Origin of the sequence: Streptomyces sp. cg36 (genome assembly GCF_041080675.1) — a bacterium.
Taxonomy (GTDB): Bacteria; Actinomycetota; Actinomycetes; order Streptomycetales; family Streptomycetaceae; genus Streptomyces.
This window is the reverse complement of sequence record NZ_CP163520.1, coordinates 3,468,659-3,525,422: the sequence shown is the minus strand read 5'-3', so window position 1 is coordinate 3,525,422 and position 56,764 is coordinate 3,468,659. Positions and strand designations below refer to the sequence as shown.

The 56,764-nt window shown below is 71.3% G+C and carries 49 protein-coding genes and 3 rRNA genes (2 of these 52 cut by a window edge); 33 read left to right on the top strand and 19 right to left on the bottom strand.

The window, feature by feature from the left end; translation table 11 throughout:
- Both AB5J87_RS15645 and proC read left to right on the top strand, forming a co-directional pair.
- Window positions 1-644 carry the 3' portion of an ABC transporter permease gene (locus tag AB5J87_RS15645; protein ID WP_369377270.1) on the top strand. 94 nt of this gene lie to the left of the window's left edge, so the window shows 644 of its 738 coding nt (coding positions 95-738); its start codon lies off the left edge, out of view; the stop codon is at window positions 642-644.
- 110 nt (window positions 645-754) lie between these two features.
- Complete coding sequence (gene proC / locus AB5J87_RS15640) at window positions 755-1,564, top strand: pyrroline-5-carboxylate reductase (RefSeq protein WP_369377269.1); 810 nt, start codon at window positions 755-757, stop codon at window positions 1,562-1,564.
- Between the two features lie 64 nt (window positions 1,565-1,628).
- Here proC and AB5J87_RS15635 read toward each other — a convergent pair whose 3' ends face one another.
- Window positions 1,629-2,117: a hypothetical protein gene (locus tag AB5J87_RS15635; protein ID WP_369377268.1), complete on the bottom strand. Its 489-nt coding sequence runs from the start codon at window positions 2,115-2,117 to the stop codon at window positions 1,629-1,631.
- Window positions 2,118-2,866: 749 nt separating this feature from the next.
- Between AB5J87_RS15635 and AB5J87_RS15630 the strand changes: the two genes are divergently transcribed.
- The 11 genes from AB5J87_RS15630 (at window position 2,867) to AB5J87_RS15580 (ending at window position 15,265) form a co-directional block, all read left to right on the top strand.
- Window positions 2,867-4,392, top strand: a 16S ribosomal RNA gene (locus AB5J87_RS15630).
- 279 nt (window positions 4,393-4,671) lie between these two features.
- Window positions 4,672-7,795, top strand: a 23S ribosomal RNA gene (locus tag AB5J87_RS15625).
- Between the two features lie 78 nt (window positions 7,796-7,873).
- Window positions 7,874-7,990 (top strand): 5S ribosomal RNA (rrf, locus tag AB5J87_RS15620).
- Together the 16S, 23S and 5S rRNA genes form the textbook arrangement of a ribosomal RNA operon.
- Before the next feature lie 74 nt (window positions 7,991-8,064).
- Window positions 8,065-8,709, top strand: a complete 645-nt coding sequence (locus tag AB5J87_RS15615) for an HAD family hydrolase (protein ID WP_369377267.1) — start codon at window positions 8,065-8,067, stop codon at window positions 8,707-8,709.
- Window positions 8,710-8,752: 43 nt separating this feature from the next.
- Window positions 8,753-9,985 carry an MFS transporter gene (locus tag AB5J87_RS15610; RefSeq protein WP_369377266.1) on the top strand — a complete coding sequence of 411 codons (1,233 nt, stop codon included), beginning with the start codon at window positions 8,753-8,755 and terminating at the stop codon, window positions 9,983-9,985.
- Window positions 9,954-11,117: an acetoin utilization protein AcuC gene (locus AB5J87_RS15605; protein ID WP_369377265.1), complete on the top strand. Its 1,164-nt coding sequence runs from the start codon at window positions 9,954-9,956 to the stop codon at window positions 11,115-11,117. Before AB5J87_RS15610 ends, AB5J87_RS15605 begins: the two co-directional genes overlap by 32 nt.
- Window positions 11,118-11,406: 289 nt before the next feature.
- Window positions 11,407-12,222: a phosphatase gene (locus AB5J87_RS15600; protein ID WP_369377264.1), complete on the top strand. Its 816-nt coding sequence runs from the start codon at window positions 11,407-11,409 to the stop codon at window positions 12,220-12,222.
- A 128-nt stretch (window positions 12,223-12,350) separates the two neighbouring features.
- Complete coding sequence (locus tag AB5J87_RS15595; protein ID WP_158673778.1) at window positions 12,351-12,560, top strand: helix-turn-helix domain-containing protein; 210 nt, start codon at window positions 12,351-12,353, stop codon at window positions 12,558-12,560.
- Between the two features lie 129 nt (window positions 12,561-12,689).
- The gene (locus AB5J87_RS15590) at window positions 12,690-12,788 is read left to right on the top strand and encodes an AURKAIP1/COX24 domain-containing protein (RefSeq protein WP_003948845.1); all 99 of its coding nucleotides are present in this window, start codon (window positions 12,690-12,692) and stop codon (window positions 12,786-12,788) included.
- Window positions 12,789-13,022: 234 nt separating this feature from the next.
- Window positions 13,023-14,156, top strand: coding sequence for an NAD-dependent epimerase/dehydratase family protein (locus tag AB5J87_RS15585; protein WP_369377263.1), 1,134 nt, complete (start codon window positions 13,023-13,025; stop codon window positions 14,154-14,156).
- Between the two features lie 14 nt (window positions 14,157-14,170).
- Complete coding sequence (locus AB5J87_RS15580) at window positions 14,171-15,265, top strand: lysophospholipid acyltransferase family protein (RefSeq protein WP_369377262.1); 1,095 nt, start codon at window positions 14,171-14,173, stop codon at window positions 15,263-15,265.
- A 125-nt stretch (window positions 15,266-15,390) separates the two neighbouring features.
- Here AB5J87_RS15580 and AB5J87_RS15575 read toward each other — a convergent pair whose 3' ends face one another.
- The 3 genes from AB5J87_RS15575 to AB5J87_RS15565 all read right to left on the bottom strand — a co-directional run bounded on the left by AB5J87_RS15575 (window position 15,391) and on the right by AB5J87_RS15565 (window position 19,036).
- Window positions 15,391-16,578, bottom strand: a complete 1,188-nt coding sequence (locus AB5J87_RS15575) for a DUF5667 domain-containing protein (protein ID WP_369377261.1) — start codon at window positions 16,576-16,578, stop codon at window positions 15,391-15,393.
- A 289-nt stretch (window positions 16,579-16,867) separates the two neighbouring features.
- On the bottom strand, window positions 16,868-17,653 hold the full coding sequence (locus tag AB5J87_RS15570) for an ECF subfamily RNA polymerase sigma factor, BldN family (RefSeq protein WP_369377260.1): 786 nt from the start codon (window positions 17,651-17,653) through the stop codon (window positions 16,868-16,870).
- Between the two features lie 426 nt (window positions 17,654-18,079).
- A complete protein-coding gene (locus AB5J87_RS15565) occupies window positions 18,080-19,036 on the bottom strand; it encodes an HAD family hydrolase (RefSeq protein ID WP_369377258.1) in 957 nt (318 codons plus the stop codon).
- Between the two features lie 138 nt (window positions 19,037-19,174).
- Between AB5J87_RS15565 and AB5J87_RS15560 the strand changes: the two genes are divergently transcribed.
- The 7 genes from AB5J87_RS15560 (at window position 19,175) to AB5J87_RS15530 (ending at window position 27,339) form a co-directional block, all read left to right on the top strand.
- A complete protein-coding gene (locus tag AB5J87_RS15560) occupies window positions 19,175-19,468 on the top strand; it encodes a glutaredoxin family protein (protein ID WP_369377257.1) in 294 nt (97 codons plus the stop codon).
- A gap of 321 nt (window positions 19,469-19,789) precedes the next feature.
- Window positions 19,790-20,581 carry a redox-sensing transcriptional repressor Rex gene (locus AB5J87_RS15555; RefSeq protein WP_369377255.1) on the top strand — a complete coding sequence of 264 codons (792 nt, stop codon included), beginning with the start codon at window positions 19,790-19,792 and terminating at the stop codon, window positions 20,579-20,581.
- Window positions 20,578-22,179, top strand: a complete 1,602-nt coding sequence (locus tag AB5J87_RS15550; protein ID WP_369377254.1) for a glutamyl-tRNA reductase — start codon at window positions 20,578-20,580, stop codon at window positions 22,177-22,179. Before AB5J87_RS15555 ends, AB5J87_RS15550 begins: the two co-directional genes overlap by 4 nt.
- The gene (hemC, locus tag AB5J87_RS15545; protein ID WP_369377253.1) at window positions 22,176-23,150 is read left to right on the top strand and encodes a hydroxymethylbilane synthase; all 975 of its coding nucleotides are present in this window, start codon (window positions 22,176-22,178) and stop codon (window positions 23,148-23,150) included. Before AB5J87_RS15550 ends, hemC begins: the two co-directional genes overlap by 4 nt.
- The gene (locus AB5J87_RS15540; RefSeq protein ID WP_369377252.1) at window positions 23,147-24,811 is read left to right on the top strand and encodes a uroporphyrinogen-III synthase; all 1,665 of its coding nucleotides are present in this window, start codon (window positions 23,147-23,149) and stop codon (window positions 24,809-24,811) included. Before hemC ends, AB5J87_RS15540 begins: the two co-directional genes overlap by 4 nt.
- 543 nt (window positions 24,812-25,354) lie before the next feature.
- A complete protein-coding gene (gene hemB, locus AB5J87_RS15535; protein WP_369377251.1) occupies window positions 25,355-26,341 on the top strand; it encodes a porphobilinogen synthase in 987 nt (328 codons plus the stop codon).
- Between the two features lie 17 nt (window positions 26,342-26,358).
- Window positions 26,359-27,339, top strand: coding sequence for a molybdopterin-dependent oxidoreductase (locus AB5J87_RS15530; protein WP_369377250.1), 981 nt, complete (start codon window positions 26,359-26,361; stop codon window positions 27,337-27,339).
- A 21-nt stretch (window positions 27,340-27,360) separates the two neighbouring features.
- Here the strand turns inward: AB5J87_RS15530 and AB5J87_RS15525 are convergent, their stop codons facing one another.
- The 3 genes from AB5J87_RS15525 to AB5J87_RS15515 form a co-directional block, all read right to left on the bottom strand.
- Window positions 27,361-28,278, bottom strand: a complete 918-nt coding sequence (locus AB5J87_RS15525) for a hypothetical protein (RefSeq protein WP_369377249.1) — start codon at window positions 28,276-28,278, stop codon at window positions 27,361-27,363.
- A 138-nt stretch (window positions 28,279-28,416) separates the two neighbouring features.
- Window positions 28,417-29,157 (bottom strand): DUF4253 domain-containing protein, encoded by a 741-nt coding sequence (locus AB5J87_RS15520; RefSeq protein ID WP_369377247.1) that lies wholly within the window; start codon window positions 29,155-29,157, stop codon window positions 28,417-28,419.
- Between the two features lie 91 nt (window positions 29,158-29,248).
- On the bottom strand, window positions 29,249-30,028 hold the full coding sequence (locus AB5J87_RS15515; RefSeq protein ID WP_369377246.1) for a DUF4232 domain-containing protein: 780 nt from the start codon (window positions 30,026-30,028) through the stop codon (window positions 29,249-29,251).
- Window positions 30,029-30,376: 348 nt separating this feature from the next.
- Between AB5J87_RS15515 and AB5J87_RS15510 the strand changes: the two genes are divergently transcribed.
- Window positions 30,377-31,873 carry a helix-turn-helix domain-containing protein gene (locus AB5J87_RS15510; protein WP_369377245.1) on the top strand — a complete coding sequence of 499 codons (1,497 nt, stop codon included), beginning with the start codon at window positions 30,377-30,379 and terminating at the stop codon, window positions 31,871-31,873.
- A gap of 22 nt (window positions 31,874-31,895) precedes the next feature.
- Here AB5J87_RS15510 and argS read toward each other — a convergent pair whose 3' ends face one another.
- Window positions 31,896-33,656: an arginine--tRNA ligase gene (gene argS / locus AB5J87_RS15505; RefSeq protein WP_369377244.1), complete on the bottom strand. Its 1,761-nt coding sequence runs from the start codon at window positions 33,654-33,656 to the stop codon at window positions 31,896-31,898.
- Between the two features lie 181 nt (window positions 33,657-33,837).
- On the opposite strand from argS, the gene lysS reads away from it, so the two are divergent.
- The gene (gene lysS / locus AB5J87_RS15500) at window positions 33,838-35,574 is read left to right on the top strand and encodes a lysine--tRNA ligase (RefSeq protein ID WP_369377242.1); all 1,737 of its coding nucleotides are present in this window, start codon (window positions 33,838-33,840) and stop codon (window positions 35,572-35,574) included.
- A gap of 122 nt (window positions 35,575-35,696) precedes the next feature.
- Here the strand turns inward: lysS and AB5J87_RS15495 are convergent, their stop codons facing one another.
- The 3 genes from AB5J87_RS15495 to AB5J87_RS15485 form a co-directional block, all read right to left on the bottom strand.
- Window positions 35,697-37,007 (bottom strand): DUF2637 domain-containing protein, encoded by a 1,311-nt coding sequence (locus tag AB5J87_RS15495; RefSeq protein ID WP_369377241.1) that lies wholly within the window; start codon window positions 37,005-37,007, stop codon window positions 35,697-35,699.
- A 156-nt stretch (window positions 37,008-37,163) separates the two neighbouring features.
- Window positions 37,164-37,925, bottom strand: a complete 762-nt coding sequence (locus AB5J87_RS15490) for a DUF3558 family protein (protein ID WP_369377240.1) — start codon at window positions 37,923-37,925, stop codon at window positions 37,164-37,166.
- 24 nt (window positions 37,926-37,949) lie between these two features.
- Window positions 37,950-38,894, bottom strand: coding sequence for a DUF3558 domain-containing protein (locus tag AB5J87_RS15485; protein WP_369377239.1), 945 nt, complete (start codon window positions 38,892-38,894; stop codon window positions 37,950-37,952).
- Window positions 38,895-39,103: 209 nt separating this feature from the next.
- Here AB5J87_RS15485 and AB5J87_RS15480 point away from each other — a divergent pair, with 209 nt between their 5' ends.
- Window positions 39,104-40,297, top strand: coding sequence for an RtcB family protein (locus AB5J87_RS15480; protein ID WP_369377238.1), 1,194 nt, complete (start codon window positions 39,104-39,106; stop codon window positions 40,295-40,297).
- A gap of 120 nt (window positions 40,298-40,417) precedes the next feature.
- Here the strand turns inward: AB5J87_RS15480 and AB5J87_RS15475 are convergent, their stop codons facing one another.
- Window positions 40,418-41,182, bottom strand: coding sequence for an SDR family NAD(P)-dependent oxidoreductase (locus AB5J87_RS15475; RefSeq protein WP_369377236.1), 765 nt, complete (start codon window positions 41,180-41,182; stop codon window positions 40,418-40,420).
- Window positions 41,183-41,338: 156 nt separating this feature from the next.
- The gene (locus AB5J87_RS15470) at window positions 41,339-41,674 is read right to left on the bottom strand and encodes a YnfA family protein (protein ID WP_369377235.1); all 336 of its coding nucleotides are present in this window, start codon (window positions 41,672-41,674) and stop codon (window positions 41,339-41,341) included.
- A gap of 67 nt (window positions 41,675-41,741) precedes the next feature.
- Here AB5J87_RS15470 and AB5J87_RS15465 point away from each other — a divergent pair, with 67 nt between their 5' ends.
- Both AB5J87_RS15465 and AB5J87_RS15460 read left to right on the top strand, forming a co-directional pair.
- Window positions 41,742-42,479, top strand: coding sequence for a hypothetical protein (locus AB5J87_RS15465; protein WP_369377233.1), 738 nt, complete (start codon window positions 41,742-41,744; stop codon window positions 42,477-42,479).
- A gap of 100 nt (window positions 42,480-42,579) precedes the next feature.
- Window positions 42,580-43,098 (top strand): MarR family winged helix-turn-helix transcriptional regulator, encoded by a 519-nt coding sequence (locus AB5J87_RS15460; RefSeq protein WP_369377232.1) that lies wholly within the window; start codon window positions 42,580-42,582, stop codon window positions 43,096-43,098.
- A 113-nt stretch (window positions 43,099-43,211) separates the two neighbouring features.
- On the opposite strand, the gene AB5J87_RS15455 is transcribed toward AB5J87_RS15460, so the two are convergent.
- Together AB5J87_RS15455 and AB5J87_RS15450 are read right to left on the bottom strand one after the other, a co-directional pair.
- Window positions 43,212-43,940 carry a Mut7-C RNAse domain-containing protein gene (locus tag AB5J87_RS15455; RefSeq protein ID WP_369377231.1) on the bottom strand — a complete coding sequence of 243 codons (729 nt, stop codon included), beginning with the start codon at window positions 43,938-43,940 and terminating at the stop codon, window positions 43,212-43,214.
- 74 nt (window positions 43,941-44,014) lie between these two features.
- Complete coding sequence (locus AB5J87_RS15450) at window positions 44,015-44,779, bottom strand: metallophosphoesterase (protein ID WP_369377230.1); 765 nt, start codon at window positions 44,777-44,779, stop codon at window positions 44,015-44,017.
- A gap of 201 nt (window positions 44,780-44,980) precedes the next feature.
- On the opposite strand from AB5J87_RS15450, the gene AB5J87_RS15445 reads away from it, so the two are divergent.
- Window positions 44,981-45,412 carry a GNAT family N-acetyltransferase gene (locus tag AB5J87_RS15445; RefSeq protein ID WP_369377229.1) on the top strand — a complete coding sequence of 144 codons (432 nt, stop codon included), beginning with the start codon at window positions 44,981-44,983 and terminating at the stop codon, window positions 45,410-45,412.
- A 109-nt stretch (window positions 45,413-45,521) separates the two neighbouring features.
- Here the strand turns inward: AB5J87_RS15445 and AB5J87_RS15440 are convergent, their stop codons facing one another.
- Genes AB5J87_RS15440 through AB5J87_RS15430 form a run of 3 tightly spaced genes read right to left on the bottom strand, consistent with a single transcriptional unit; the run spans window position 45,522 to window position 49,138 of the window.
- On the bottom strand, window positions 45,522-46,088 hold the full coding sequence (locus AB5J87_RS15440) for a GNAT family N-acetyltransferase (RefSeq protein ID WP_369377227.1): 567 nt from the start codon (window positions 46,086-46,088) through the stop codon (window positions 45,522-45,524).
- Between the two features lie 49 nt (window positions 46,089-46,137).
- Entirely contained in the window at window positions 46,138-48,795 is a 2,658-nt protein-coding gene (locus AB5J87_RS15435; protein WP_369377226.1) for an HAD-IC family P-type ATPase, read from the bottom strand.
- Entirely contained in the window at window positions 48,779-49,138 is a 360-nt protein-coding gene (locus AB5J87_RS15430) for an ArsR/SmtB family transcription factor (protein WP_369383540.1), read from the bottom strand. Before AB5J87_RS15430 ends, AB5J87_RS15435 begins: the two co-directional genes overlap by 17 nt.
- A 232-nt stretch (window positions 49,139-49,370) precedes the next feature.
- Here AB5J87_RS15430 and AB5J87_RS15425 point away from each other — a divergent pair, with 232 nt between their 5' ends.
- On the top strand, window positions 49,371-49,583 hold the full coding sequence (locus AB5J87_RS15425; RefSeq protein WP_369377224.1) for a hypothetical protein: 213 nt from the start codon (window positions 49,371-49,373) through the stop codon (window positions 49,581-49,583).
- Here the strand turns inward: AB5J87_RS15425 and AB5J87_RS15420 are convergent.
- Window positions 49,562-50,143, bottom strand: coding sequence for a hypothetical protein (locus AB5J87_RS15420; protein WP_369383539.1), 582 nt, complete (start codon window positions 50,141-50,143; stop codon window positions 49,562-49,564). The two genes, AB5J87_RS15425 and AB5J87_RS15420, sit on opposite strands and share 22 nt — an antisense overlap.
- Before the next feature lie 127 nt (window positions 50,144-50,270).
- On the opposite strand from AB5J87_RS15420, the gene hemL reads away from it, so the two are divergent.
- The 6 genes from hemL to AB5J87_RS15390 all read left to right on the top strand — a co-directional run.
- Window positions 50,271-51,593, top strand: a complete 1,323-nt coding sequence (hemL, locus tag AB5J87_RS15415; RefSeq protein WP_369377223.1) for a glutamate-1-semialdehyde 2,1-aminomutase — start codon at window positions 50,271-50,273, stop codon at window positions 51,591-51,593.
- Window positions 51,590-52,276, top strand: coding sequence for a histidine phosphatase family protein (locus tag AB5J87_RS15410; protein WP_369377222.1), 687 nt, complete (start codon window positions 51,590-51,592; stop codon window positions 52,274-52,276). Before hemL ends, AB5J87_RS15410 begins: the two co-directional genes overlap by 4 nt.
- A gap of 235 nt (window positions 52,277-52,511) precedes the next feature.
- Window positions 52,512-53,753, top strand: coding sequence for a hypothetical protein (locus AB5J87_RS15405; protein ID WP_369377221.1), 1,242 nt, complete (start codon window positions 52,512-52,514; stop codon window positions 53,751-53,753).
- A 101-nt stretch (window positions 53,754-53,854) separates the two neighbouring features.
- Entirely contained in the window at window positions 53,855-54,463 is a 609-nt protein-coding gene (locus AB5J87_RS15400; RefSeq protein ID WP_369377219.1) for a TlpA family protein disulfide reductase, read from the top strand.
- A 4-nt stretch (window positions 54,464-54,467) separates the two neighbouring features.
- A complete protein-coding gene (locus tag AB5J87_RS15395; protein ID WP_369377218.1) occupies window positions 54,468-55,250 on the top strand; it encodes a cytochrome c biogenesis CcdA family protein in 783 nt (260 codons plus the stop codon).
- A gap of 2 nt (window positions 55,251-55,252) precedes the next feature.
- Window positions 55,253-56,764, top strand: partial view of a cytochrome c biogenesis protein ResB gene (locus tag AB5J87_RS15390; protein ID WP_369377217.1) — the 5' portion only. The gene runs 243 nt beyond the window's last position; the window shows 1,512 of its 1,755 coding nt (coding positions 1-1,512); it begins with the start codon at window positions 55,253-55,255; the stop codon falls past the right edge of the window.

Genomic DNA, 56,764 nt, shown 5'->3' with positions numbered 1-56,764 from the left:
TCCTGATGATCACGCTGCTGCGGTACGTGTTCGACGCCTCGCCCCGCACCTTCGACAGCATCGGCGCGTCCCTGCTCGGCATCTTCCCGCTGATCACGATGTTCCTGGTGACCTCGATCGCCACCCTGCGCGAACGCACCTCCGGCACCCTGGAACGGCTCCTCGCCATGCCGCTCGGCAAGGCCGACCTCATCGCGGGCTACGCCCTGGCCTTCGGCGTCATCGCCGTCGTCCAGTCGGCCCTGGCCACCGGCCTCTCCGTCTGGCTCCTGGGCCTGGACGTCCTCGGCTCCCCCTGGCTGCTGCTCCTGGTGGCCCTGCTCGACGCGCTCCTGGGCACCGCCCTCGGCCTCTTCGTCTCGGCGTTCGCGGCCTCCGAGTACCAGGCCGTCCAGTTCATGCCCGCCGTGATCTTCCCGCAGCTGCTGCTGTGCGGCCTGTTCACCGCCCGCGACTCGATGCAGCCCGCCCTGCGCGCCGTCTCGAACGTGCTCCCCATGTCGTACGCCGTGGACGCGATGACCCAGATCCTCCACCACACCGACCCGACGGCCACGTTCGTACGGGACGTGTCGATCGTCGCGGCCTGCGCCCTGCTGGTGCTGGCCCTCGGCGCCGCGACCCTGCGCCGCCGCACGGCGTGAGCCCGTACCGCCCCTCGGACACCCCACCCCCCACCCCCACCGTGGTGCGAGGATGACGACGTCAGGCCCCGCACCACGGAGAGACCCCGCACCACCCGGAGGGTGACCGCATGACCCACACCGTCGCAGTCCTCGGCACCGGCAAGATCGGCGAAGCCCTCCTCAGCGGAATGATCCGCGCCGGCTGGCGCCCGGCGAACGTCCTGGTCACCGCCCGCCGCCCGGAACGCGCCGAGGAACTGCGCACCCGCTACGGCGTCGAGTCCGTCACCAACGCCGAGGCCGCCAAGCGCGCCGACACCCTGATCCTCGCGGTGAAGCCCCAGGACATGGGCCGCCTCCTCGAAGAGCTCATCCCGCACGTCAGCCCCGACCGGCTGGTCATCAGCGCCGCCGCGGGAATCCCCACCGCCTTCATCGAGGAGCGGCTGGCGCCGAACACCCCGGTCGTCCGCGTCATGCCGAACACCCCGGTACTGGTGGACGAGGGCATGTCCGTCATCAGCGCGGGCAGCCACGCGACCCCCGCCCACCTCGCCCACACCGAGGAGATCTTCGGCGGCGTCGGCAAGACCCTGCGCGTCCCGGAGTCCCAGCAGGACGCGGCCACCGCGCTCTCCGGCTCCGGCCCCGCGTACTTCTACTACCTGGTCGAGGCGATGACCGACGCCGGCATCCTGCTCGGACTGCCGCGCGCCCAGGCCCACGACCTGATCGTGCAGGCGGCCATCGGCGCCGCCGTGATGCTGCGCGACAGCGGTGAACACCCGGTCAAGCTGCGCGAGGCCGTCACCTCCCCGGCCGGGACCACGATCAGCGCGATCCGCGAGCTGGAGAACCACGGCGTACGGGCGGCCCTCATCGCCGCGCTGGAAGCCGCCCGCGACCGCAGCCGCGAGCTCGCCTCCGGCAACGGCTGACCACCCCTCCTTCAGGGGCCCGACGCGTCTTTCAGGGGCCTGTCGCGGGTCCCGTGCGGGGCCCCTATGAAGGGCGCCGCTTCCCCTGACCGTCCCGCTGCCACCGTACGGAGGCGACGGCGGCGCCCCCGCCGACCAGCAGGACGGACGTACCGAGCACCAGTGCTCCGGTCCCGAGCGGCGCGCTGCCCGTCACCTCGCGGGCGGCGCGCACGGCCCGGGGCCCGTGTTCGTCCGAGGGCGCGGCGGACCCGCGGGTGGTGGGCGTACGTATGGAGTGGAGCTGGGCGGAGAGCGCGCCGGAGTCGCGGAGCCGCCGTTCCAGCCGCTCCGCCTCGGCCCGCGACGCGTCGTCCCCGTACTGCCGCAGCCGTTCGAGCTCGGCCCGGGTCTCCCGGTTCACCTTGTCGACCACGCGGGCCCGGATGTGCGCGACGCGTTCGTCCCCGTCCGCCGCATCGGCCGCGTACGAGCCCACGGCCCCGGCGACGCCCGTGGCCCCCAGGACCGCGGTCACTCCGACAACTCCGGCGAGCCGGACAAGACTCCTCATGTCACCCAAACTAGGCGCGCCCCGGGGCCCCCGGATCGGCCGTCCTGTCACGCCTTCCTCGGCCGAAAGAACCAGCCGGACGGCCCTGCGGGCCGGGGTTGACACGCCCTTGACCCGTACGTAGTGTTCTCCGAGTTGTCCGACGTGAGCGCCGACTCCGGTCGGTCCCCGGACAGCCATTCCGCACCAACCACTTGATCCGAACGACGTTCGCGTCGGCTCGTTTTTCGTGCGCTTTTGCGAAATGAGGAATCCGCGTTCGGAAGGACGCGGCCCCGATTGGATCGGGGCGCAGGATTCCGCTAAAGTCTCACTCGTCGGAACGGCCCAACAGCCGGGAAGACAAACCGACTTGAACCCGGGAGACCGGAAAGCAGGCCCGAAAGGATCTGATAGAGTCGGAACCGCCGGAAAGGGAAGCGCGAAAGCGAAGACCTGGAAAGCACCGAGGAAATCGGATCGGAAAACGATCTGATAGAGTCGGAAACGAAGGAAGCGCCCGGAGGGCCCGGAAACGGGAACAAAGGAAGCGTCCGTACCTTGAGAACTCAACAGCGTGCCAAAAGTCAACGCCAGATTGACAACCCCGGCCCACCGCTCGTCGGTTGGGTTGGAGGTTCCTTTGAAAAGTCCTGCCGGTCCATGTGACGGGCAGGCAACAACACAGCGAGGACGCTGAGGACGACTGGTCTTATTCCGGCCTGGTCGTTCCGCTCTTACGTGTGTGTGCACCGGATTACCGGTAAACATTCATGGAGAGTTTGATCCTGGCTCAGGACGAACGCTGGCGGCGTGCTTAACACATGCAAGTCGAACGATGAACCACTTCGGTGGGGATTAGTGGCGAACGGGTGAGTAACACGTGGGCAATCTGCCCTTCACTCTGGGACAAGCCCTGGAAACGGGGTCTAATACCGGATACGACCTGCCGAGGCATCTTGGCGGGTGGAAAGCTCCGGCGGTGAAGGATGAGCCCGCGGCCTATCAGCTTGTTGGTGGGGTAATGGCCTACCAAGGCGACGACGGGTAGCCGGCCTGAGAGGGCGACCGGCCACACTGGGACTGAGACACGGCCCAGACTCCTACGGGAGGCAGCAGTGGGGAATATTGCACAATGGGCGAAAGCCTGATGCAGCGACGCCGCGTGAGGGATGACGGCCTTCGGGTTGTAAACCTCTTTCAGCAGGGAAGAAGCGCAAGTGACGGTACCTGCAGAAGAAGCGCCGGCTAACTACGTGCCAGCAGCCGCGGTAATACGTAGGGCGCAAGCGTTGTCCGGAATTATTGGGCGTAAAGAGCTCGTAGGCGGCTTGTCACGTCGGATGTGAAAGCCCGGGGCTTAACCCCGGGTCTGCATTCGATACGGGCTAGCTAGAGTGTGGTAGGGGAGATCGGAATTCCTGGTGTAGCGGTGAAATGCGCAGATATCAGGAGGAACACCGGTGGCGAAGGCGGATCTCTGGGCCATTACTGACGCTGAGGAGCGAAAGCGTGGGGAGCGAACAGGATTAGATACCCTGGTAGTCCACGCCGTAAACGTTGGGAACTAGGTGTTGGCGACATTCCACGTCGTCGGTGCCGCAGCTAACGCATTAAGTTCCCCGCCTGGGGAGTACGGCCGCAAGGCTAAAACTCAAAGGAATTGACGGGGGCCCGCACAAGCAGCGGAGCATGTGGCTTAATTCGACGCAACGCGAAGAACCTTACCAAGGCTTGACATATACCGGAAACGGCCAGAGATGGTCGCCCCCTTGTGGTCGGTATACAGGTGGTGCATGGCTGTCGTCAGCTCGTGTCGTGAGATGTTGGGTTAAGTCCCGCAACGAGCGCAACCCTTGTTCTGTGTTGCCAGCATGCCCTTCGGGGTGATGGGGACTCACAGGAGACTGCCGGGGTCAACTCGGAGGAAGGTGGGGACGACGTCAAGTCATCATGCCCCTTATGTCTTGGGCTGCACACGTGCTACAATGGCCGGTACAATGAGCTGCGATGCCGCGAGGCGGAGCGAATCTCAAAAAGCCGGTCTCAGTTCGGATTGGGGTCTGCAACTCGACCCCATGAAGTCGGAGTTGCTAGTAATCGCAGATCAGCATTGCTGCGGTGAATACGTTCCCGGGCCTTGTACACACCGCCCGTCACGTCACGAAAGTCGGTAACACCCGAAGCCGGTGGCCCAACCCCTTGTGGGAGGGAGCTGTCGAAGGTGGGACTGGCGATTGGGACGAAGTCGTAACAAGGTAGCCGTACCGGAAGGTGCGGCTGGATCACCTCCTTTCTAAGGAGCACAGCACCGATTGCAGGCAAATGTTCTGCACGGTCAGCTCATGGGTGGAACGTTGACTATTCGGCACTTCCTCAAGGGATTTCACTAGTACTGCTTCGGCGTGGAACGTGACAGACCGCGGGGGAGGGCCGGGCACGCTGTTGGGTGTCTGAAGGCACGGGCCTGGCCCGTTGTACTTCAGTCGCCGCCCCAGTGCACTCACCACGTTGTGGTGGGGTGATGGGTGGCTGGTCGTTGTTTGAGAACTGCACAGTGGACGCGAGCATCTGTGGCCAAGTTTTTAAGGGCGCACGGTGGATGCCTTGGCACCAGGAACCGATGAAGGACGTGGGAGGCCACGATAGTCCCCGGGGAGCCGTCAACCAGGCTTTGATCCGGGGGTTTCCGAATGGGGAAACCCGGCAGTCGTCATGGGCTGTCACCCATGCCTGAACACATAGGGCATGTGGAGGGAACGAGGGGAAGTGAAACATCTCAGTACCCTCAGGAAGAGAAAACAACCGTGATTCCGGGAGTAGTGGCGAGCGAAACCGGATGAGGCCAAACCTACGGCGTGTGAGACCCGGCAGGGGTTGCGTCGTGGGGGTTGTGGGATCTCTCTTCTGTCGTCTGCTACGACAGGACGAGTCAGAAACCGTTGATGTAGGCGAAGGACATGCGAAAGGTCCGGCGTAGAGGGTAAGACCCCCGTAGCTGAAACATTGACGGCTCGTTTGAGAGACACCCAAGTAGCACGGGGCCCGAGAAATCCCGTGTGAATCTGGCGGGACCACCCGCTAAGCCTAAATATTCCCTGGTGACCGATAGCGGATAGTACCGTGAGGGAATGGTGAAAAGTACCGCGGGAGCGGAGTGAAATAGTACCTGAAACCGTGTGCCTACAAGCCGTGGGAGCGTCGCGCATTGAGTTTACTCAGTGCGTCGTGACTGCGTGCCTTTTGAAGAATGAGCCTGCGAGTTAGCGGTGTGTAGCGAGGTTAACCCGTGTGGGGAAGCCGTAGCGAAAGCGAGTCCGAACAGGGCGTTTGAGTTGCACGCTCTAGACCCGAAGCGGAGTGATCTAGCCATGGGCAGGTTGAAGCGGAGGTAAGACTTCGTGGAGGACCGAACCCACCAGGGTTGAAAACCTGGGGGATGACCTGTGGTTAGGGGTGAAAGGCCAATCAAACTCCGTGATAGCTGGTTCTCCCCGAAATGCATTTAGGTGCAGCGTCGTGTGTTTCTTGCCGGAGGTAGAGCACTGGATAGGCGATGGGCCCTACCGGGTTACTGACCTTAGCCAAACTCCGAATGCCGGTAAGTGAGAGCGCGGCAGTGAGACTGTGGGGGATAAGCTCCATGGTCGAGAGGGAAACAGCCCAGAGCATCGACTAAGGCCCCTAAGCGTACGCTAAGTGGGAAAGGATGTGGAGTCGCAGAGACAACCAGGAGGTTGGCTTAGAAGCAGCCACCCTTGAAAGAGTGCGTAATAGCTCACTGGTCAAGTGATTCCGCGCCGACAATGTAGCGGGGCTCAAGCGTACCGCCGAAGTCGTGTCATTGCGATATGTACCCCCAACGGGGATCGTGATGGGTAGGGGAGCGTCGTGTGCCGGGTGAAGCAGCCGCGGAAGCGAGTTGTGGACGGTTCACGAGTGAGAATGCAGGCATGAGTAGCGATACACACGTGAGAAACGTGTGCGCCGATTGACTAAGGGTTCCTGGGTCAAGCTGATCTGCCCAGGGTAAGTCGGGACCTAAGGCGAGGCCGACAGGCGTAGTCGATGGACAACCGGTTGATATTCCGGTACCCGCTTTGAAACGCCCAATATCGAATCCATTGATGCTAAGGCCGTGAAGCCGCCCTGGAGCCTTCGGGCAAAGGGGAGTGGTGGAGCCGTCGATCCAAGGTGGTAGTAGGTAAGCGATGGGGTGACGCAGGAAGGTAGTCCAGCCCGGGCGGTGGTTGTCCCGGGGTAAGGGTGTAGGCCGTGTGGTAGGCAAATCCGTCACACGTTAAGGCTGAGACCTGATGCCGAGCCGATTGTGGTGAAGTGGATGATCCTATGCTGTCGAGAAAAGCCTCTAGCGAGTTTCATGGCGGCCCGTACCCTAAACCGACTCAGGTGGTCAGGTAGAGAATACCGAGGCGTTCGGGTGAACTATGGTTAAGGAACTCGGCAAAATGCCCCCGTAACTTCGGGAGAAGGGGGGCCATCACTGGTGATCCGATTTACTCGGTGAGCTGGGGGTGGCCGCAGAGACCAGCGAGAAGCGACTGTTTACTAAAAACACAGGTCCGTGCGAAGCCGTAAGGCGATGTATACGGACTGACGCCTGCCCGGTGCTGGAACGTTAAGGGGACCGGTTAGCTTGGATTCGTCCAGGCGAAGCTGAGAACTTAAGCGCCAGTAAACGGCGGTGGTAACTATAACCATCCTAAGGTAGCGAAATTCCTTGTCGGGTAAGTTCCGACCTGCACGAATGGCGTAACGACTTCTCGACTGTCTCAACCATAGGCCCGGTGAAATTGCACTACGAGTAAAGATGCTCGTTTCGCGCAGCAGGACGGAAAGACCCCGGGACCTTTACTACAGTTTGATATTGGTGTTCGGTTCGGCTTGTGTAGGATAGGTGGGAGACTGTGAAGCTTGTACGCCAGTACAGGTGGAGTCGCCGTTGAAATACCACTCTGGTCGTGCTGGATGTCTAACCTCGGTCCGTGATCCGGATCAGGGACAGTGTCTGATGGGTAGTTTAACTGGGGCGGTTGCCTCCTAAAGAGTAACGGAGGCGCCCAAAGGTTCCCTCAGCCTGGTTGGCAATCAGGTGTTGAGTGTAAGTGCACAAGGGAGCTTGACTGTGAGACCGACGGGTCGAGCAGGGACGAAAGTCGGGACTAGTGATCCGGCGGTGGCTTGTGGAAGCGCCGTCGCTCAACGGATAAAAGGTACCCCGGGGATAACAGGCTGATCTTCCCCAAGAGTCCATATCGACGGGATGGTTTGGCACCTCGATGTCGGCTCGTCGCATCCTGGGGCTGGAGTCGGTCCCAAGGGTTGGGCTGTTCGCCCATTAAAGCGGTACGCGAGCTGGGTTTAGAACGTCGTGAGACAGTTCGGTCCCTATCCGCTGTGCGCGTAGGAGTCTTGAGAAGGGCTGTCCCTAGTACGAGAGGACCGGGACGGACGAACCTCTGGTGTGCCAGTTGTCCTGCCAAGGGCATGGCTGGTTGGCTACGTTCGGAAAGGATAACCGCTGAAAGCATCTAAGCGGGAAGCCTGCTTCGAGATGAGGACTCCCACCACCTTCGAGTGGGTAAGGCTCCCAGTAGACGACTGGGTTGATAGGCCGGATGTGGAAGCACCGTAAGGTGTGGAGCTGACCGGTACTAATAGGCCGAGGGCTTGTCCTCAGTTGCTCGCGTCCACTGTGTTAGTTCTGAAATAACGAACAGCCGTGTTGTTGCCCGGTTTCGTTAATTTCATAGTGTTTCGGTGGTCATAGCGTTAGGGAAACGCCCGGTTACATTCCGAACCCGGAAGCTAAGCCTTTCAGCGCCGATGGTACTGCAGGGGGGACCCTGTGGGAGAGTAGGACGCCGCCGAACAAATTTTGGGAAAAGCCCCGTACCGGTCACCGGTACGGGGCTTTTCTGCGTTTACCGGCGTTTAGGGTCGACCCATGCGCTATGACCTCATCATTTTCGACAACGACGGCGTGCTCGTCGACAGCGAGCCGATCTCCAACACGATCCTCGCCGCCCACCTCACCGAGCTGGGTTTCCCCACCTCGTACGAGGACTCCATTCGCGACTACATGGGCTCCGCGATGCACCGCGTCCACGATCTGATCCGGGAGCGGACCGGGCGGGTGCTGCCGGCGGACTTCGACGACGCGTTCCACGCGCGGGTCTTCGCCGCGTTCGAGCGGGAGCTCCAGCCGGTGGCCGGGGTCGCCGAGGTGCTGGGGAAGCTGGTGGCCGACGGGGTGCCGTACTGCGTGGCCTCGTCCGGGAGCCATGAGCGGATCCGGGTCGGGCACCGCACCACCGGGCTGGACGAGTGGTTCGAGGACGAGTGGGTGTTCTCCTCGCAGGACGTCGGCCGGGGGAAGCCCGCGCCGGACCTCTTCCTCCATGCCGCCGAGCGCATGGGGGTGGCCCCCGAGCGGTGTGCGGTCGTGGAGGACAGCCCGCTCGGCGTGGAGGCCGCGAGGGCGGCCGGGATGGACGTCTACGGGTTCACGGCCATGACCCCCGCGGAGCGGCTCCAGGGGGCCACCGGGCTCTTCTCCGACATGGCACAGCTGCGCGAATTGCTCGGGTGATCCATCTACCCAGGAGTAGGCCCCGGCCCTAAGCTCTGCGGCCATGACACGCTCCGCGGCCCTTCCCGACGCGCGCCTGCGGCACGGCCGCGGCTCCCTCGCGCTGAGCTTCTTCGCGCAGGGCATCGCCTTCGCTCTCCTGGTGACCCGGATTCCGGCCATCCAGGACCAGTACGGGATATCCGACGGGCTGCTGCCGGTGTTCCTGGCCGCCGTGCCGATCCTCGCCGGGGTCGGCAGCGTCAGCACCGAGTACCTGGTGAAGCGGGTGCCGCCCAGCGCGGTGCTGCGCTGGGTGCAGCCGGTGGTGATGCTGGCGCTGCTGGGCGTCGCCGCCGGGGACCGGATGTGGCAGGCGGCCGTGGCGCTGGGGGTGTTCGGGCTGGCCGTGGGCGGGCTCGACGCGTCCATGAACATGCTGGGGATCAGCCTGCAGCGCGCGTACGGCCGCAGCATCATCCTGGGCTTCCACGCCGCGTACAGCCTCGGCGGGATCATCGGGGCCTCGCTGGCCTGGGTGGGGGCGCACTGGGACCTGTGGCTGCTGGTGTCGTACCTGCCGATCGTGGCCGTGATGCTGCCGCTGTGCCTGGCGGGGAGCCGGTGGTACGTGGACGGGGAGGCGGCGCCGGTCCAGGAGGCGGGTGTGGCCGGCGGCGGGGACGGGAGCGGGGGGACCGTCGTCTTCCGGCTGCTGCTGCCGCTCTGCCTGGTGATGTCCTTCGCGTACATCGGTGACTCGACCGTCTCCAACTGGAGCGCCAAGTACCTCCAGGACGTGCTCGGCAGCTCCGAGCAGCTGTCGACCGTCCCGTACAACGTCTACATGGTCACGGCGCTGCTCGGGCGGGCGGTCGGGGACCTGGGGGTGCGGCGGTTCGGGGCGGTGGCCGTGGTGCGGCTCGGGACCGTGGTGGCGGGGGCCGGGTTCGCGGTGGTGGCGGTGGCGCCGGGGCCGTGGGTGGGCATGCTGGGGTTCACGCTGCTGGGGTTCGGGCTGTGCGTGATCGTGCCGCAGACGTTCGCGGCGGCGGGGCGGCTGTTCCCGCACGCGTCGGACGCGGCGGTGGCCCGGCTCAACATCTTCAACTACGTCGGCTTCCTGGTCGGATCGCCGCTGGTGGGCGGTCTGGGGGACGCGTGGAGCTATCGGGGCGCCATGCTGGTGCCGATGGTGCTGGTCCTGCTGACGCTGGTGTACGCCCGTTCGTTCGGCGCGGAGGGCGCCCGATACGGTGGCGGGCATGACCGGCCGCGCACTGTTGATGTGGGATGACGCCGTCACGGCGTACGACTTCGGACCCAGCCACCCGATGGATCCGGTACGGCTCTCGCTGACCATGGGGTTGGTGCGGGCGTACGGGCTCGACCGGGCGGTCGACGTGGTGGCCGCGCCGCCCGCCGGGGACTCCACCCTGCGGCTGGTGCACCGGGAGGACTACGTGGCGGCCGTGCGGGCCGCCTCGGCCGATCCCGGCGCCGCCGACCAGGCGTACGGGCTCGGGACGGTGGACGATCCCGCGTTCGCCGGGATGCACGAGGCGTCCGCGCTGATCGCCGGGCAGTCCGTGGGGGCCGCCGAGGCGGTGTGGCGCGGTGACGCGGCGCACGCGGTGAACTTCGCGGGCGGGCTGCACCACGCGATGCCGGGCGGGGCGGCCGGGTTCTGCGTCTACAACGACGCGGCCCTCGCGATCGCGCGGCTCCTGGAGCTGGGGGCGGAGCGGGTCGCGTACGTGGACGTGGACGTGCACCACGGGGACGGGGTGCAGACGGCGTTCTGGGACGACCCCAGGGTGCTGACCATCTCGCTCCACGAGCATCCTCGGCTGCTGTTCCCGGGTACGGGGTGGCCGGAGGAGACCGGGGCGGACGGTTCGGCCGTCAATGTGGCGCTGCCGGCCGGGACGGGGGACGCGGGGTGGCTGCGGGCGTTCCACTCCGTGGTGCCCGAGCTGCTGGCCGACTTCGAGCCGCAGGTGCTGGTGACGCAGCACGGTGCCGACACCCACTTCGAGGATCCGCTGGCGCATCTTGCGGTGTCGCTCGATGCGCAGCGGGCGGTGCAGGAGGCGTGTCACGCGCTGGCGCACGAGCATGTGGCGGGCGGGAAGTGGGTGGCTCTGGGGGGCGGGGGGTACGCGGTGGTGGACGTCGTGCCTCGGTCCTGGACGCATCTGGTGGGGGTGGCCGCGCATGCTCCGGTGGATCCGGTGTCCGTGATTCCTTCGTCCTGGCGGGACGAAGTGTTCGCTCGTACGCGGCAGTTGGGGCCGGGGCGGATGACTGATGGGCGGGAGGTCGTGTGGAGTGAGTGGGAGGCGGGGTACGACCCTGCGGATCGGCTCGACCAGGCGATTCTGGCGGCTCGGCGGGCCGTTTATCCGTTGCGGGGGTTGTTGGCCTAGGGGGGACTCCCCGCCCCGCCCCTTCCCGAAAGCCCTCTGGCGGGCGGCCTGGTGGGGGTGGGGGAGCGCTGCCGGGGCGTTGCCCCGGGCCCCCTTCTTTCGTCTGCGGGCCGTGCCTGGTTGCTCGCGCAGTTCCCCGCGCCCCTTGGGGGCGGCCCTTCTTTCGTCTGGGGATCGTTTGTGGCCGGTCGCGCCCCTTGGTTGGCGCTGCGCGGCATCGTTACGCCAACTGTGCGGTCTCCCCTCCGATTCCGCCCGGTGGGCCGCTCCGTGCGGCAGCATCGGGGGCGTGTTGAGCACCGGAGCGCTGCGTGCGCATCTGTTGGCCGCGCGGTTGGCCGGGCCTGTGGCGACCTCGCGGGAGGAGAGCCTGCGCAGCTATCGGCTGTTCGCGGCCCGGGACCCGCGCGTGACGCTCGGGCTCGATCCCGAATGGGGCTGGGGCGAGCGGGACTTGCTGCGGCTGATGGCGGACAAGTGCGGGGTGAGCCCGGATCCGGCGCATGTGACCGGACCGGACGTCATCGACCCGGAACGCACCCTCGCGGGCCTCGACGCGCTGGCCGCGCGCATCCGCGCCGTCGCCGCGCGCCGTGGCGCCGTACTCTTCGGAACGGGACATCCACACCGTCTGCTGGCCTTCTACGCCGCGCTCGCGGACGCCTTGTCGGCGGCCGGATGTGATGTCCTCACCCCCGCGCAGGGGCGATGTGTCGACATAACGACCCGGTTCGGGGTACGTACGTACAACCTTGACTACGTACGAGGAGTCGCGCTGGTGCGCGAACCCGGCGCACGGGGCGCCGGGAGTGAGACCGGCGCGCACACCCACTCACCGCTGCCGGTTCGGGTGGCCCTGGGGGCCGCCGCGACCCTTCGGGGGCGGCTGCCGGACCTGGTCGTCGGAGATCACGGATGGGTCTGCGGAGCAGGTCAGCTGGGTATTGAGGCGGTCGGCCTGGCCGATACGGACGATCCCGCGCTGTTCGTCGGAGAGGCGGAGGGGCGCGTGTCCGTGGCCGTTCCGCTTGATGACGCTGTGCGGTCTGATTACTACCGGCCGCTTACTCGCTATGTACTCAATCGAGCGTGTCTGTCACAGTAGGCGGCCGTCCGCAGCTCCTCTTCCCCACTCGCACCACCCGCCCCTAGTCTGGGGAGTGAGCGCACAACGACGAAGAGTCACCGGAGGGGAAGCCGGTGGGCGTCGGGTGCGGAAGGTACAGGTGGGTCATGGCTGCTGATCAGAGGCCTCTGAACGAGGTCGTGTTCCTCACTGTGGCGGAAGTAGCCTCGGTGATGCGAGTGTCGAAGATGACCGTGTACCGCTTGGTGCACAGCGGTCATCTGCCGGCGATCCGGGTGGGCAGGTCGTTCAGGGTCCCGGAACAGGCGGTTCACGAGTACCTCCGAGAGTCTTACGTGGGGGTGGAGACGGCCTGACGGATCCCTCGGTTACGACCTCACCGCTCTGGCGGGTAGGCTAGCCCCTCGTAGGTCGTGTGGGCCCAGACGCCCCGCACCGATATTCCCGCATCGCGGGGGTGTTCCGAGAAGTGAGCGAGGGTAGTCGTGGGCTCTGTTATCAAGAAGCGGCGCAAGCGGATGGCTAAGAAGAAGCACCGCAAGCTGCTCAAGCGCACCCGCGTTCAGCGTCGCAACAAGAAGTAAGCGACAGCTGTTCGTGGACCCGCAGCCCTTCCGCCGTTCCGGTGGGAGGGCTGCGGTGCGTTTACCTGCCGCATGTCCCGCGGGTCATATTCCGTCGTCCCTTGGCGGGCCGTGCGGGAATGCCGGCCGCGCGCGAATTCTCGGCCAAGCGCGACCGGGCGGTCGTCACCGGGAGACATCCAGCGGCTACGGTGGCGCCCAGGGTGCACCAATGGCCAAAGGAAGGCGCTGATCTTGGGGAAGGTCGTGCTCGTCACCGGAGTGGCCCGGCAGCTCGGCGGCCGTTTCGTACGGCGGATCCAGCGTGATCCGGAAGTGGACCGGGTGATCGCCGTGGACGCCGTCGCGCCCGGCCACCACCTCGGGGGCGCCGATTTCGTCCGGGCGGACATCAGGCAGCCCGCCATCGCGCGCGTGCTGGCCGAGCACTCGGTGGACACCGTCGTGCACATGGACGTGACCGGCACGCCGCTGGGCGCGGGCGGGCGGACGTCCGTGAAGGAAACGAACGTCATCGGCACCATGCAGCTCCTCGGCGCCTGCCAGAAGTCGCCGACCGTGCGGCGCCTGGTGGTGAAGTCGAGCACCAGCGTCTACGGGGCGGCGCCGCGCGATCCGGCCGTCTTCACCGAGACGACCCCGCCGAAGTCGCTGCCCAGCGGCGGCTTCGCCAAGGACGCCGTCGAGGTCGAGGGCTATGTGCGCGGCTTCGCGCGGCGCCGCCCCGACGTGGCGGTGTGCGTGCTGCGGTTCGCCAACATCCTGGGGCCGGGCGCGGACTCGCCGCTCGCCGAGTACTTCTCGCTGCCGGTGCTGCCGACCGTGCTCGGCTACGACCCGAGGCTCCAGTTCGTCCACGAGGACGACGTGATCGAGGTGCTGCGGATCGCGGCGCACGAGCCGCGCCGGGCCACGCTCAACAGCGGCACCTTCAACGTGGCCGGGGAGGGCGTGCTGCTGCTCTCCCAGTGCTCGCGGCGGCTGGGGCGGCCGACCGTGCCGGTGCTGCTGCCCGCGGTGCGCTGGGTGGGCTCGGCGCTGCGGTCGGTGGGGGTGAGCGACTTCTCGCCGGAGCAGATCAGACTGCTCACCCACGGCCGGGTGGTGAGCACCGTGCAGCTGCGCGAGACGCTGGGCTTCGAGCCCAAGTACACGACGGCGGGGACGTTCGCCGACTTCGCGCGCAGCCGGGGCCCGGGGCTGCTGCCGCCGCAGGTGCTCGCGGGGGCCGTGGACCGGGTGGCGGGGCTGCCGTTCCGGCCGTTCGCCGGGCGCGCCCCGGCCGCCGCGGTACCCTCCGGCACGTCCCCGGGCCCGTCCCTTCCCGGCGGGCCGGTTTCCGGCTCGTCCCTTTCCGGCGCGGAATGAGGAGTTCAACCACGATGGCGGACGCCAAGGTCATTCCGTTCGACGACGACCGCTCGCGCGGCGGTGCGCAGCGCCCCGGACGCCGGCGCTCCGGCGGCCGTCGGGCGGCGGACGCCGAGTCGGCCCCGGTGAGCGCGCTGCCGGGCCAGCAGGCCGCGCCGGGACCCGGGGGCGCCCCGACGCCGCCGGAGCCGGGCAGCGGCGCGCAGGGGGCCGCTGACGGCCCCGTGGGGCCCTCGGTCGCGGACGGCGGCGAGCGGGCGGGGTCGGGCGGCTGGGACCGCCGGGTGGCCGGCGGGCTGGCCTTCCTGCGGCGGCGGATCACCGGTGAGTACGACGTCGACGAGTTCGGGTACGACAAGGAGCTCACCGACCAGGTCCTGATGTCGCTGCTGCGGCCCTTCTACGAGAAGTACTTCCGGGTGGAGGTGAAGGGCGTCGAGAACATCCCGGCCGAGGGCGGGGCGCTGGTCGTCGCCAACCACTCCGGGACGCTGCCGCTGGACGGGCTGATGATGCAGGTGGCGGTGCACGACCACCATCCGGCCGGGCGCCATCTGCGGCTGCTGGCGGCGGACCTGGTGTTCATGCTGCCGGTCGTCAACGAGCTGGCCCGCAAGGCCGGGCACACCCTGGCGTGCGCGGAGGACGCCCAGGCGCTGCTGGAGCGCGGCGAGGTCGTCGGGGTGATGCCGGAGGGCTTCAAGGGGATAGGGAAGCCGTTCGGCGAGCGGTACAAGCTCCAGCGGTTCGGGCGCGGCGGGTTCGTCTCGACGGCGCTGCGGGCCGGGACGCCCATCGTGCCGTGCTCGATCGTCGGGGCGGAGGAGATCTACCCGATGATCGGCAACTCGAAGACGCTGGCCCGGCTGCTCGGCGTCCCGTACTTCCCGATCACGCCCACGTTCCCCTGGCTGGGGGCGGCCGGTCTGGTGCCGCTGCCGACGAAGTGGACGATCCAGTTCGGCGAGCCGATCCCGACCGACGGCTATCCGCCGGAGGCGGCGGAGGACCCGATGCTGATGTTCAACCTGACGGATCAGGTGCGCGAGCAGATCCAGCACACGCTGTACAAGCTGCTGGTGCAGCGGCGGTCGGTGTTCTTCTAGGCGGGGCTGCGGGCCGGTGCCGCGTTCCGGTGCCTGCTGCTGTGCTGGTCCGTGCGCCCGCTGTCGCGTCGCGCGCGTGTGGGGCGCCGGTGGTCGACCGGCGCCCCACACCCGTACGCACCCGGTTACTTCGGCGCGTCCTCGCCCTCGATGCCCAGGCCCGGGAGCAGACCGGGGAGGAGCGGGGGCAGGGTGACGTCCGGGACCGGCGGCTTGGCCGGGGTGGTGCCGGACGCGGGCGGGGTGTTCTTCGACGGGGGGTCGAGGAGGCCGCCGGTGTTGCCGCCGAGCAGTCCGTCCGCGGGCTTGCTGCCCGAGGTGGACGGCTGCGGCTTGGTGGCGTCGCTGCCCGCGGTGCCGTGCGGGGCGGCGGGGGTGGACGCGGCGGGGCGGGTGGTGTTCCGGGCCGCGCCCGAGCCGGAGCCGGAACTGTCCGTACGCCCATGGGTCTTCGTCTTGGGGGTGGGCAGCAGCGGGCGCAGCGGCTCGACCTCCCGGTCTATGGCGACGAAGACGGAGGTCACCTCGTCGCCGACGTCGGTGAGCTGCGGGGGCAGCTTGTCGCGCAGCTTGCTCCAGCTCTCGCGGTGGGCGGTGGCGAACGACGACAGGGCGGCGATGGGGCCGAGGGAGCCGTCCTTGGCGTAGGCCGCGTGGAGCAGGCGGTGGCCTTCGGTCACGTCGTGCTGCATGCCGCTCAGGGCACGGCGGACCTCGCTGAGCTGCTCGTGGTCGAGGTCGCCGGCGCGGCCGCGCTCCATCAGGCGGCGCGCCTCGCTGAGCCGGGTGGACGCCTGGTCGAGGTAGATCCGGCCGCGGTCGGCGTCGTCGTCCGCCAGGTTGAGCTTGAGGTCCTCCATGCCCCGCTTCAGTCCGTACAGCGAGTCACCGGGGAGGGCGTCGGAGCTGGCGGCGGCCACGCCGCTGAACGCGCCCGCGGCCACGCCGATGCTGAGCCCGCCCGCAGCGATGCCCTTCGACCAGCGGGAGCGGGGGCGCATCTTCCGGAGCGGGCTCGCCCGGTGGGCGCCGCGACCGGTCCGCTGCTCGGGCACCAGAGGGTCGTCGGCGGCACCGCCCGAAGCGAACATCTGCTCCATGGCTGCCACGAGCAGCGCCCGCTGCTCCACCTTGACCTCGGCGTCCAGCTCCGGTTTCGGCAGCTCGCCGAGGACGGTCGCCAGGGCCAACAGGTCGGCTTCCGCCGTCTGTTCGCCCGGCGCGGGGGCGGGTGGCTGCTGGGCCGCCGAGGCTTCTTCCAGGGCCTGGGCGAAGGCGTTCGCCCGCCGGTGCGCCGATACGTTCGCGATCACTGGCGGCACCTCCTCTCGTCATCACGGTCGACTCCCCAAGGGGCCTGGAAGGTTGCACGCCTTGAGCACATCCACACGATCGAGTGAGCGGTTGTGGACATGGCGTGACCACAGGGAGCCTGCATCCGGCACAACGACGGACGCGGCACTTGGGTTACGGACGAAGGATGATCGGACCACAGCGTGATCAGGGCATCACTGAGCGCTCACCGAAGGTGAGTTGGGGGCCTTCCGCGGGGTGGCCGCGCCCCGTGCGGAAGGGGCGCGGCCGGGCGGTCGCCGGCCGTCGTCAGCGGGCGTCTTCGGGGAGGAGCCGGGCGAGGGTGCGCACGGCCCGGTACTGGAGGGTCTTGATGGCGCCCTCGTTCTTGCCCATGACGCGGGCGGTCTCGGCGACCGAGAGGCCCTGGAGGAAGCGCAGGGTGACGCACTCCTGCTGCTGGGGGTTGAGCTTGCGGACGGCTTCGAGCAGGGCGGCGTTGGAGAGGGACTCCAGGACGGAGTCCTCGGGCGAGCGCTCCACCTCGTTGGCGTCGAGCATCTCGCCGGTCGTCACCTCCAGGCGGAAGCGGCTCGACTTGAAGTGGTCGGCGACCAGGTTGCGCGCGATCGTGACCAGCCAGGCGCCGAAGTCGCGGCCCTGCCAGGTGAAGGTCGAGATCCGGCGCAGCGCGCGCAGGAAGGTCTCGCTGGTGAGGTCCTCGGCGGTCGCCTTGCCGCCGACGCGGTAGTAGATGTAGCGGTAGACCGTGTCGCTGTACTGGTCGTACAGCCGTCCGAAGGCGTCGGCCTCGCCCGCCTGGGCGCGCTCGACGAGGTCCATCATGCGGGCGCTGTCGCTGTCGGCGCTGGGGCGGCGGGCGGTCGGCGTCGCCGACGTGCCCGCGCCGCGACCGCCGCTCCGTCTGCCGACCGCGGCGCCGCCGTCCGCCAGGGCGTAGCAGGCACCGAAGGGTGAGGCGGCGGCGAAGGCGGGGGCGGCGTACGCGGTGGGGACGAAGCCGCGCAGACGGTCGAGGACCGCCGCGCGCAGCGTAGCCAGGCCCGAGGCGTCAACCCCGACGTGTGGGTACACGGGACTCCCAGAGGCAGAGCTTCCATCACGTGCAGTGCGGGACCGTTCACCCGCCGTGGCGATGTGTGGGTTCCGGTATGCGTCTGAGGAGAATAACGCTTCGTGCAGGGAGCGCTACACCCAGTTGCTCAAATCGTCGATTCCGTCGCTTCTGTTACGTCTATGCGGCGGATTGGGTAGCGCATTGTGAGCAAGGTGTGCGGTGTTGGTGATCGAAATTGATCGGTTGGGGGGTGTGATGTGGCCGAGTGGGGGAGGTGGGACTGGCGGGGGCCCGGCGCGGGTAGGAGGTGCCGGATCGGGTCCGGAACCCTGTCCGGGAACGGGTGCGGAACGGGTCCGGAGCGCGCGGGCCGGACCGGGCGCGGAACGGGCGTGCCGGACCGGGCGCGGCACCCCGCCCGCCGTGGCCGGCGCGGAACCCCGCTAGCGCCTGCGGCGGTGCAGGGCGACCGCCGCGGCCGTGCCGCCCGCCAGGGCGCCCACTCCGGCCGCCGCCGGGATGCCGACCTTCGCCGCCTTGCGGCCCGTGCGGTAGTCGCGCAGCCGCCACTCGCGCGCGCGGGCGTGCTTGCGCAGCTTCGCGTCGGGGTTGATCGCGTACGGGTGGCCGACCAGGGACAGCATCGGGATGTCGTTGTGCGAGTCGCTGTAGGCGGCGCAGCGGGTGAGATCCAGGCCCTCCGCCGCGGCCAGCGCGCGCACCGCCTCCGCCTTGGCGGGGCCGTGCAGGGGCTCGCCGACGAGCCGTCCCGTATAGACGCCGTCCACGGACTCGGCGACCGTGCCGAGCGCGCCCGTCAGGCCGAGGCGGCGGGCGATGATCGTGGCGGTCTCCACCGGGGCGGCCGTCACCAGCCACACCTTCTGGCCCGCGTCCAGGTGCGCCTGGGCCAGCGCGCGCGTGCCGGGCCAGATGCGGTCCGCCATGTACTCGTCGTAGATCTCCTCGCCGATGGACATCAGCTCGGAGACGCGGTGGCCCTTGACGATGGACAGGGCGCTCTCGCGGGCGTCCTGCATGTGCTCGGGGTCCTCGACCCCGGCCAGCCGGAACCACGCCTGCTGCCAGGCGAACCGGGCCAGATCGCGGCGCTGGAAGAACTTCCGCTTGTACAGCCCGCGCCCGAAGTGGAAGATCGCGGCGCCCTGCATCACGGTGTTGTCGAGGTCGAAGAAGGCGGCGGCCAGGTCGTCCCCGACGACGGGGAAGGAGGGCTGCGGAGCGGAATCCTGCTCCGCCTGCTCTCTCGCCTCCGCTTCCGCCAGCTCGGCGAGCTCCTGCGAGGACTTGCGGGCTGCCTCGGCTGCGGCCTCGCCGGCCAGCACGCTGCGGGCGGTCGCCGAGCGCCTACGAGGGGTGAGCCATCCCAGTACGGCCATGTCGTGAGCATAGCCAGTCTGTTCGGTCGGGCCCGACACGCCGGGATTGGCCTGGCGTGAACTCTGCGCGGCGGGGCCGTGACGCGGGTCGGCCGCGACCGGCGCCGCCCCCGGTCCGGGCGGGCGGAGAATGGGGGCATGAGCCCCCTGTTGCGGCGCGGCAAGAAGGCCGCCCAGAGCCCCACCGGTCCGGCCGCCCGGACGGTCACCCTCATCGGCAAGCCCGGCTGCCACCTCTGCGACGACGCGCGCGCGGTCGTCGAGGCGGTGTGCGCGGAGACCGGGGCCGCCTGGGAGGAGAAGGACATCACCCAGGACGAGGCGCTGCACCGCGCGTACTGGGAGCAGATCCCGGTCGTCCTGATCGACGGCGCGCAGCACACCTTCTGGCGCGTGGACCCCGCGCGGCTCAGGAGTGCGCTGGGCGGCTGACCGCGGCCGTCCGGCCGGCGGGCCGCAGCCGGTGATCAAATGGGTGATCGGCGGTAGTTGTGGTTACCATCGAGGTCGTTTTGTCGCGTTCGGGGGTGTCATCGTGGAGAGGTGTGTACGGTTTTGCCCCCTTCGGGATCCCAACGGACCGACCTCGCCGTCGGTTCCCGGAAAACGGCACCGGTTCGCGTGAGCCCGGTCACTTTGCTCGGACAAAGCGGACACCATCTTTGTGCACGCGTTCACAAAGACATAGCCTGCATTCGACGGGGCGGTCCTGGGACACATGGCCGCCTGCCTCGCTCATCCCGCAGGAGCACCGTGGCAACTGGCCGAACTCACCGACCGGCGACCCGTAGCCGAGGAATCCCCGAGGCCACCGTCGCCAGGCTTCCGCTGTATCTGCGTGCGCTGACCGGGCTGTCGGAGCGCTCCGTGCCCACGGTCTCCTCCGAAGAGCTGGCCGCCGCCGCGGGCGTCAACTCCGCGAAGCTGCGCAAGGACTTCTCGTACCTCGGCTCCTACGGGACCCGGGGCGTCGGCTACGACGTCGAGTACCTCGTCTACCAGATCTCCCGTGAACTCGGGCTCACCCAGGACTGGCCCGTCGTCATCGTCGGCATCGGCAACCTGGGCGCCGCGCTCGCCAACTACGGCGGGTTCGCCTCCCGCGGCTTCCGGGTCGCCGCGCTGATCGACGCGGACCCGGCGATGGCCGGCAAGCCGGTCGCGGGGATGCCGGTGCAGCACTCCGACGACCTGGAGAAGATCATCAGCGAGAACGGCGTCTCGATCGGTGTCATCGCGACCCCGGCCGGCGCCGCCCAGCCCGTCTGCGACCGGCTGGTGGCCGCGGGCGTCACCTCCATCCTGAACTTCGCGCCGACCGTCCTGTCGGTGCCGGAGGGCGTCGACGTGCGCAAGGTCGACCTCTCCATCGAGCTGCAGATCCTGGCGTTCCACGAGCAGCGCAAGGCGGGCGAGGACGCGTCGGCCGCCGAGGCCGCGGGCGTCCCGGACGTCGAGGCCGCCGTGCCGCCCGTCGTGCGCGGCGGCGCGGCCGTGGACCGGAAGGGACCCGACGGGGACATGCCCGCAGTGATGCCGGCATGAGCCTCCTCGTCGTCGGTCTCAGCCACCGCAGCGCCCCCGTCAGCGTCCTGGAGCGCGCCGCGCTCTCGGCGGACACCCAGGTCAAGCTGCTCCAGGACACCCTGGCCGCGGAGCCCGCGGCCGAGGCCGCGGTCCTGGCCACCTGCAACCGCATCGAGCTGTACGCGGACGTGGACAAGTTCCACGCGGGCGTCGCCGAGCTCTCCACGCTGCTCGCCCAGCACAGCGGCGTCGGCCTGGAAGAGCTCACTCCGTATCTCTATGTGCACTACGAGGACCGGGCCGTCCACCACCTCTTCTCGGTGGCGTGCGGGCTGGACTCGATGGTCGTCGGCGAGGGTCAGATCCTCGGCCAGATCAAGGACACGCTCGCGCTCGGCCAGGAGCTGCACACCGCCGGGCGGCTCCTGAACGACCTCTTCCAGCAGGCCCTGCGGGTCGGCAAGCGCGCCCACAGCGAGACCGGCATCGACCGGGCCGGGCAGTCCCTGGTGACGTTCGGCCTGGAGCAACTGGCCGTGGACGAGCCGGTGGACGGCTGGGCCGCGGGCAAGCGCGCGCTGGTGATCGGCGCGGGCTCGATGTCCTCGCTGGCCGCCGCGACCCTGGCGCGCGCCGGGGTGCGCGAGGTGGTCGTCGCCAACCGCACCCACGCCCGCGCCGAGCGGCTCGTCGAGATCCTCGCCGAGGCCGGGACGGCCGCCCGCGCGGTGCCGATGGCCGATGTCGCGCGCGAACTGACACGAGTCGACGTGGCCGTCTCCTGCACCGGCGCCACCGGCCTGGTGCTCACCGGCGAGGCCGTGGCCGAGGCCGTCGGCGCCCCGGTCCCCGCCGAGTTCGCCGTCCCGGCCCAGGCCGCCGCCGAGGGGTGCCCCGCCGACTTCGCCGCCACGGCCGCCGCCGGTGCCGGGCTCGCCGCGTACACCGCGGTCAGCGAGGCCGCCGACGCGGCCCGCGCGGACACGGACGTGGCCGCCGACTCGCTCTCCCTGCACGGCAGTTGGGTGGAGAACGCCGGCGGCGTCCGGCCCGCCGCCGCGCGCCGGATCCCCGCCCAGGGCGGCCCGGTCCGCCTCGCACTGCTCGACCTCGCCATGCCGCGCGACATCGACGCCGCCGTGCACCGCATCCCCGGGGTGCGGCTCGTCGACATCGAGTCGCTCGCCGAGGCGTCGGCCGACGCGCCGATGGCCGCCGACGTCGACCAGGTGCGCTCGATCGTCTCCGACGAGGTCGCCGCCTTCGGCGCCGCCCAGCGCGCCGCGCACATCACGCCGACCGTGGTCGCGCTGCGCGCGATGGCCGCCGACGTGGTGGCCAGCGAGGTGGCCCGGCTGGAGGGCCGGCTCCCCGACCTGGACGACAAGGAGCGCGCCGAGGTCACCCAGACCGTGCGCCGCGTCGTCGACAAGCTCCTGCACGCCCCGACCGTGCGGATCAAGCAGCTGGCGGCCGAGCCCGGCGGCGCCGGGTACGCGGACGCGCTGCGCACACTCTTCGACCTCGACCCGGAGACGGTCGCCGCCGTGTCGCGGGCCGACCTGAACGACGTCGACGTCAAGAACCGAGACGCGAAGAACCGAGGGCGGTCATGACCCAGAAAGCACTGAGGCTGGGGACCAGGCGCAGCATGCTCGCCATGGCCCAGTCCGGCCAGGTGGCCGACGCCGTACGGCAGTTGACCGGGCGGCCGGTCGAGCTGGTGGAGATCACCACGTACGGCGACACCTCGCGCGAGCACCTGGCGCAGATCGGCGGCACGGGCGTCTTCGTGACCGCGCTGCGCGACGCGCTGCTGAGCGGTGAGGTCGACTTCGCCGTCCACTCGCTCAAGGACCTGCCCACCGAGCAGCCCGCCGACCTGGCCCTGGCCGCCGTGCCCGTCCGCGAGGACGCGCGCGACGTGCTGGTGGCGCGCGACGGGCTGACCCTGACCGAGCTGGCCGCCGCCGCGCAGGGCCGTCCGGTCCGCATAGGCACCGGCTCGCCGCGGCGGGAGTCGCAGCTGAACGCGTACGCGCGCAGCCACGGCCTGGCCGTCGAAACCGTGCCGATCCGGGGGAACATCGACACCCGGATCGGATTCGCGCACCGCGGTGAACTCGACGCGGTGGTACTCGCCGCGGCCGGGCTGAACCGCATCGGCAGGATCGGTGAGGTGACCGAGTTCCTTCCGGTCGACACCATGCTGCCCGCCCCCGGCCAGGGGGCCCTGGCGATCGAGTGCCCGGCAGCCGATGCCGAACTCGCCGCCGCGCTCGCCGAGCTCGACGACCCCTACACCCGGGTCGCCGTCACCGCCGAGCGGTCCCTGCTCGCCGCCCTGGAGGCCGGCTGTTCCGCACCCGTGGGTGCCTACGCCGACCTGCTGGCCGACGGACAGGTTGTTCATGAGATGCGCCTGCGCGGCGTCGTCGGTACCACCGACGGCTCGACGCTGGTGCAGTTGTCCATCACCGGTCCCGTACCTGCGTCGCACGACGAAGCAGTGGCGCTCGGTCGCGAACTCGCGGTCGAGATGCTTGCCAAGGGTGCGGCCGGTCTTATGGGGGAGCGAGCACTTTGAGCCCCACCACGTCCTCGAACCTTCCCGCCGTCTCCGCGCACGGGTGCGTCACCTTCCTCGGTGCCGGCCCAGGGGACCCGGGACTGCTGACGCTGCGCGCCGTGGAAGCGCTGGCGTCGGCCGATGTCCTGATCGCCGAGCCGGCTGTGCTCGACGTGGTTCGCGCGCATGCGCGGGCAGGTGTGGACACGCCTCAGCTGACGGTTGTTGACGAGGCGTCAGCGACCGCTGGAGTCCCCGTGTTGCGGGACGCGGCCAATCTTGTCATGGAGGCCGCGCGCTCCGGCAGGCGGGTCGTCCGTGCCGTCTCCGGCGACCCCGGGCTCGACGGCAGCGCGGGCGAGGAGATGCTGGCCTGCGCGGCCGAGGGCATCCCCTTCGAGGTCGTGCCCGGTGTCGCCACGGCGGTGGGTGTGCCCGCGTACGCGGGTGTGCCGCTGAGCGGTCCGGCCGGCGGCGCCGACGTGCGCTTCGTGGACGCGCGCGGCGCGGACGAGCGCTGCTGGACCGAGGTCGGTACGAGCGACGGCACCGTCGTCGTCTCCGCGACCCTGGAGACGGTGGCGGCGGCGGCCGGTGAACTCGTGTCGGCGGGCCGCAAGCCCGACACCCCGATGACGGTCACCGTCGCCGGTACGACCACCCGCCAGCGCACCTGGAACGCGACGCTCGGCTCGGTCGCCCAGGTCCTCAAGCAGGCCAAGGCGCTGCCCTCGCCCGACGGGCACCAGCCCGTCATAGCCGTGGTCGGCGAGCGCGGTTCGGCCGCCCAGCGCGACCGGCTGTCGTGGTTCGAGTCCAAGCCGCTGTTCGGCTGGCGGGTCCTCGTACCGCGCACGAAGGAGCAGGCGGCCTCGCTCTCCGACCAGCTGCGGTCCTACGGCGCGGTGCCGCACGAGGTCCCCACGATCGCCGTCGAGCCGCCGCGCACCCCGCAGCAGATGGAGCGCGCGGTCAAGGGCCTGGTCACCGGCCGCTACGAGTGGATCGCCTTCACCTCGGTCAACGCGGTCAAGGCGGTGCGGGAGAAGTTCGAGGAGTACGGGCTCGACGCCCGGGCGTTCGCGGGCATCAAGGTCGCGGCGGTCGGCGAGCAGACGGCGGCGGCGCTGGTGGAGTTCGGCGTCAAGCCGGACCTCGTCCCCAGCGGCGAGCAGTCGGCGGCGGGCCTGCTGGAGGACTGGCCGCCCTACGACCCGGTCTTCGACCCGATCGACCGGGTGTTCCTGCCGCGCGCCGACATCGCCACCGAGACGCTGGTGGCCGGGCTGATCGAGCTGGGCTGGGAGGTGGACGACGTCACGGCGTACCGGACCGTGCGCGCGTCGCCGCCGCCGGCGGACACCCGTGAGGCGATCAAGGGCGGCGGGTTCGACGCGGTGCTCTTCACCTCGTCCTCGACCGTCCGCAACCTGGTCGGCATCGCGGGCAAGCCGCACAACGTGACGGTGATCGCCTGTATCGGGCCCGCCACGGCGAAGACCGCCGAGGAGCACGGGCTGCGGGTGGACGTCATGGCGCCCGAGCCGTCCGTGCTGAAGCTGGCGGAGGCGTTGGCGGAGTTCGGGGCGGCTCGGCGGGATGCGGCCGTGGAGGCGGGGGAGCATGTGACCCGGCCGAGCGAGCGGCGCCCCGGCGCGCGGCGGCGCCGCACGACGTGACCCCCTCCCCGCCCCTTCCCCAAACCCTCCGGGGGTGGGGAAGGGGCGGGGCTTTGCTTTTCCCCGGGGCTGCCCCGGGCCCCCTTGCCATCCGGGCTGCGCCCCGAACCCTTGCGGGACCTGCGGCCCCCGCGCCCCGCTCCCGGGGCTACGCCCCGAACCCCCTACGGGCCTGCGGCCCCCGCCCCCGTTTTTCGGCTGCGACCCGGTGGGGGCTGGCCGCGCAGTTCCCCGCGCCCCTCAAATACGCCCCTGCGGGGCGCCCCTGGGGGCGCGGGGAACTGCGCGAGCAACCCTGCACGGTCCGCAGGCGAACGAAGGTCTTGGGGGCGCGGGGAACTGCGCGAGGAGCGACCACGGGCCGCAGTCGGACGGGGCATTTAGGGGCGCGGGGAACTGCGCGGGCAAGCCAGCACGGTCCGCAGGTGAATCGGGGGCTGGGGCGCGGCCCCGGGAGCTCGTCCCGGCCCGCCTCCGGCCGCCCGCCCGAGGGCACCGCGGGGTGGGGGACGAAGGGGACGGCGTGCGGCGTAGCGTAGGCGCATGAGCTACGGATCCTTCCCCGGCGCCCGCCCCCGGCGGCTCCGCACCACCCCCGCCATGCGCCGCATGGTCGCCGAGACCCGCCTCCACCCGGCCGACCTGATCCTCCCCGCCTTCGTGCGGGAGGGCATCGAGCGGCCCGTGCCCATCCAGGCCATGCCCGGCGTCGTGCAGCACACCATGGACACGCTGCGGAAGGCCGCCGTGGAGGCGGTCGAGGCCGGGGTCGCCGGGATCATGCTCTTCGGGGTGCCGGAGGACGGGAAGAAGGACGCGCTCGGCACCGCCGGGACCGACCCGGACGGGATCCTCCAGGTCGCCATCCGCGCCGTGCGGCAGGAGGTCGGCGACGACCTCGTCATCATGTCGGACCTGTGCCTGGACGAGTACACCGACCACGGCCACTGCGGGGTCCTGGACGCCGACGGCCGCGTCGACAACGACGCCACCCTGGAGCGGTACGCCGAGATGGCCCAGGTCCAGGCCGACGCGGGCGTCCACGCGGTCGGCCCCAGCGGCATGATGGACGGCCAGGTCGGCGTCGTGCGCGACGCGCTGGACCAGACCGGCCACGAGGACGTGTCGATCCTCGCCTACACCGCCAAGTACTCGTCCGCCTTCTACGGCCCGTTCCGGGAGGCCGTCGGCTCCTCGCTGCGCGGCGACCGCAAGACCTACCAGCAGGATCCGGCCAATGTCCGGGAGTCCCTGCGCGAGCTCGCGCTGGACCTCGACGAGGGCGCCGACATGGTCATGGTGAAGCCCGCCGGTCCCTACCTGGACATCCTCGCCAAGGTCGCCGAGTCCGTGCATGTGCCGGTCGCCGCGTACCAGATCAGCGGGGAGTACGCGATGGTCGAGGCGGCGGCCGAAAAGGGCTGGATCGACCGCGAGCGGGCCATCCTCGAAACCCTCACGGGAATCAAGCGGGCCGGCGCCGACATGATCCTGACGTACTGGGCGACGGAGGTCGCCCGCGGACTGTAGGGCACCCGGGGGACGGCATGGCGGAACAGGCGCTGGACGTAAGGGACTTCGCGGACACCGTCGATCTCGTCACCCCGGTGGACAACGTCTTCGTCCGGGCCCACCTCGGCATCCCCGACGTGGACCCGGGCACCTGGTCGCTGTCGGTGGAAGGGCTGGTCGAACGGCCCTTCCGGCTGCGGCTCGACGACGTACTGGCCCTGCCCGCCCGGCGGTTCACCTCCGTCCACGAGTGCTTCGGCAACCCGTTCGCGCCGGACGTGCCGACGCGGGCGGTGGCCAATCTGGAGTGGACCGGGTTCGACCTCGCCCCGCTGCTGGAGCGGGCCCGGCCGCTGCCCGCCGCCCGGCACGTCTGGTTCGAGGGCGCCGACACCGGCGCCTTCGACGGGCAGGACGGGCTGTCCTACCTCAAGGACCTGCCCCTGGAGACCGCCCGCGACCAGGTGTTCCTCGCGTACGAGATGAACGGCGCGCCCCTCACCGTCCGGCACGGGCACCCCCTGCGCACCGTCGTGCCCCGGATGTTCGGCACCAACTCCGTGAAGTGGCTGACCCGGATCATCCTCGCCGAGGAGCGGCCGGAGCACATGTTCACCACCCGCTTCTACACCCGCGTCCTGCCCGGCGAGACCACCGTGCGGCCGGTCCGCGCCATGGACGTCGGCGGCAAGCTGCTCAGCCCGCAGCACGGCGACCGGGTACCGGCCGGTGAGGTGGAGTTCCTCGGCCGGGCCTGGAGCACCACCGAGGTCGTCGCGGTCGAGGTGAGCGTCGACGGCGGCCCCTGGGAGCCCGCCGAGCTCGAACCCCTCGGCCACGACCCGGCCTGGCAGCCGTTCCGGCTGACCCTGCGCCTGGCGCCCGGCGAGCACCGGGTGCGGGCCCGCGCCACCGACCGCGACGGCCGGATCCAGCCGCCGCCGGGCCTGCGCAACTCCGTCCACGAGATCACGGTCCGGGCGGACCGAGAGGTCCGGGCGGCCGGAGGGGTCTGAGGGGCGGCGCGGCCGGCGCCTTCAGCGGCGCGGCAGCGCCAGCGTGACCGGGCGCCCCACGGGCAGGCCCGTCGGCGGGTCCAGCTCCGTCACGGTCAGCGCGGTCGCGGTCGACGCGTACAGATAGCCGCCCCCGGGGTGGACGGCGAGGCCCGTGCGGTCCGGGGCCGCGAACCCGGGCACCGGCTCGGGCGCGCCCCCGGTGTGCGGGAGCCCGCCCGCCGCGAGCGCGTCCCGGAACACCGCGCCCGTGACCCGCTCCGCGAAGTACAGGCAGGCGCCCGCCGGGTGGACCGCGAGCGGGCCGGGGGCCGCCCCGGTCTCCCGGGTGCGCACGGGCCCGCCGCCGCGCGCCCGGCCCTCGGCGTCCAGCGCGAAGACGTGCACGGCCCGGCCGCCGGGGTCGCCCACGTACAGCAGGGTGCCGTCGGGGTGGACGGCCAGGCCCGGGTGCGGCGGGGGAGCGGTACGGGCCCACTCCACGGCGGGGCCGCCCTCGCCGGGCCCGCCGTCCGCGTCCAGCGGCACCCGGCTCACCGGTACCGGCCCGGCGCCGTGCGCCACGTAGAGACAGGGCAGGGCGGGGTGGGCGGCCAGGGCGCCTTCGGGGGCCGCGCCCGCCGGGGTGAACGTGCGCCAGCCCGCGCCCCGCAGGGGCCGTCCGCCCCCGTCCAGGACGTGCCACAGCAGCCTGCCGCCGGACGGGTCCGCGGTGTAGAGGCAGGCGCCCTCGGCGTCGACCGCCACCCCGAACGGCCGCACCCCCGGGGTCCACTCCGCCGGGGCCTCGGGGCGGCCGTCCTCGCCCAGCGGGACGCGCAGCACGCCGTGCGGCTCGCCCACGTACAGCCAGCCGCCGTCCGGGTGTGCGTACAGCTCCGCCGGGACGGGGTCCGTCCCGGCCGCCCCGCCGCCCCGCTGGTCCTCGTCCCGGCCCACTGGCCCTCCCGCCGTCCTCGACTCGCGCTCTGGAGGTCCAGAGGTAGCGAGTCGGCCGGCCGGCCGGTGGGCAGCGTGCCGCCCGGGTCACCCGCCCGGCTCAGCGCGGCCCCACCGGCCGGTCCCGGCCGGCCCCGGTCAGTCCCACCAGAAGTGCCAGGAGGGGCTGTTGAGGAGCTCGTCGCGCGCGTACTCCTCCAGGGAGTCCTCGATCACGTCCGGGCAGAACGCGAAGTGCTCCGCCGCCACCGCCCGCGCCTGCTCCAGGGTCGTCGGCGGGGCCGCCACCGACACCAGGAGCTCGTCGAAGGCCAGGCCCACCACCCGCACGCCGAACCGGTCCTCCCAGGAGCGCAGCACCGCGCTCAGCCGGCCCGTGTCCTCCTCCAGGTTGAGCGCGCCCGACCAGCCGAGCGCCGCCGGTATGTCCGCGCTGCGGCGGGCCGGGACCAGCGCGAGCCGGGCGTCCTTGGGCCAGGAGCCGTCGGCGACGGAGCCCGCCCGCACGTCCGGGTCCTCCTGGAGGGCGGGCCCCTCGGCCAGGCCCGGCCAGTCGCCCGCGCCCAGCTCCTCCTCCGCGAACTCCTCCCACACCTCGGCCAGGACGTCCTCGGCGTCGTGGTCGCCCGGGTACGTCATCTCCTCGGGGGCCAGCTCCCACTGGTCCAGGCCGTACTTCCCGCCGACCAGGACGGGCTGGAGCCCCGCCGCCAGCCGGGCGGGCAGCAGCCGCGCCCAGTCGCCGGGCGCGGCCGGGGACTCGGCGCGCCAGAGCAGCGGGCCGTCCCCGAAGAGCCGCCCCGGTGGCAGGTCGAGGCCGAGGGCGGCGCCGGTCGGGTCGGCGGTCAGTGCGGGCAGGGGGTTCGGAAGCATCGCCATGTCCTGAATGTAGGCCCCGCCACTGACAACGCCCCCGGGGTCCGGGGGCGTTGGGCGGGTCGGGGGCGGTGTGCCGGGACCGGGCGGGTGGTCACCAGCCGCTGATCGAGGCGAGGTCCGACTGCCAGTAGGTGGCCATCGCCTGGGCGTCGACGACGCCGACCGGCTTGGACAGCGAGGCGTAGGCGGAGCGGCCGACCGAGCCGGTGTCGGAGGCGCCCACGAAGTACACGACGACCTGGCTGGTCATGTACGGGTCGGTGCCGTCGGGCTCGCCCTGGGTGCGCACCATCGCGTACGCCGACTGGCCCGGGGCCAGCGAGACGACCGCCTGCGGGATGGTGTCCTTGTCGACCGGGATCGGCGACTGGGCGTTGGAGAACTTCACGGCCGGGGCGTTGTAGGCGTCGCAGGTGGTCTTGCCGGTGTTGGTCGCGGTCAGCAGGACGTGGTTGAGCGGGCGGGAGACCGGGGTGGCGGTCAGCTTGATGGTGGAGCCGGTGCAGGTGACCCGCTTGCCCGTGCCCGCACCGGACCCCGAGCCGGAAGCGGAACCGGAACCGCTGCCCGAGCCGGACTTCTTGGGCGTCTGCTTGCCGGTCGAGTGGGCGGGCTTGGCGGCCGAGCCGCCGCCGGTGCCTCCCGAGCCCTCCGTGCCTCCCGAGCCCTCCGTCGTCCCGGCCGAGCCGCCGCCGGTGGCGGCGCCGTGGTCGCCGCTGTTCCCCGTGGCGGCGGCGGGCGCCGAGGCGGACGGGGAGGCCGCCGCCTTGTCCGCGGCCTTGGAGCCGGAGTCGCTGCCGCAGGCGCTGAGCGACAGGGCGGCGACGAGGGCGGTGGCGGCGGCGGCGGTGATGCGGAGGTTGGTGCGCATGGTGGATCGAGCTCCCCGTTGGTCGGTGCGTGAGTGGTGTGTGGTCGTACGTGCTGAGCGGGTCAGGCGTGAAGACTGAGAATCAACGCGATCAGGGTGGCCACCGAAGCGGCCAGGATCGCGGTGGCCATCGAGTCCGCCAGGTTGACCCGAATGCGGAATCGCATTGCCGGTTCCCCCGTGGTGCCGGGCTGGCTGGTTGATGCACTCACCTTGCGGGCCGGTCGGCGGCGACCGCAATCGGCAGGGGACAATGGGGGAAGCTGGAACGCTGGAACATGCCTTGACCTGGGGAAACGTCCTTCCCCTGGAACGCGGTTCCGGGACGCACAGGGAGGGAAACGACTCGTGGCTACGGCTGAGTCCGAGGATTTCGCGGCGCTTCTGCGGGGGTTGAAGGACCGTTCGGGACAGAGTTACGGCGTCCTGGCGGGCAAGCTCCACGTCAGTACGTCGACGCTCCACCGGTACTGCAACGGCGACGCCGTGCCGCACGAGTACGCCCCCGTCGACCGGCTGGCGCGGGTCTGCGGCGCCACCCGGGAGGAGTCCGTCGAGCTGCACCGCCGCTGGATCCTGGCCGACGACGCCCGGCGCCGGGCGCGCGGCGCGGCGGCGGAGGCGGCCCGCCCGGCCGCGCCGGTGACGGCCGCGGCGCCCGTGCCCGCACCCGAGGCGGAATCCGGATCAAAGCCGGAAGCGGAAGCTCCGGAAAGGTCCGCTGCTGCCGCCGCCGATGCCGATGCCGGACCCGTGGCCGGGTCCGCGTCCGCGCCGCCGACCGGGCCCGCGCCCGCGCCCGCGTCGCCGTCCGTGCCCGCCCGTGACACCGCCTCCGGCGCCGCCCGCGAGGACGCCGACGCGTCCGGCGACGGCGAGGCCCCCCTCGTCGGTGTCCGCACCGGCGCGTCCGCGCCGCGCCCCGGGCCCCGGATGACCAAGCGCACCCGCCTCGCGCTGATCGGGGCCGCCGTCGTCGCGGCCCTCGCCGTGCCGGTCGTCGCCGTGGCGAGCCTGTCCGGCGGGCCCGGGGACAAGGACGCCAAGAGCTCGGCCGTCGCCGACGCCAGGGAGAGCGGCCCCACCCCGCCGCAGACCGCGCCCGCCAAGTCCGCCTCCGCGAGCCCGAAGGCGGTCCCGCCGAGCGGCGTCCTGAGCCACGCGCCGTCCGGCAGCCCCGCCCCCTCGGCGTCGGCGGTCCGCAAGCCCACCCCGCCCGCCCTGGCCCCGCTGGGCGTCGGCGTCAGCTCGTACCTGTGGGACGGGCCGTGCGGGAAGTTCTATCTGCTGGACCAGAAGCCGAACGCGGTGCCCAAGCCGCCGTCGCCGAGCGAGAGCCGCCCCTGGGCCGAGGTGCTCGGCGGCGTGGACGGCGGGCATCTGACGCTCCAGCTGACCGCGACCGGCAAGACCCACGAGTCGGTCGTCATCAACGCCGTGAACGTGAAGGTCGTGGAGCGCGACACCCCGCTCGACTGGACCGCGTACTCGATGGGTTCGGGGTGCGGGGGCGGCGTCACCCCGGGCTTCTTCGACATCGACCTGGACAAGCCGCAGCCGCGCGCCAAGCCGGTCGGCGGGAAGCAGGGCGACGAGAAGGTGCCCGCCACCGACTTCCCGTACAAGGTGTCCACGTCGGACCCGCAGGTGCTCAACCTCGATGTGCACACCGACGCGCACGAGGTGACCTGGTACCTGGAGGTGGAGTGGAGCAGCGGCGACCGCTTCGGGAAGATCCCGGTCTACGACGAGACCGGCAAGCCGTTCCACAGCAGTGCCATCAAGGGCCGGCCTGCCTACGAGTACCGGCTGGACACCAACGTGTGGGAGCGGCTCAGCACGTGAGCCGCTCCCCGCACGGGGTGGATCAGAGGCGCTCGGGCGTCCGGATGCCCAGCAGGGCCATGCCCCGGTGGAGCGTCCGGGCGGTCAGGTCGCACAGGAACAGCCGGTTCTCGGCCTGCTCCTCGGTGTCGGCCTTCAGCACCGGGCACTGGTCGTAGAACGTCGTGTAGAGCGAGGCCAGCTGGTAGAGGTACGCGGCCAGCTTGTGCGGCGCGTACTCGGCGGTCGCCTCGGCGAGCAGCTCGCCGAACGCGTCCAGGTGCAGGCCCAGGGCCCGCTCGGCCGGGGCCAGCTCCAGCTCCGGGTGGGCGGCGGGCCGCAGGGCGTCGGCCTTGCGCAGGATCGACCTGATCCGGGCGTACGCGTACTGGAGGTAGACCGAGGTGTCGCCGTTGAGCGAGACCATCTGGTCCAGGTCGAACTTGTAGTCCCGGTTGGCCGAGGTCGACAGGTCCGCGTACTTCACCGCGCCGATGCCCACGTACCGGCCGTTCTCGACGATCTCGTCCTCGCTCAGGCCCACCTTCTCGGCCTTCTCGCGCACGACCGCCGTGGCCCGCTCGGCGGCCTCGTCGAGGAGGTCCTCCAGCTTGACCGTCTCGCCCTCACGGGTCTTGAACGGCTTGCCGTCCGCGCCCAGCACCGTGCCGTAGCCCATGTTGTGCGCGGTGACGTCGTCGGTCAGCCAGCCGGCCCGGCGGGCCGCCTCGAAGACCATCTTGAAGTGCAGCGACTGGCGCACGTCCACCACGTAGATCAGCGAGGTGGCGTGCAGGTCCTGGACCCGGTTGCGGATCGCGGTCAGGTCGGAGGCCGCGTAGCCGAAGCCGCCGTCCGCCTTCTGCACGATCAGCGGGACCGGCTGGTCGTCCTTGCCCCGGATGTCGTCGAAGAACACCACGAGCGCGCCCTCGGAGCGGACGGCGACGCCCATCTCCTCCAGCATGCGGGCGGTCTCGGGCATGCCCTCGTTGTACGCGGACTCGCCCACGATCTCGTCGTCGCGGATCTCCATGTCCAGCTTCTCGAAGACCGAGTAGAAGTAGACCTTCGACTCGTCCACGAACCGCTGCCACAGCTCCAGCGTCTCCGGGTCGCCGGACTGCAGGGCGACGACCCGCTTGCGGGCCCGCTCCTTGAAGTCCTCGTCGGCGTCGAAGACCGCGCGGGACGCCTTGTACACCCGGTTCAGGTTGGACATGGCCTGCTCGCCGTCGACGTCCTCGGCCGGGGCCAGGGCGTCGGGGTTCTCGATCAGGTACTGGATGAGCATGCCGAACTGGGTGCCCCAGTCACCGATGTGGTGGCGGCCGATGGTCCGCTCGCCGGTGAAGTCGAGCATGGCGCGCAGCGCGTCGCCGATGACCGCCGAGCGCAGATGGCCGACGTGCATCTCCTTCGCCACGTTCGGCTGGGCGTAGTCGACGACCGTGATGCCCGGCTTCTCCTTCAGCGGCACGCCGAGCCGGTCGTCGGCGGCGCGCGCGGCGAGGGTCTTGGTGATCGCCGCGTCGGTGAGCGTGATGTTGAGGAAGCCGGGGCCGGAGACCTCGACGTCCTTCAGCAGGTCACCGGAGTCGAGCGCGCCGGTGACCTCGGCCGCCAGCTCGCGGGGGTTGCCCTTGAGCTTCTTCGCGAGCGCCAGGATGCCGTTGGCCTGGAAGTCGGCCCGGTCGCTTCGGCGCAGCAGCGGGTCGGTGGAGCCGGCCTCCGGCAGGGCTGCCGAGAGGGCGTCCGCCAGGCGCTGCTGGACAGTGGAAGCGAGGGAAGGGACCGAAGCCATGGGTTCCGTTTCCTGTCGGTCGGCCGTCCGCGAATCTGGTTTGCGGGCGGGATGCGTACGAGGGGATTCTCCCATGCGAGGGTCTTCCACTTCTCCGGGAATACGGGCAACCCCGGAGGGGGTGGTTCCGTCTGGGACAATGGGCGGGCCAGCCCCTTCAAGGCGTACGAGAAAGAAGGACGTGCCGACCGTGGCTCAGAGCAGCACCGAGACCGACTGGGTCTCCCGTTTCGCGGACGAGGTCATCGCCGACTCGGAGCGTCGTGCGCCTGGCAAACCGGTCGTCGTCGCGTCCGGCCTCTCCCCCTCCGGCCCGATCCACCTGGGCAACCTGCGCGAGGTCATGACCCCGCACCTGGTCGCGGACGAGATCCGCCGCCGGGGCTTCGAGGTGCGCCACCTGATCTCCTGGGACGACTACGACCGGTACCGCAAGGTGCCGAACGGCGTCCCCGGCATCGACGGGTCCTGGGCCGAGCACATCGGCCGCCCGCTCACCTCGGTCCCGGCCCCGGCGGGCTCGGCGTACCCGAACTGGGCCGAGCACTTCAAGGCCGCGATGACCGAGGCCCTCGCCGAGCTCGGCGTCGAGTACGACGGGATCAGCCAGACGGCCCAGTACACCTCCGGCGCCTACCGCGAGCAGGTCCTGCACGCGATGAAGCACCGCGGTGACATCGACGCCGTCCTGGAGCAGTACCGCACCAAGAAGGCGCCCGCCAAGAAGAACCAGAAGCCGGTCGACGAGGCCGAGCTGGAGGCCGCCGAGGGCTCCGGCGCCGCCGCCGAGGACGACGGCACGGGCTCCGCGGGCTACTTCCCGTACAAGCCGTACTGCGGTGGCTGCGACAAGGACTTCACGGTCGTCTCGGCCTACGACGACGAGTCCACCGAGCTGAGCTACACCTGCTCGGCGTGCGGCTTCTCCGAGACCGTGCGGCTCAGCGAGTTCAACCGCGGCAAGCTGGTCTGGAAGGTCGACTGGCCGATGCGCTGGGCCTACGAGGGCGTGATCTTCGAGCCGTCCGGCGTCGACCACTCGTCCCCGGGCTCCTCGTTCCAGGTCGGCGGCCAGATCGTGTCGATCTTCGGCGGCGAGCAGCCGATCGGCCCGATGTACGCGTTCGTCGGCATCAGCGGCATGGCCAAGATGTCCTCCTCCAAGGGCGGCGTGCCGACCCCGGCCGACGCGCTGAAGATCATGGAGCCGCAGCTGCTGCGCTGGCTGTACGCGCGCCGCAAGCCCAACCAGTCCTTCAAGATCGCCTTCGACCAGGAGATCCAGCGGCTCTACGACGAGTGGGACAAGCTGGAGGCCAAGGTCGCCGACGGCAGCGTGCTGCCCGCCGACGCCGCCGCCCACTCCCGCGCCGCCCGCACCGCCGCCGGGGAGCTCCCGCGCACCGTGCGCCCGCTGCCGTACCGCACGCTCGCCTCGGTCGTCGACATCACCGCCGGCCACGACGAGCAGACGATCCGCATCCTCAGCGACCTGGACCCGGCGAACCCGCTGGCCTCCCTGGACGAGGCGCGCCCCCGGCTCGACAAGGCCGAGGCGTGGATCAACACCCAGGTGCCGACCGAGCAGCGCACCGTGGTGCGCGAGGAGCCGGACGCGGAGATCCTCGGCTCGCTCGACGACCAGGGCCGCGAGTCGCTGCGGCTCCTGGTCGAGGGCCTCGACGACCACTGGTCGCTCGACGGCCTGACCCACCTGGTCTACGGCGTGCCGAAGGTGCAGGCCGGGTTCTCGGCGGACGCCACCGCCAAGGAGCTGCCGCCGGAGATCAAGACCGCCCAGCGGACGTTCTTCGCGCTCCTGTACCACCTGCTGGTCGGCCGCGACACCGGTCCGCGCCTGCCCACGCTGCTGCTCGCCGTGGGCTCGGACCGGGTGAAGAAGCTGCTGGCCGCGTAAGGCTGTAGTTCGTCCGCGGGCCGTCTGCGGTCGCTAGCGCGGTTCCCCGCGCCCCTGGCACCAGGGGCGCGGGGAACCGCGTCCTCAGCCCGGAACGGCCCGCAGACGTAGGACGGGCGCGGCTACGCGATGTGGTCCGCCTCCAGCTCGGCGTGGTAGCGCTGCTTGAACTCCGGCATCAGCCGCCGCAGCAGCGCCGCCCCGCGCGGGTGCGTCACGCCCTGCCCGTCCGCGAGGTGTATCTCCAGCGCCTCGACGGTCGGGTAGCCGCTGAGCTCGTTCACGTAGTCGACGAAGACCTTGTACGCCAGGTCGGCGAAGGCACCGTCCTCCGGAGCCGCCTCCTCCACGTACGCCGGGGCCTGCGGCGCCGGACCCTGCTGCGCCGGGATCTGCTGCTCCGGCGCGCTGCCCGGCGGACGCGTGCGGCCCGGACCCGCCGGGACCATCACCGGGGTCGGCTCCAGACCCTCGACGTACTGGGGGTCGTACGTGCCCTCGTACGCCTCCTGGGACAGCTGCTGCGCCGCGAACCAGGGGCTCTCGCCCGGCACGGCCTCCTCCGGGAGCGGCTCCGGGTGCGGCTGCGCCTGGGGCTGCTGGGGCTGGGGCTGGTGCTGCGGCTGCGGCTGCGCCTGGAGCTGCTCCGGCTCCGGCGTCGGCGCGGGGGCGGCCGGGAGTTCCACCGGCTGCGGGGTGGCGGTGACGACGGGGGTGACCGGCGGGGCGGTCGGCAGCAGGGTCGGCTCGATGCCGGCGGCGGCGAGTCCGGCCGGGCCGGTGTCGGCGAGCGGGACGCCGAACTTGGCCAGGCGCAGTGGCATCAGCGACTCGACGGGTGCCTTGCGGCGCCAGGCTCGGCCGTAGCGGGCCTGGAGGCGGGCGCGGTAGACGAGGCGGTCCTGTTCGAGCTTGATGACCTGTTCGTAGGAGCGCAGTTCCCACAGCTTCATGCGGCGCCAGAGCTTGAAGGTGGGGACCGGGGAGAGCAGCCAGCGGGTGAGGCGGACGCCCTCCATGTGCTTGTCGGCGGTGATGTCGGCGATGCGGCCCACCGCGTGGCGGGCGGCCTCGACGGCGACGACGAACAGGACGGGGATGACGGCGTGCATGCCGACGCCGAGCGGGTCGGGCCAGGCGGCGGCGCCGTTGAAGGCGATGGTGGCGGCCGTCAGCAGCCAGGCCGTCTGGCGCAGCAGCGGGAACGGGATCCGGATCCAGGTCAGCAGCAGGTCGAGCGCGAGGAGCACACAGATGCCCGCGTCGATGCCGATCGGGAAGACCAGGGAGAAGTTCCCGAATCCTTTCTTCTCGGCGAGGGCCCGCACCGCCGCGTAAGAACCCGCGAACCCGATCCCGGCAATGACGACCGCGCCCGCGACCACCACTCCGATGAGTATGCGGTGCGTGCGCGTCAGCTCCGTCGCGGCCACCCGCGATCCCCCTCCGTTGTCGACAACCGGCGCGCAAAGCCTGGCACATGGACACGGAGTCCCGCCCACAGGGGAGGGCAGGACTCCGTATCGATCCCGGCTCGTTACCGGCCGTGTCCGCCCGGGACGGCCGTCACCGGCTGCCCGGAACGCCTGTCACTGACCGCCGTTGGCGGACGCCACCGAGGCCACCGCCTCCTTCGCCGCGGCCTGCGCGTCCTTCATCAGATCACCGGCGTCCGGGGCGTCCGCGCCCTGGTAGCCCGCGCCGTTGTAGTCCAGCAGCACGACCGCGTTCGCCGTACGGGCCACGATCACCGCGTACTTGAAGTCCTCGTCGGTCTTGTTCAGGTCGTAGCTGATCGCAGTCGCCTCGTCGCCGATGCCGCTGACCGCCGTCGTCTTCACGTTCTTGGCGCCGTCCGCCGACTTCGAGGTGGTGACCAGACGGGCGTACTCCTTCGCCGCGCGCTGGTCGCCGCTGCCGATCGCCGCGTCCGACGGGTACCGCTTGAACGACACGTCCAGCCAGCGGTACTGCGAGCCCTTCACGCCCTTGTCGTCCAGGCCGTTCCAGGAGCAGGTGCCCTGCGACGACACGTCCGAGGACTTGCCCGCCGTGCCCGACTTGCTCTTCGCCTTCGGCACCAGGTTCTCGATCGTCTTCTGCGAGAGCGCCTTGCAGGGATCCGGCAGCTTGGCGAACTTGGCCGGGGCGGGCGCCGGGGCCGAGGACGTGCCGCCGCTCGGCGCGGAAGCCGAGGAGGACGCGCCCGACTCCTTCTTCTTGTCCCCGCCCGAGTCCGACGAACAGCCGGCGGCGACGAGCATCACGGGGACGGCGGCGCAGGCCAGCACACGGGCGAGCCGGAGGCGCGGGGCGGTGGCCGGGGCGTTGGCCGGTCGGGATCGGTGCATGGTTCTACGCGTTCCTTCGCTGGGCTATTCGCCGAAGAGCTCGGCGAGCTTGGCGGCCAGGGCCCGGGACTTCTCCTGGAGCTCCTGGCTGTCGGGGGCGGTCGCGGTGGGGGAGCCGGGCTGCTCCGTGTACTCGACGGTCACGATCACGTTGGACACCCGGAAGACCACCGTCACGGTACGGCGCTGGGCGGCCGAGCCGCTCGTCACCAGGGCGTCGTCCAGGAACGCCGTGTCGCCGAGGCCGGTCAGGACCCGGGGCTTCAGCGCGTCGGGCGTACCGGCGGGGGTGCCCGAGGACGGCGGCGGGGCGGGGGTGGTGGCCTGGCTCTGGACGTGGAGTCCGGAGCCGGGGGAGACGGTGCCCGCGGTCGATCCGGCGGTCGTGCCCGCCGTCGCGCCGGGCTTGGCGCCCTTCGCGGTGCCGCCCGGCTTGCCCGCGGTCCCGGCGGCCGTACCCGGCTTGGCGGGGGTGCCGCTGGGGCTGGTGGTGCCGGGGCGTCCGCCGTTCTTGCCGTCGTCCGAGGCTCCCGCGGGCAGCTTGGCCGCCGCCTGCTTCTTCCCGTACACCTCCTTCGCGCGGTCCTCGTCGCTGATCGCCGGGTCGTACGAGACCACCCGCTCGAAGTCGACGTACAGCCGCCGCACCCCGTCCGGAGCCTCGTCCTTCCAGCGGCAGCCGACGCGCCGGTCCGTGTCGTACGTGAGCTCGGCGGCCCCCGCGTACGCCTTCGCCTTCTGCTCGTCCGGCAGCTCGGCGGCGCCCGGCAGCATGTCCTTCAGGACGCCCTTGTTCACCGAGCGGCACGGCTCGGGGAGCGTGCGGTACTTGCCGGGCGCGGCGGGGGCCGCCTTGGGCACGCCCGCCTTGGAATCCGTGGTGGTGCCGTCGGGCCCGGAGCCCGAGGAGCAGCCCGCGACCAGCGCCACGAGGAGCGCCACACCGGGCACGTACGCCTTTCGCTGCACGGTCCCCAGGCTCCTTTCGGGAGAAAAAGCGGTTGCCGCCCGAAGGCGGCGGCTGGACACAATGTCTATCGCACGCGCTGCTGTGAACGCCGGTCCACTGTCTGGTTTGTGGTCTTTGGTGACAGTTTTTGCGCTTCAGGCGCATCAAGGCGCTCAAAGACTTTTCGAGTGGATCTGTTCGGTCGGTTGGCTCGGGGGAACGAGGAATTATGTCGTATGTAGAGGTTCCGGGGGCGAACGTCCCGATCAGGATGTGGGCCGACCCCGCGTCGGTCGAGGACGTCGCGATGCAGCAGCTGCGCAATGTGGCGACGCTGCCGTGGATCAAGGGTCTGGCCGTCATGCCGGACGTCCACTACGGCAAGGGCGCGACCGTCGGCTCGGTCATCGCGATGCACGGCGCGGTCTGCCCGGCCGCGGTCGGCGTCGACATCGGCTGCGGCATGTCGGCGGTCCGGACGTCCCTGACCGCGAACGACCTGCCGGGCGACCTCTCCCGCCTCCGCTCCAGGATCGAGCAGGCGATCCCGGTGGGCCGCGGCATGCACGACTCCCCGGTGGACCCGGCCCGCTTCCACGGCTTCGCGACGGCGGGCTGGGACGACTTCTGGGAGCGGTTCGGGGGGATCGCCGACGCGGTCAAGTTCCGTCAGGACCGGGCCGTGAAGCAGATGGGGACGCTCGGGGCCGGGAACCACTTCATCGAGTTCTGCCTCGACGAGTCGGGCTCGGTCTGGCTGATGCTGCACTCCGGGTCCCGGAACATCGGCAAGGAGCTCGCCGACTTCCACATCGGCGAGGCCCAGAAGCTGCCCCACAACCAGGGCCTGGTCGACCGCGACCTCGCCGTCTTCATCGCGCAGACGCCCCAGATGGCGGCGTACCGGAACGACCTGTTCTGGGCGCAGGAGTACGCCAAGTACAACCGCGCGATCATGATGGCGCTCTTCCAGGACGTGGTCCGCAAGGAGTTCAAGAAGGCGCGGGTGACCTTCGAGCCGGTGATCAGCTGCCACCACAACTACGTGGCGGAGGAGCGGTACGACGGCATGGACCTGCTGGTGACCCGCAAGGGCGCGATCCGGGCCGGCGCGGGGGACCACGGCATCATCCCCGGCTCGATGGGCACCGGTTCGTACATCGTCAAGGGCCTCGGGAACGCGGCGTCCTTCAACTCCGCCTCGCACGGCGCCGGCCGCAGGATGAGCCGGAACGCGGCGAAGCGGAAGTTCACCACCCGCGACCTGGAGGAGCAGACGCAGGGCGTGGAGTGCCGCAAGGACTCCGGCGTCGTGGACGAGATCCCGGGCGCGTACAAGCCGATCGAGAAGGTCATCGACCAGCAGCGGGACCTGGTGCAGGTCGTGGCCAAGCTCAAGCAGGTCGTGTGCGTGAAGGGCTGAGGGCCGCGCGTCGAACGGCCGCGCGGGCGGGGGTCCGACGACCGGCCCCGTACGGAAGGAGGGGCCGCCGGGCATGTCCCGGCGGCCCCTTTCCGCGTCCGGCCCCACGGCTCCCGGTCCCTACAGCTCCCGGTGCACCTTGGTGTTCGACGCCTGGGCCCGGGGGCGGACCACCAGGAGGTCGATGTTGACGTGCGGGGGACGGGTGACCGCCCAGGTGATCGTGTCCGCCACGTCGTCGGCGGACAGGGGCTCGGCCACGCCGGCGTAGACCTTGGCGGCCTTCTCGGCGTCGCCGCGGAAGCGGGTCGTGGCGAACTCCTCCGTCTTCACCATGCCGGGGGCGATCTCGATGACGCGGACCGGACGGCCGACGATCTCCAGCCGGAGGGTCTCGGCGAGGACCCGGGCGCCGTTCTTCGCGGCGACGTAGCCCGCGCCGCCCTCGTACGTGGCGTGGCCCGCGGTGGAGGAGAGGATCACGACCGTGCCGTCGCCGGAGGCGTCCAGCGCCGGGAGCAGGGCCTGGGTGACGTTGAGGGTGCCGATGACGTTCGTCTCGTACATCTGGCGCCAGTCGGCCGGGTCGCCGGTGGCGACCGGGTCGGCGCCGAGCGCGCCGCCCGCGTTGTTGACGAGGACGCCGATGGTGCGGAAGGCGCTCGCGAAGGCGTCGACGGCGGCGCGGTCGGTGACGTCGAGGGCGTACGCGGTGGCCTGGTGGCCCGCCTCGGTGAGCTCGGCGGCCAGCGCCTCGATGCGGTCCTTGCGGCGCGCGGTGAGCACCACGCGGTAACCGGCGGCGGCGAGCTGCCGCGCGGTCGCGGCCCCGATCCCGCTGCTCGCGCCCGTGACGACGGCGATGGGGGTCCCGGTGGCGGTCATGGCGTACTCCTCGCGCGAATGATCGGACTGCGGCCAGGATAGGCGGGCCGGGTCGGCCCGGGGCCGGGGGACGGGGTGGCGTTGGGCACGCCGCTCGGAGGGGGCGACACCCGGGTCGGGCGTCCTCGGCATCCCCGGGTCCGGCGTCCCGCGTCCTCAGCGTCCCCGTGGCGCGTACATGATGACCGCCATGCCCGCCAGGCAGATCAGCGCGCCGGTGATGTCCCAGCGGTCCGGGCGGTAGCCGTCGGCGACCATGCCCCAGGCCAGCGAGCCCGCGACGAAGACTCCGCCGTACGCGGCCAGGATCCGGCCGAACTCCGCGTCCGGCTGGAGCGTCGCCACGAAGCCGTACACGCCGAGCGCGATGACCCCCGCCCCGATCCAGATCCAGCCCCGGTGTTCCTTGACGCCCTGCCAGACGAGCCAGGCGCCGCCGATCTCGAAGACGGCGGCGAGGAGGAAGAGGAAGACGGAACGGGCGACGAGCATGCGGACAGCGTCGCACGCCCCGGGGTGGCAACCCGGGAATATAACCCGCTTTAGGTATCTTTCGGGCATGTTTGGGATGCGCTGGGGGTTCAGGAGCTTCACGGGCGGCGGGGCGGGGCTCGCCTGGGTGTCGGCCGGGGGCGTCGCCGCGCTGGTCGCGGTGTGCGGGCCGACGGCCGGGGTGGCCCACGGCGGAACGGCCCACGGGAGTGTGGGCGACCCCGTCGCCCCGGCGGTCGTCGCGGCGCGGGACGCGGGGGTGCGGGCGGGGCTCCCCGGCGGCGGTGCCGGTATCGGTGCCGGGGCGGCCGGGCGCGGACCCGCGCCCGTGTCCGTGCCCGGCCTCGCTGCCGCACCCGTCCCCGTCTCCGGTCTCGCCGCCGCGTCCGTCCCCGTGCGCGGCCCCGCGTCCGCCGCCGCCGGTGAGGCGGACCTCGCCTTTCACGGGCACGTCTCCCTGTGGGCCGGGCGGGTCGGTGTGTGGGTCGAGCCGTCGAACCACGGGCCGGGCGCGGTCCCGGACGCCACCGTCCGGCTGCGGTTCTCCGTCCCGCTCGCCGGGGCCGAGCCGCTGCCGCCGGGGTGTCTGCGCGGGAGCCCGGACACGGTGCTCTGTTCCACCGGGGCGATGCGGGCCGCCGGGGCCGGGCGGCCGTTCGCGCTCGATCTGCGGGTCGCGGGCAGCCCGGCCGAGGTCGTCGTGAACATCGGCACCGCCTGGGGCGGCGGCGCGGGCGACCGCAACCCCGACAACAACACGCACCGGGTGCTGGCGCCCGCGACCGGCGACAAGTACGCCTACTGAGCCCTGCCGTACGGGGCTCCCCGAGGCGCGGCCGGGACGGGCCGCTCCCGTGCCCGTACGGGAAGGTGCCCGCGGAGCCCCTGCGCCGTACGCTTTCTGCATGCCGCAGAAGAAGGACGGCCCGCACGACGGCCCCCGCCACGCCCCCGGGGACGGCTCCCGCGCGCGTCTCATGGCGGACCTGGGGGCCGCGTCGCGCCGCTACATGGCCTCGTACGCCCTGTTCAACCAGGCACTCGCCGACCGGCTGCGGCTGCACCCCACCGACCTCCAGTGCCTCAACCTGCTGAGCCTGGAGCCCGACCCGGTCACCACGGGGCGGATCGCGGAGCTGACCGGGCTCACCACCGGGTCGGCGACCCGGCTCGTCGACCGGCTGGAGAAGGCCGGGTACGTCACGCGCAGGCGCGACACCGCCGACCGGCGCAAGGTGCTGGTCGAGCCGGTGCCCGAGCGGATGGCCGAGTTCGGGGCGGTGTGGGGGAAGCTGAACGGGGCGTGGTTCGCGATGTTCGACGCGTACGACGACACCGAGATCGAGTTGCTCGTCGCCCATATGCGCAGGACGGTCGAGCTGTCCGGCGCGCAGATCGAACGGCCCAGGAACGAGACGTTCTGATGGTTCGTCAGGACTGGTGAGGGCTCCGGGTTCCGCGTTCGAGGGGATGCGGGGCCCGCCGGACCGCCGTATCGGGGCCCGTCCCCTCCCGGGCAGGGCCCGCCGGGCACTCCCTAGCCGCGGCCGAACTCCGCCACCGCGTCCTCGACGATCGTCTCCAGGCGGGAGTGGTGGGCGCCGCGCCAGTACACGTGGTCGCACGCGGTGCACTCGGCGAAGACGTCGTACCCGCTGCGCGTCCCGTGCTCCAGGCGCTCGTGGACGGTGTCCTTGTCGACGTCCCGCAGCGGCGCGTTGCAGGCGGTGCAGCGGGTCCAGGGGGCGAGCTCGGGCGCGAACCGGCCCAGTACTTCGCGCAGTTGCTCCTCCGGCCGGTGGCTGTAGACGTACGCGCCCGCCCAGAGCTCGCGGCGCCGCAGCAGCCCCCGGTCGCGGGAGAGCAGGACGCGCCGCTCGGCCGCCGACCGCGTGGCCAGCGCCGGATCGCCGATGTCCGTGCTCTCGTACGCGGCGTCGACGCCGAGCAGCCGCAGCCGGCGGGCCAGCTTGCCGAGGTGGACGTCGAGGAGGAAGCGCAGCGGGGCGCCGGGCACGGACTGGGGGCGCTCGACCGCGCGCACCTCCACCGACTCGTCGGCGCGCGGGATGTGGGAGACGGGGACCTCGCGGCCGTCGACGAGGAGGCCGCCCACCTCGGTGAGGGGCACGCCGAGGGACTCGACGACGTGGCCGAGCGTCGAGGAGCCGTCGGTGACCACGGCCGTGCTCCCGGCGCGGCGCTCCGCCGGGACGAAGAGGTGCAGTTCGGGGGCGAATTGGCAGTGGATCTCCGGTCCGTTCACGCGGACAGGATGTCATCGGGGGCGCCGCCGGGCCACGGTATTTGCCCGGCCTCCCCGGGGAGGCCGGGCGCGGCTCACTCCACCACGCGGAAGTGCGTCATGATCCGGTGCTCCCCGTCCAGTACGTGGAAGGCGATCCCGGGCGGCGCGGTGCGGTTGACCAGGCCCTCGCCGGACTCCCACGGCAGCCGCAGCGTCGACGTCACGCCCGGCGCGATGAGCAGGGGCCGCCCGGCGAACGTCGTCGCGGCCGGGGTGTGGGCGTGCCCGACGAGCACGGCCGGGACGTTGTCGCGCCCGGCGAGCAGCTCCGCGAACCGGTCGGCGTTGGTGAGGTTCGTGGAGTCCAGGTATTCGTGGTGGATCACGGCGGGCGGGTGGTGGAAGGCGGGCAGCGCCGGGGTGTCGCCGAGGCCGTCGAGGGTGCGGCCGAGCCAGTCGAGCGTGGCGTCGTCGAACGCGCCCGCGTCCTCGCCGGGGATGGACGAGTCGAGCATGAGGATCGCGTAACCGCCCACGTGGTGCAGGCGGTTGACCGCCGCGTACGGGTCCGGGGCCGCCTTGGCCGCGTCGCCCGGCAGGTCGAGGAGGCCCTTGCGGTATGCGGCGCGGTCGTCGTGGTTGCCGGGGCAGGTGAGGACCGGGACGTCGATGCGGGCGAGCAGGGCCGCGGCCTCGGCGTACTCGTCGGCCGTGCCGTGGTCCGCGATGTCGCCGGTGACCAGGACGGCGTCCGGGCGGCGGGACAGCGCGTTGATGTACTCGACGACGCGGGCGGCGCGTTCTGCGGCCCGCGCGCCCCCGTCGAGATGCAGATCGCTGATGTGGGCCAGCAGCACGTAGTCCCCCTCGGCGGCCCAACCGGCCGGGCCCAGGGGCCTGCCGGGTCGGGCCCGTTGATGGCGCTAATGGTTATTGGCGTTTGTGGCATTAGGACTCTAGGGGATGCGAGAACCCCGGTTCAAGGGCCGATCGGGGGTGAGTGGCCTGGCCCGTGGTCACGTGCGAACGGGCCGGGAGGTGCTGTCTACGCTGACCCCATGAAGATCATCGACCTCGCCCCCGGCGACCCGCGCCTCGGCTCCGACCTGCTGCCGGTCCTGCTCGAACTCCGCCCGCACCTCACGGAAGAGCTGTTCCGCGAGATCTACGAGGAGGGGCACCCCCAGGGGCTGCGCTTCTCCGCCGCGTACGGCCCCGACGGGGTCTGCGTGGGCGCGGCGGGCTGGCGGATCGTCGCCACGACCGTGGCCGTGCGCAAGCTGTACGTGGACGACCTCGTGACGACGGCGGCGGCGCGGTCGCAGGGCGTCGGGCACGCGCTGCTCGCCCACGTCGAGGAGATCGCGCGGGCGGCGGGCTGCACGTCCCTCAACCTGGACTCGGGCACGCACCGCACGGAGGCGCACCGCTTCTACTTCCGTGAGCGGATGGCGGTGACGGCCTTCAACTTCGACAAGCCGTTGGGGTGACGCACCGGGTGACGGCATGACGTTGTGGCGGCGTCGCGTCGTTACGCCGTGAACGGGGGAGTGGGCGGCGGGGTGCCCGGGGCGGCCGGGGTGTCCGCCGCCCCGCGCCTCACTCCGCCGGGTCCGCGGCCCCCGCGACGGGGTGCAGGTCCAGGCACCAGTCGTGGGAGACGATCTCGTGGCCCGGCGGGTACTCGAACTCGACCTTGCCCAGGAGCTCGAACCCGGCCTTCTGGAGGACCGCGTTCGAGGCGGCGTTGTCGACGGACGGGTAAGCGTGGAGCTTGCGCCGGCCGCCCGCCTCCGCCGCCGCCCGCGCCACCGCGCGCAGCGCGGCCACCCCCAGGCCCCGGCCCTGGAACTCGGGGAGGATGCCGTACCCCGTCTCGTAGACCTCCTCGCCCTGCCAGGTGCGCGGCCAGTAGCCCACCGAGCCGACCGGCTCGCCGCTCTCCTCCAGCGAGACGCGGAACATCCGGCCCTCCTCGGCGGGGCGGGCGCTCAGTGCCTCGTAGCGGTGCTGGCGCTTCAGCAGCGCCTCCTCGGTCTCCGGGCCGCCCGTGTGGGACGTCATCGCCGGGGAGTTGGAGTGGTGGAGGAGGGTCAGGTCCTCCACCGACCAGGGCGTGAGGAGGACGGGGATGCGGGCGTGGTCGCCGGCGGTCGCGTCGGTCATGGTCCGACTGTAGGCGGGGGGTCCGACAAGCGGCCGTGGGGGCCGTGGATCAGGCCCCCGCCCCCGGCCGCCGCACCTTTCCGCTCATCCACCACAGCCCCGCCGCGTACAGCGCGAGCACCACCGCGAGGCCCGCGTAGTACACCGCGGGCAGCGGGGCCATGCCCAGGGCCGGGCCCGCGGGGGTGAGGGGGAGCAGCAGGCCCGCCGCTGCCAGGGTCGCCGCGGCCAGCGGGACCGGGCCCCGGGGGGCGCCCGCGCCGGGGCGGGCCGCGCGCAGCAGCAGCATCACCAGCGCCTGGGTGAGCAGGTTCTCCGTGAACCAGCCCGCGTGGAAGGACGCCTGCCCGCCGGCTGCCGTGTCGCTGTGCACGGCCCAGGCCAGGACGGCGAAGGTGGCGAGGTCGGCCGCCGCGTTCAGCAGGCCGAAGCCGGTGACGAAGCGCAGCACCTCGCGCGGGAGCAGCCGCAGCGGGCGGCGCAGGGCGGCCGGGTCCTGGCGGTCGTAGGCGAAGGCGAGCTGGGCGGCGTCGAAGCACAGGTTCTGCACGAGGACCTGGGCCGGGAGCATCGGCAGGAACGGCAGCATCAGACCGGCGGTCAGCATCGCTATGACGTTGCCGAAGTTGGAGGAGAGCGTGATCCGCAGATAGCCCGCGATGGTGCCGCCGCAGCGGCGGCCCTCCTCGATCGCGCGGTCCAGGGAGGTGAGGTCCTTGGCGGCGAGCACCACGTCCGCCGCCTCGCGGGCCACGTCCACGGCGTCGCGCGGGCAGATGCCGACGTCCGAGGCGCGCAGCGCGGGCAGGTCGTTGACGCCGTCGCCGAGGAAGCCGGTGACGTGGCCGTGGGCGCGCAGCACCCGGACGATCCGGGCCTTGTGCTCGGGGGTGCAGCGGGCGAAGACGGTGGTGCGCGCCGCGAGGGCGGCCAGCTCCGCGTCGGCCAGCGCGTCCGCCCGTTCGGCCGTGACCACTTCGCCCGGCTCCAGGCCCAGGTCGCGGCAGGCGCGGGCGGCGGTGCCGGGGTGGTCGCCGGTGAGGACCTTGACCGCGACACCGCTGCGGGCCAGCGCGGTGAGCGCGGCGGCGGCGGTCTCGGCGGTGGCGTCGCGCAGGGCGACGAGGCCGGTGAAGGTCAGCCCGCGCTCGTCGGCCGTCGTGTACGCGCGCGTACGCGCGGGCCGCTCGGCGCGGGCCACCGCCAGCACCCGCAGCCCGTCCCGCGCGCAGGCCAGGGCGAGTGCGGTGACGCGCGCGTGCTCGCCGGGGCCGAGGGCGCACCGCTCCAGTACGTCCTCGACGGCGCCCTTGACCACCAGGGTGTGGCCGCCGATGCGGCCGGGGGTGCGGACCACGGCGGTGGACAGCCGCCGCACCGGGTCGAAGGGGAGGGCGGCGACGGGGTCGTACTCCAGGGCGTCGAGGCCGCCGGGCAGCCGCTGTTCGGCGGCGTCCAGGAGGGCTTCGTCGAGGGCGTCGGCGGTGGGCACCTCGGCGAGCTGGAGCGTCCACAGGCTGTTGACGGCGGCCCAGTGCAGCACGTCCGGGTCGTCGGCGCCCGAGGCGTCGAGGGCCCGGTCGAGGACCGGGCGGTCCTGGGTGAGCGTGCCGGTCTTGTCGACGCAGACGACGTCGACCGCGCCCAGGTCGTGCAGCGCGGGCAGCCGTTTGACGATCACTCCGTGCGTGCGGGACAGGGCCGTCGCGCCCCGGGCCAGCGCGGTCGTCACGATCACCGGCAGCATCTCGGGGGTGAGCCCGACCGCGACGGCGACCGCGAACGGCAGCGTCTCCAGGCCGCGTCCGCGCAGCGCGGCGTTGGCCATCAGGACCAGCGGCGGGGTGAGGAGCATGAAGCGGATCAGGATCCAGGAGATCCCGTACACGGAACGGTCGAAGGCGGTCGCGCGGTGGGCGTCGGCGGCGGCGGTCCGCACGGTGGGGGTCTCGGGTCCCCGCGCGCCGAAGAGCCCGCGGCGGCCCGGCCCGCGCCGGAACCTGCCCGATCCGGGTCCCGCCCCGTACGCCGCCGCGAACCGGGTGTCGGCCCCGGTCGCGACGACCACTCCCGTACCGCTGCCGGAGGCGACGCTGCTGCCCTGGTAGCAGAGCTCGGGGCGGTCGAAGCCGCTGGCGCCGGGCGGCGGCTCGTCGGCGGGGCTCTTGGGGACCGGCGCGGACTCGCCCGTGAGCATCGCCTGATGCATCGTCAGGCCCGTGGCGCGCAGCAGCCGCAGGTCCGCCGGGACCAGGTCGCCGGGGCCGAGCCGCACCACGTCGCCGGGCACCACCTGGTCCACCGGGATCTCGCGGGGTGCGGGGGGCGCGTCGGGGGAGGCCCGGCGCACGACGGTGGCCGTCGTCGCGACCAGGTCGCGCAGCCCGGCCGCCGAGCGGTCCGCCCGGTACTCGCCGCAGGCGCGCAGGGCGCAGCTCACCGCGACCAGGACCGCGATGACCGCCGCCGTGCCCCACGCCGCGACCAGCGCCGACACCACCGCGAGGGAGGCCAGCACCGCCGTGAACGGATCGCGCAGGCTCCGTACGCAGCGGGCCGCCCAGGACGGCGGGCGGCGGGTGGGCAGCACGTTCTCCCCGAAGCGGGCGAGGCGGTCGTCCGCCTCGGACTCCAGCAGTCCGCGCGGCCCGCAGTCGAGCGCGCGCAGTACCTCCAGCGGGGTCCGCCGCTCAGGCGCCCAGGTCACGGACGCGTCCCGCACCGCGCTCGCCCGCCCCGGGCCGCTCGCCCAGCCGCGCGACGAGCCAGCGCACCATCTCGGCCACCTCGGGGTCGTCCACCAGGTACACCACCCGGCGGCCCTCGCGGCGGGAGCGGACCAGACCGGCGAGCTTCAGCTTGGCCAGGTGCTGGCTGACGGCGGGCAGCGCGCCGCCGACCCGCTCGGCCAGGCCGGTCACGTCCGACTCGCCGTGGCTCAGCACCCAGACGATGTGCAGCCGCGCGGGCGAGGCGAGGAGCCCGAAGACGCCGGCCGCGCCGCCGAGCACCTCGGCGGAGGGGTCGGCCGGTGTGCTGCTGTCCGTCAGGCTCCTCACCGGCGCCTCCTGTCCGCGTACGTGTGGAAGTGGGACAGCCAGTCTAGGGGCGACCGCCGACAGCGCCGGCGGGAGAGGGGCGGCGGGCCGGAAGACCTGTGGACAAGGGCCATTGGTCCCTGTTTGCCCCTGCTTTACCTGCGCTTTGATCGTGCGCGGCGAATAAGAAAAGGATCTTGCCCGCGGTGTCTTCGGGGGCGGACCGTGAATGCGAGGACCGCGCGTGCCACGACTTCCCCGGACTTCCCGAACGGCCCGTCGCCGGGCGGCGGCGGCCGATCTGCTGCTGCTCCTGGCCGTACTGGTGACGGTCGCCCTGCTCTGCCGCGCCCTGGGCACACCGGTGTGGGCGGCCCTGCTCATCGGGGGCGCGGTGGGGGCGGTCGGCACGCGGACCCGGACGGGGGAGCGGCGCTACGGCCACACCAGGCAGTAGGGCTGGTGGCCCGCCTCGTGCAGGCGGACCGAGAAGTCCTGCCACTCGTGGAGCAGCTGGTAGACGTTGAACGCGTCGCGGGGGCCGCCCCGGTCGGGGACCGTGGACCAGATGAAGGCGGCGGCGCCGACCGTCTCCTCGCCCACTCCGCGCAGCGGGTCGACGACCGTCATGGGGAGCTTGACCACCGCGTAGTCGGGGTGCAGGACGACCAGCTCCAGCGGGGGGACCTTGTGCAGCGGTATGCCCTGGATGCCGGTGAGGACCATCGCGGCCACCGTCTCCGGCTTGATCTTGGTGAACATGCCGCCCATGCCGAGCTCGTCGCCGCCGAGCTCCTCGGGGCGCATCGAGATGGGTACCCGGGCCGCGGTCGCTCCGTCGGGCGCGCCGAAGTACTTGTAGGTCACCCCCACTCGGCCACTCCCGTTTCCCGGACCCGTGACGCGGTCGATCCGATCGATCCGTTCCTCCGCGTCGCGCCGGTGCCGTCCCCGCCGACGGGCCCGCTCGGGACCCCGGTCGTCGGTCCCTTCGCCCAGTCCGCCACCGCGATGCATATCTTTCACCCGACTGCTTTGTAGATGGCACAGCCCCCGCCGCGCAACCCGATCATCGTGTCAGTGACCTCCCCCGCCGGGGTGCGGTGAAACACCTGTCCGCAAGAACGTCCGGGCCTCTGCCACCATGGCGTGTGTGAGCTATCCGTACGAATACGACGCCCCAGTTTCGCAGACGCTTTTCGACCGCGCGTCCCTCGTGACGCCCGGCGGCGTGAACAGCCCCGTCCGTGCCTTCCGCGCCGTGGGCGGTACGCCCCGGTTCATGGTGTCCGGTACGGGGCCCTACCTGACCGACGCCGACGGGCGCGACTACGTCGACCTGGTGTGCTCCTGGGGGCCGATGATCCTCGGGCACGCGCACCCCGAGGTGATCGAGGCCGTGCAGGCGGCGGTCGCCCGCGGCACGTCCTTCGGTACGCCCGGTGAGGGCGAGGTCGCGCTGGCCGAGGAGATCGTCGCCCGGATCGAGCCCGTCGAGCAGGTCCGCCTGGTGTCGTCCGGCACCGAGGCGACCATGTCGGCGATCCGGCTCGCCCGCGGCTTCACCGGCCGCGCCAAGGTGATCAAGTTCGCCGGGTGCTACCACGGTCATGTCGACGCGCTGCTCGCCGCCGCCGGTTCCGGCGTCGCCACCTTCGGGCTGCCCGACACCCCCGGTGTCACCGGCGCCCAGGCGGGCGACACGATCGTGCTGCCCTACAACGACCTGGACGCGGTCCACGCGGCCTTCCACGCCCACCCGGGCGAGATCGCCTGTGTGATCACCGAGGCTTCGCCCGGCAACATGGGCGTCGTGCCGCCCGCCGACGGCTTCAACGCGGGCCTCAAGGCGGCCTGCGCCAAGAACGGCGCGCTCTACATCTCCGACGAGGTCATGACCGGCTTCCGCACCAGCCGGGCGGGCTGGTACGGCGTCGACGGCGTCGCCCCGGACCTGATGACCTTCGGCAAGGTCATGGGCGGCGGCTTCCCGGCCGCGGCCTTCGGCGGCCGGGCCGACGTGATGGCCCACCTCGCCCCCGCGGGCCCCGTCTACCAGGCGGGCACCCTCTCCGGGAACCCGATCGCCACCGCCGCGGGCCTCGCCCAGCTGCGGCTGCTCGACGACGCCGCGTACGAGAAGGTCGACGCGGTCTCCCGGGAGATCCAGGGGCTGGTCTCGGCCGCGCTCACCAAGGAGGGCGTCGCCCACCGGCTCCAGACGGCGAGCAACATGTTCTCCGTCTTCTTCACCCCGGACGAGGTCCGCGACTACGAGGACGCCAAGAAGCAGGAGTCCTTCCGCTTCACCGCGTTCTTCCACGCGATGCTGGCGAACGGCGTCTACCTGCCGCCGTCCGCCTTCGAGTCCTGGTTCGTCTCGACCGCCCACGACGAGCGGGCGATCGAGCGCGTCGCGACCGCGCTGCCCGTCGCCGCCCGTGCCGCAGCGGAGGCCACCGCATGAACGACACCAGCAACGAGCTCACCGTCGTCCACCTGATGCGCCACGGCGAGGTGCACAACCCCGACGGCGTGCTCTACGGCCGCCGCGCGGGCTACCACCTCTCCGAGCTCGGCCGGCAGATGGCCGACCGGGTCGCCGAGCACCTGGCGGGCCGCGACATCACGCACGTGGCGGCGTCCCCGCTGGAGCGCGCCCAGGAGACGGCCACCCCGATCGCCAAGGCGCACGGCCTGGACCTCGGCACGGACGCGCGGCTCATCGAGGCGGGCAACGTCTTCGAGGGCAAGACGTTCGGTGTCGGCGACGGCGCCCTGCGCAAGCCCGCCAACTGGAAGCACCTGACCAACCCGTTCCGCCCGTCCTGGGGCGAGCCGTACGTGGAGCAGGTCGTCCGGATGATGGGCGCGCTGGACGCGGCCAAGGACGCGGCCCGCGGCCACGAGGCGGTGCTGGTCAGCCATCAGCTGCCGATCTGGATCGTGCGCTCGTTCGTGGAGCGGCGGCGGCTGTGGCACGACCCGCGCAAGCGGCAGTGCACGCTGGCCTCGCTGACCTCGTTCACCTACCGGGGCGACAAGATCGTGTCGGTCGGCTACAGCGAGCCCGCCCGGGACCTGGTGCCGTCGCACCTGCTGGCGGGCGCCAAGCCGGTCAAGGGCAAGTCGAAGGCGTTCGGCGCCTAGCGCACCGCCCGGCGGAACGCTCCCGTCCGCGCCCCCCGGGGCGGGCCCGAAGGGTCCTTCCGGGGGGCGCGTTCGTCTTGTCGCCCTGCGTACAGCAGAACTGACGAACCGTACGATTTGCGAAGATTTGTGCGACTGTACGGAACCAATCCGGACTCATAGGCATCTCATCTGATGTCCACAGGCTGTGGCCGGTGTGGACACCGGGGACGACGATGCGATGGGGACGAACGGTATGCGTGGGATCAGCCGAAGGGGAATGCTCGGACTGGGACTGGGGGCCGCTGCCGCGGTCGGTGTGGCCGGTTGCGGTGGCGGAGACGGCTCGGGCGGCGGCAAGGCCGGTTCGGGCGACGGCTCCGGCAAGGGCGCCCAGGGCTCCGGCAAGAAGGCCGACGCCAAACTGATCGGCGACGGCTCGACCGCCGACACCGGAAAGCAGCCCCACCAGCCCCCCAAGCCCGTCCCCCTCGAACCCGGTCAGACCCCGCCGCAGTTCGTGGTCTTCTCCTGGGACGGCGCGGGCGAGGTCGGCAACGGCCTCTTCCCCCGCTTCCTGGACCTCGCCAAGAACCACGGCGCCTCGATGACCTTCTTCCTCTCCGGGCTGTATCTGCTGCCCGAGTCGAAGAAGCGGCTCTACCACCCGCCGAACAGCAAGGTCGGCGCCTCGGACATCGGCTACCTCACCGACGACCACATCAAGGCGACCCTCACCAACGTGCGCCGGGCCTGGAACGAGGGCCACGAGATAGGCACCCACTTCAACGGCCACTTCTGCTCCGGCCACGGCGATGTCGCCAAGTGGACCCCGGCCCAGTGGCAGAGCGAGATCGACCAGGCGATGTCGTTCGTCACCCAGTGGAAGACGAACACCGGCTGGACCGACGAGGACCCGCTGCCCTTCGACTACAAGCGCGAGCTCGTCGGCGGGCGCACCCCCTGCCTGCGCGGCCAGGACAACCTGCTGCCGACCGCCCAGAAGCTCGGCTGGCGCTACGACGCCTCCTCGCCCGGCGGCACCCAGGTCTGGCCGGTCAAGCGGCACGGCCTGTGGGACCTGCCGCTCCAGGCGATCCCGTTCCCCGGGCACTCCTTCGAGGTCCTGTCGATGGACTACAACATCCTCGCCAACCAGTCGAAGAATTCGACGAAGGCGCCGCCGGCCAACTACCCGGGCTGGCGCAAGCAGGCCACCGAGGCGTATCTCAAGGGATTCCACCGCGCCTACGAGACCAATCGCGCGCCCTTCTACATAGGCAACCACTTCGAGCAGTGGAACGGCGGCATCTACATGGACGCCGTCGAGGAGGCGTTCAAGGGGATGGCCGGCAAGAAGGACGTACGCCTGGTCTCCTTCCGGCAGTACTGCGACTGGCTCGACGTCCAGGACCCGAAGGTGCTCGCCAAGCTGCGCACGCTCCAGGTGGGACAGCAGCCCGCCGGTGGCTGGAACGCGTTCCTGCGCCAGGCGTGAGCGGCGGGCGGCGCGGCTCTTTAGGCGGTGTTGACAAGGGTCTTTACGGGCACTCAGGGGGGTGCCCAAGATCCCCCAAACGGTCATGCGAAACTTTTCACATGTCCGTGAGTCCTGCCCATCCCCGCCGCCGCGCCTTCCTGCTGGTCACGGCCGCCGCGGCCGCCGGTGCGCTGACCCTGACGTCGTGCGGCTCCGGCGGCACGTCCGGCGGCTCGGGCGACACCAAGTTCGTCACCGGAACCGGCGGCATCTCCACCGTCGCCAAGGGGGGCCGGCACGACGCCCCCGATCTGTCCGGCGAGACCGTCGACGGCAAGAAGCTCGATGTCGCCGATCTCAAGGGCAAGGTCGTCGTGCTGAATGTGTGGGGCTCGTGGTGCGCGCCCTGCCGGGCCGAGGCGCCCTATCTCAGCAAGGTGGCCAAGGAGATGCGGCCCAAGGGCGTCGAGTTCGTGGGAATCAATACCCGCGACACCGACAAGGGCCCGGCCGTCGCCTTCGAGAAGCAATTCGACGCCGACTATCCGAGCCTGTACGACCCGATCGGCAAGCTCATTCTCCGCTTCCCCAAGGGAAGTCTGAATCCGCAGGCCATTCCGTCGACCATCGTGCTCGACCGGGACGGCAAGATCGCGGCGCGGGCGCTGATGGCGCTGGACGACGAGAAGCTCCACCAGATGATCGACCCGCTGATCGCGGAGAAGTGATTCCGTGGACGCGTCCCTGGCCGTACTCGCCGCCCAGTCGGCACCCGGCGTGAACGACACCGTCCTGAGCGGGGCCCTGCTGGTGGCCCTGCCCGTCGCCGTGCTCGGCGGACTGGTGTCGTTCTTCTCGCCCTGCGTCCTGCCGCTGGTCCCGGGCTACCTCAGCTATGTGACCGGGGTCACCGGCACCGACCTGGCCGAGGCGAGGCGCGGCCGGATGGTCGCCGGGGCGAGCCTGTTCGTGCTCGGCTTCACCGCCGTCTTCGTCTCGGGCGGGGCCCTGTTCGGGTACTTCGGCCAGACGCTCCAGGACTACAACAGCACGATCTCCAAGGTCCTCGGCGTGCTCATGATCCTCATGGGCGTGTTCTTCATGGGGCTGATGCCCTGGCTCACCCAGCGTGAGTTCCGGCTGCACAAGCGGCCGGTGACCGGGCTCGCGGGGGCGCCGATACTCGGCGCCCTCTTCGGCGTCGGCTGGACGCCCTGTCTGGGGCCCACGCTCACCTCGGTGAACGTGCTGGCGATGGACCAGGCGAGCGCCGGCCGCGGGGCCATACTGACCGTCGCGTACTGCCTCGGTCTCGGACTGCCGTTCGTGCTGGCGGCGGTCGCCTTCCGCAAGGCCCTCGGCGCCTTCGGCTGGGTCAAGAAGCACTACGCGTGGGTGATGCGGACCGGCGGCGTGATGATGATCGCGACCGGTCTGCTGCTGATCACCGGCGCGTGGGCGGAGCTCATCCAGCAGGTGCAGGTGTGGTCCAACGGCTTCCAGGTGGGTGTCTGAACATGAGCAAGACCGAAGCGGCCCCGGAAGAGGCGCCGCAGACGGCGGCCCGCGAGGCCGAGCAGGAGCTGGGCGCGGCCGGGTCCCAGCTGTCCACGGCCCCGGCCGAGGACCTCTCCAACGGCCCCGTCGGCATCGGGGTGATCGGCTGGGCGCGCTGGTTCTGGCGCCAGCTGACCTCGATGCGGGTCGCCCTCGTCCTGCTGCTGCTGCTCTCCCTCGGCTCGATCCCCGGCTCGCTGATCCCGCAGACCAACGTGGACGAGCTGAAGGTCGCCGACTTCCAGAAGCGCCACGACACGATCTCGCCGATCTACGAGAAGCTCGGCATGTTCCACGTGTACAGCTCGGTGTGGTTCTCCGCGATCTACATCCTGCTGTTCGTCTCGCTGATCGGCTGCATCGTCCCGCGCACCTGGCAGTTCGTCGGCCAGCTGCGCGGCCGTCCGCCGGGCGCGCCCCGGCTGCTGACCCGGCTGCCCGCGTACACCACCTGGCGCACCGAGGCCGAGCCCGAGCAGGTGCGCGAGGCCGCGGCGGCGATGCTGAAGAAGCGCCGCTTCCGCACGCACGTGGTGGGCGACGCGGTCGCCGCGGAGAAGGGCTATCTGCGCGAGGCCGGGAACCTGATCTTCCACGTCTCGTTGATCCTGATCCTGGTGGCGTTCGCCGTCGGCCAGCTCTTCAAGTCCGAGGGCGGCAAGCTGATCGTCCAGGGCGACGGGTTCTCCAACACCCTCACCCAGTACGACGACTTCAAGTCGGGCTCGCTCTTCAAGACGGACGACCTCGCGCCGTTCAGCTTCACCCTGGACCGCTTCGACGCCACGTACGAGCGCAGCGGCCCCAACCGGGGCACCGCCCGCGAGTTCGTCGCGCACGTCACCTACTCCGAGGGCGCCGACGGCAAGCCGCAGAAGAAGGCCATCGAGGTCAACAAGCCGCTGGTGCTCGACGGCTCCAAGGTCTACCTCCTGGCCCACGGCTACGCGCCGAGCGTCACCGTCAAGGACGGCCGCGGCAAGACCGTCTTCCACGGCGCGGTGCCGCTGCTGCCCATCGACAACAACATCTCCTCCAGCGGCGCCATCAAGGTGTACGACGGCTACACCGACGCCAAGGGCAAGTGGGACCAGCTCGGCTTCGCCGCGTTCTTCGTGCCGACCTACGGCGGCAAGGGCAACGGGACGATGTTCTCCCAGTTCCCCGCGCTGGACTTCCCCGTCCTCAACATCGGCGCGTACCACGGCAGCCTCGGGGTCAACTCCGGACTGCCGCAGAACGTGTACCAGCTCGACACCGACAAGATGAAGGCGTTCAAGGACGCCGACGGCAAGGTCCTGAAGAAGACCCTGCTGCCCGGCGAGACCCTGGACCTGCCGGACGGCGCCGGGTCGATCACCTTCGACAAGGACATCAAGCAGTGGGCGAGCTTCCAGATCTCCCAGCAGCCGGGCAACGACCTGGCGCTGGCCGGAGCGGTCCTGGCCATCGCGGGCCTGGCCGGCTCCCTG

Excerpts from the sequence above, each read along its gene's own strand:
- AB5J87_RS15550 (WP_369377254.1), top strand. The coding sequence starts at position 20,578 with ATGAGCCTCCTCGTCGTCGGTCTCAGCCACCGCAGCGCCCCCGTCAGC.
- AB5J87_RS15475 (WP_369377236.1), bottom strand. The coding sequence starts at position 41,182 with ATGACCGCCACCGGGACCCCCATCGCCGTCGTCACGGGCGCGAGCAGC.
- AB5J87_RS15605 (WP_369377265.1), top strand. The coding sequence starts at position 9,954 with ATGACCGGCCGCGCACTGTTGATGTGGGATGACGCCGTCACGGCGTAC.
- proC (WP_369377269.1), top strand. The coding sequence starts at position 755 with ATGACCCACACCGTCGCAGTCCTCGGCACCGGCAAGATCGGCGAAGCC.
- AB5J87_RS15515 (WP_369377246.1), bottom strand. The coding sequence starts at position 30,028 with ATGCGCACCAACCTCCGCATCACCGCCGCCGCCGCCACCGCCCTCGTC.
- AB5J87_RS15615 (WP_369377267.1), top strand. The coding sequence starts at position 8,065 with ATGCGCTATGACCTCATCATTTTCGACAACGACGGCGTGCTCGTCGAC.
- AB5J87_RS15635 (WP_369377268.1), bottom strand. The coding sequence starts at position 2,117 with ATGAGGAGTCTTGTCCGGCTCGCCGGAGTTGTCGGAGTGACCGCGGTC.
- AB5J87_RS15520 (WP_369377247.1), bottom strand. The coding sequence starts at position 29,157 with ATGGCGATGCTTCCGAACCCCCTGCCCGCACTGACCGCCGACCCGACC.
- AB5J87_RS15595 (WP_158673778.1), top strand. The coding sequence starts at position 12,351 with ATGGCTGCTGATCAGAGGCCTCTGAACGAGGTCGTGTTCCTCACTGTG.
- argS (WP_369377244.1), bottom strand. The coding sequence starts at position 33,656 with ATGGCTTCGGTCCCTTCCCTCGCTTCCACTGTCCAGCAGCGCCTGGCG.
- hemL (WP_369377223.1), top strand. The coding sequence starts at position 50,271 with ATGGCGTGTGTGAGCTATCCGTACGAATACGACGCCCCAGTTTCGCAG.
- AB5J87_RS15460 (WP_369377232.1), top strand. The coding sequence starts at position 42,580 with ATGCCGCAGAAGAAGGACGGCCCGCACGACGGCCCCCGCCACGCCCCC.
- AB5J87_RS15490 (WP_369377240.1), bottom strand. The coding sequence starts at position 37,925 with ATGCACCGATCCCGACCGGCCAACGCCCCGGCCACCGCCCCGCGCCTC.
- AB5J87_RS15560 (WP_369377257.1), top strand. The coding sequence starts at position 19,175 with ATGAGCCCCCTGTTGCGGCGCGGCAAGAAGGCCGCCCAGAGCCCCACC.
- AB5J87_RS15440 (WP_369377227.1), bottom strand. The coding sequence starts at position 46,088 with ATGACCGACGCGACCGCCGGCGACCACGCCCGCATCCCCGTCCTCCTC.
- AB5J87_RS15400 (WP_369377219.1), top strand. The coding sequence starts at position 53,855 with ATGTCCGTGAGTCCTGCCCATCCCCGCCGCCGCGCCTTCCTGCTGGTC.
- AB5J87_RS15470 (WP_369377235.1), bottom strand. The coding sequence starts at position 41,674 with ATGCTCGTCGCCCGTTCCGTCTTCCTCTTCCTCCTCGCCGCCGTCTTC.
- hemB (WP_369377251.1), top strand. The coding sequence starts at position 25,355 with ATGAGCTACGGATCCTTCCCCGGCGCCCGCCCCCGGCGGCTCCGCACC.
- AB5J87_RS15565 (WP_369377258.1), bottom strand. The coding sequence starts at position 19,036 with ATGGCCGTACTGGGATGGCTCACCCCTCGTAGGCGCTCGGCGACCGCC.
- AB5J87_RS15445 (WP_369377229.1), top strand. The coding sequence starts at position 44,981 with ATGAAGATCATCGACCTCGCCCCCGGCGACCCGCGCCTCGGCTCCGAC.
- AB5J87_RS15480 (WP_369377238.1), top strand. The coding sequence starts at position 39,104 with ATGTCGTATGTAGAGGTTCCGGGGGCGAACGTCCCGATCAGGATGTGG.
- AB5J87_RS15530 (WP_369377250.1), top strand. The coding sequence starts at position 26,359 with ATGGCGGAACAGGCGCTGGACGTAAGGGACTTCGCGGACACCGTCGAT.
- AB5J87_RS15580 (WP_369377262.1), top strand. The coding sequence starts at position 14,171 with ATGGCGGACGCCAAGGTCATTCCGTTCGACGACGACCGCTCGCGCGGC.
- AB5J87_RS15410 (WP_369377222.1), top strand. The coding sequence starts at position 51,590 with ATGAACGACACCAGCAACGAGCTCACCGTCGTCCACCTGATGCGCCAC.
- hemC (WP_369377253.1), top strand. The coding sequence starts at position 22,176 with ATGACCCAGAAAGCACTGAGGCTGGGGACCAGGCGCAGCATGCTCGCC.
- AB5J87_RS15405 (WP_369377221.1), top strand. The coding sequence starts at position 52,512 with ATGCGTGGGATCAGCCGAAGGGGAATGCTCGGACTGGGACTGGGGGCC.
- AB5J87_RS15610 (WP_369377266.1), top strand. The coding sequence starts at position 8,753 with ATGACACGCTCCGCGGCCCTTCCCGACGCGCGCCTGCGGCACGGCCGC.
- AB5J87_RS15420 (WP_369383539.1), bottom strand. The coding sequence starts at position 50,143 with ATGCATCGCGGTGGCGGACTGGGCGAAGGGACCGACGACCGGGGTCCC.
- AB5J87_RS15465 (WP_369377233.1), top strand. The coding sequence starts at position 41,742 with ATGTTTGGGATGCGCTGGGGGTTCAGGAGCTTCACGGGCGGCGGGGCG.